38 protein-coding genes and 1 pseudogene are annotated in these 43,990 nt (G+C 74.0%); 12 read left to right on the plus strand and 27 right to left on the minus strand.

The genetic code is table 11. From position 1 onward, the window contains the following. Window positions 1-463 precede the first annotated feature (463 nt). The gene (locus AB0P03_RS37000) at window positions 464-1,468 is read right to left on the minus strand and encodes a stage II sporulation protein M (RefSeq protein ID WP_063349146.1); all 1,005 of its coding nucleotides are present in this window, start codon (window positions 1,466-1,468) and stop codon (window positions 464-466) included. 294 nt (window positions 1,469-1,762) lie between these two features. Between AB0P03_RS37000 and AB0P03_RS37005 the strand changes: the two genes are divergently transcribed. Next, complete coding sequence (locus AB0P03_RS37005; protein ID WP_363633073.1) at window positions 1,763-2,773, plus strand: RDD family protein; 1,011 nt, start codon at window positions 1,763-1,765, stop codon at window positions 2,771-2,773. A gap of 46 nt (window positions 2,774-2,819) precedes the next feature. Here AB0P03_RS37005 and AB0P03_RS37010 read toward each other — a convergent pair whose 3' ends face one another. Then, the gene (locus AB0P03_RS37010) at window positions 2,820-3,470 is read right to left on the minus strand and encodes a hypothetical protein (protein WP_363633075.1); all 651 of its coding nucleotides are present in this window, start codon (window positions 3,468-3,470) and stop codon (window positions 2,820-2,822) included. A 112-nt stretch (window positions 3,471-3,582) separates the two neighbouring features. Here AB0P03_RS37010 and AB0P03_RS37015 point away from each other — a divergent pair, with 112 nt between their 5' ends. After that, entirely contained in the window at window positions 3,583-4,482 is a 900-nt protein-coding gene (locus AB0P03_RS37015) for a sigma factor (RefSeq protein ID WP_363633077.1), read from the plus strand. An 80-nt stretch (window positions 4,483-4,562) separates the two neighbouring features. On the opposite strand, the gene ahcY is transcribed toward AB0P03_RS37015, so the two are convergent. The 6 genes from ahcY to AB0P03_RS37045 form a co-directional block, all read right to left on the minus strand. Further along, window positions 4,563-6,011 carry an adenosylhomocysteinase gene (gene ahcY / locus AB0P03_RS37020; RefSeq protein WP_363633078.1) on the minus strand — a complete coding sequence of 483 codons (1,449 nt, stop codon included), beginning with the start codon at window positions 6,009-6,011 and terminating at the stop codon, window positions 4,563-4,565. Window positions 6,012-6,363: 352 nt separating this feature from the next. Next, window positions 6,364-7,341 (minus strand): cation diffusion facilitator family transporter, encoded by a 978-nt coding sequence (locus tag AB0P03_RS37025; protein WP_363587586.1) that lies wholly within the window; start codon window positions 7,339-7,341, stop codon window positions 6,364-6,366. Between the two features lie 77 nt (window positions 7,342-7,418). Further along, a complete protein-coding gene (locus AB0P03_RS37030; RefSeq protein WP_363587588.1) occupies window positions 7,419-8,693 on the minus strand; it encodes an SIS domain-containing protein in 1,275 nt (424 codons plus the stop codon). Between the two features lie 66 nt (window positions 8,694-8,759). Further along, entirely contained in the window at window positions 8,760-8,942 is a 183-nt protein-coding gene (locus AB0P03_RS37035; protein ID WP_280686052.1) for a Trm112 family protein, read from the minus strand. Between the two features lie 83 nt (window positions 8,943-9,025). Next, entirely contained in the window at window positions 9,026-10,411 is a 1,386-nt protein-coding gene (locus tag AB0P03_RS37040; RefSeq protein WP_363587590.1) for a phosphomannomutase/phosphoglucomutase, read from the minus strand. A 190-nt stretch (window positions 10,412-10,601) separates the two neighbouring features. Next, a complete protein-coding gene (locus tag AB0P03_RS37045; protein WP_079136306.1) occupies window positions 10,602-11,045 on the minus strand; it encodes a DUF3499 domain-containing protein in 444 nt (147 codons plus the stop codon). 84 nt (window positions 11,046-11,129) lie between these two features. Between AB0P03_RS37045 and AB0P03_RS37050 the strand changes: the two genes are divergently transcribed. Then, the gene (locus AB0P03_RS37050; RefSeq protein WP_079135840.1) at window positions 11,130-11,582 is read left to right on the plus strand and encodes a metallopeptidase family protein; all 453 of its coding nucleotides are present in this window, start codon (window positions 11,130-11,132) and stop codon (window positions 11,580-11,582) included. Window positions 11,583-11,635: 53 nt separating this feature from the next. Here AB0P03_RS37050 and AB0P03_RS37055 read toward each other — a convergent pair whose 3' ends face one another. The 3 genes from AB0P03_RS37055 to AB0P03_RS37065 all read right to left on the minus strand — a co-directional run bounded on the left by AB0P03_RS37055 (window position 11,636) and on the right by AB0P03_RS37065 (window position 17,696). Further along, window positions 11,636-13,348 carry a DUF5719 family protein gene (locus AB0P03_RS37055; RefSeq protein WP_363633079.1) on the minus strand — a complete coding sequence of 571 codons (1,713 nt, stop codon included), beginning with the start codon at window positions 13,346-13,348 and terminating at the stop codon, window positions 11,636-11,638. Between the two features lie 6 nt (window positions 13,349-13,354). Then, window positions 13,355-17,206, minus strand: coding sequence for a glycosyltransferase family 2 protein (locus AB0P03_RS37060; protein ID WP_363633080.1), 3,852 nt, complete (start codon window positions 17,204-17,206; stop codon window positions 13,355-13,357). 217 nt (window positions 17,207-17,423) lie between these two features. Continuing rightward, window positions 17,424-17,696, minus strand: a complete 273-nt coding sequence (locus AB0P03_RS37065; RefSeq protein WP_045702141.1) for a WhiB family transcriptional regulator — start codon at window positions 17,694-17,696, stop codon at window positions 17,424-17,426. Between the two features lie 622 nt (window positions 17,697-18,318). Between AB0P03_RS37065 and AB0P03_RS37070 the strand changes: the two genes are divergently transcribed. The 3 genes and pseudogenes from AB0P03_RS37070 to AB0P03_RS37080 form a co-directional block, all read left to right on the plus strand. Next, on the plus strand, window positions 18,319-18,942 hold the full coding sequence (locus AB0P03_RS37070) for a cysteine dioxygenase family protein (protein ID WP_363633082.1): 624 nt from the start codon (window positions 18,319-18,321) through the stop codon (window positions 18,940-18,942). A gap of 92 nt (window positions 18,943-19,034) precedes the next feature. Beyond that, entirely contained in the window at window positions 19,035-19,994 is a 960-nt protein-coding gene (gene cofD / locus AB0P03_RS37075; RefSeq protein ID WP_363587598.1) for a 2-phospho-L-lactate transferase, read from the plus strand. A gap of 25 nt (window positions 19,995-20,019) precedes the next feature. Continuing rightward, window positions 20,020-21,315: pseudogene (locus AB0P03_RS37080) on the plus strand (coenzyme F420-0:L-glutamate ligase); the annotation flags it as partial. 4 nt (window positions 21,316-21,319) lie between these two features. On the opposite strand, the gene AB0P03_RS37085 reads toward AB0P03_RS37080, so the two are convergent. From AB0P03_RS37085 to AB0P03_RS37095, 3 genes are read right to left on the minus strand one after another with little or no spacing between them, the layout of a single operon-like run. Next, complete coding sequence (locus AB0P03_RS37085) at window positions 21,320-21,589, minus strand: type II toxin-antitoxin system RelE/ParE family toxin (protein WP_363633083.1); 270 nt, start codon at window positions 21,587-21,589, stop codon at window positions 21,320-21,322. Further along, the gene (locus AB0P03_RS37090) at window positions 21,586-21,858 is read right to left on the minus strand and encodes a type II toxin-antitoxin system Phd/YefM family antitoxin (protein ID WP_363587602.1); all 273 of its coding nucleotides are present in this window, start codon (window positions 21,856-21,858) and stop codon (window positions 21,586-21,588) included. Before AB0P03_RS37090 ends, AB0P03_RS37085 begins: the two co-directional genes overlap by 4 nt. Window positions 21,859-21,904: 46 nt before the next feature. Further along, on the minus strand, window positions 21,905-22,822 hold the full coding sequence (locus AB0P03_RS37095; RefSeq protein ID WP_107452921.1) for a DNA-3-methyladenine glycosylase: 918 nt from the start codon (window positions 22,820-22,822) through the stop codon (window positions 21,905-21,907). A gap of 54 nt (window positions 22,823-22,876) precedes the next feature. Between AB0P03_RS37095 and AB0P03_RS37100 the strand changes: the two genes are divergently transcribed. Beyond that, window positions 22,877-23,368 carry an SgcJ/EcaC family oxidoreductase gene (locus tag AB0P03_RS37100; protein ID WP_363587604.1) on the plus strand — a complete coding sequence of 164 codons (492 nt, stop codon included), beginning with the start codon at window positions 22,877-22,879 and terminating at the stop codon, window positions 23,366-23,368. Window positions 23,369-23,387: 19 nt separating this feature from the next. Here AB0P03_RS37100 and AB0P03_RS37105 read toward each other — a convergent pair whose 3' ends face one another. After that, window positions 23,388-24,500 (minus strand): N-acetylmuramoyl-L-alanine amidase, encoded by a 1,113-nt coding sequence (locus AB0P03_RS37105; protein WP_363587606.1) that lies wholly within the window; start codon window positions 24,498-24,500, stop codon window positions 23,388-23,390. 104 nt (window positions 24,501-24,604) lie between these two features. On the opposite strand from AB0P03_RS37105, the gene AB0P03_RS37110 reads away from it, so the two are divergent. The 3 genes from AB0P03_RS37110 to AB0P03_RS37120 all read left to right on the plus strand — a co-directional run bounded on the left by AB0P03_RS37110 (window position 24,605) and on the right by AB0P03_RS37120 (window position 28,606). Next, entirely contained in the window at window positions 24,605-25,396 is a 792-nt protein-coding gene (locus AB0P03_RS37110; RefSeq protein ID WP_363587608.1) for a TIGR03089 family protein, read from the plus strand. Window positions 25,397-25,432: 36 nt separating this feature from the next. Next, the gene (locus AB0P03_RS37115; protein ID WP_363587610.1) at window positions 25,433-26,758 is read left to right on the plus strand and encodes an LCP family protein; all 1,326 of its coding nucleotides are present in this window, start codon (window positions 25,433-25,435) and stop codon (window positions 26,756-26,758) included. Window positions 26,759-26,950: 192 nt separating this feature from the next. Further along, on the plus strand, window positions 26,951-28,606 hold the full coding sequence (locus AB0P03_RS37120) for an LCP family protein (protein WP_363633085.1): 1,656 nt from the start codon (window positions 26,951-26,953) through the stop codon (window positions 28,604-28,606). A 25-nt stretch (window positions 28,607-28,631) separates the two neighbouring features. Here the strand turns inward: AB0P03_RS37120 and AB0P03_RS37125 are convergent, their stop codons facing one another. From AB0P03_RS37125 to ssuE, 6 genes are all read right to left on the minus strand, one after another. After that, entirely contained in the window at window positions 28,632-29,246 is a 615-nt protein-coding gene (locus AB0P03_RS37125; protein WP_363633086.1) for an acyltransferase, read from the minus strand. A 97-nt stretch (window positions 29,247-29,343) separates the two neighbouring features. Beyond that, complete coding sequence (locus AB0P03_RS37130) at window positions 29,344-30,384, minus strand: glycosyltransferase family 2 protein (RefSeq protein ID WP_063349120.1); 1,041 nt, start codon at window positions 30,382-30,384, stop codon at window positions 29,344-29,346. Window positions 30,385-30,620: 236 nt separating this feature from the next. Then, window positions 30,621-32,621 carry a hypothetical protein gene (locus AB0P03_RS37135; protein ID WP_363633088.1) on the minus strand — a complete coding sequence of 667 codons (2,001 nt, stop codon included), beginning with the start codon at window positions 32,619-32,621 and terminating at the stop codon, window positions 30,621-30,623. 153 nt (window positions 32,622-32,774) lie between these two features. After that, window positions 32,775-35,342: an FtsX-like permease family protein gene (locus tag AB0P03_RS37140; protein WP_363633090.1), complete on the minus strand. Its 2,568-nt coding sequence runs from the start codon at window positions 35,340-35,342 to the stop codon at window positions 32,775-32,777. An 18-nt stretch (window positions 35,343-35,360) separates the two neighbouring features. Further along, complete coding sequence (locus AB0P03_RS37145; RefSeq protein WP_363633097.1) at window positions 35,361-36,128, minus strand: ABC transporter ATP-binding protein; 768 nt, start codon at window positions 36,126-36,128, stop codon at window positions 35,361-35,363. A gap of 355 nt (window positions 36,129-36,483) precedes the next feature. Continuing rightward, window positions 36,484-37,038, minus strand: a complete 555-nt coding sequence (gene ssuE / locus AB0P03_RS37150) for an NADPH-dependent FMN reductase (RefSeq protein ID WP_363587622.1) — start codon at window positions 37,036-37,038, stop codon at window positions 36,484-36,486. Between the two features lie 930 nt (window positions 37,039-37,968). On the opposite strand from ssuE, the gene AB0P03_RS37155 reads away from it, so the two are divergent. Beyond that, complete coding sequence (locus AB0P03_RS37155) at window positions 37,969-38,901, plus strand: LCP family protein (protein ID WP_363587624.1); 933 nt, start codon at window positions 37,969-37,971, stop codon at window positions 38,899-38,901. 71 nt (window positions 38,902-38,972) lie between these two features. On the opposite strand, the gene AB0P03_RS37160 is transcribed toward AB0P03_RS37155, so the two are convergent. Both AB0P03_RS37160 and AB0P03_RS37165 read right to left on the minus strand, forming a co-directional pair. Next, entirely contained in the window at window positions 38,973-39,530 is a 558-nt protein-coding gene (locus AB0P03_RS37160; protein ID WP_363587626.1) for a hypothetical protein, read from the minus strand. A 225-nt stretch (window positions 39,531-39,755) separates the two neighbouring features. Continuing rightward, window positions 39,756-40,250 carry a peptidylprolyl isomerase gene (locus AB0P03_RS37165; RefSeq protein ID WP_363587628.1) on the minus strand — a complete coding sequence of 165 codons (495 nt, stop codon included), beginning with the start codon at window positions 40,248-40,250 and terminating at the stop codon, window positions 39,756-39,758. A 152-nt stretch (window positions 40,251-40,402) separates the two neighbouring features. Here AB0P03_RS37165 and AB0P03_RS37170 point away from each other — a divergent pair, with 152 nt between their 5' ends. Beyond that, a complete protein-coding gene (locus AB0P03_RS37170) occupies window positions 40,403-40,795 on the plus strand; it encodes a MerR family transcriptional regulator (RefSeq protein ID WP_363633092.1) in 393 nt (130 codons plus the stop codon). 53 nt (window positions 40,796-40,848) lie between these two features. On the opposite strand, the gene AB0P03_RS37175 is transcribed toward AB0P03_RS37170, so the two are convergent. From AB0P03_RS37175 to AB0P03_RS37190, 4 genes are all read right to left on the minus strand, one after another. Beyond that, complete coding sequence (locus AB0P03_RS37175) at window positions 40,849-41,298, minus strand: MarR family transcriptional regulator (protein WP_363625811.1); 450 nt, start codon at window positions 41,296-41,298, stop codon at window positions 40,849-40,851. A gap of 86 nt (window positions 41,299-41,384) precedes the next feature. Continuing rightward, entirely contained in the window at window positions 41,385-42,977 is a 1,593-nt protein-coding gene (locus tag AB0P03_RS37180) for an alpha/beta hydrolase (RefSeq protein WP_363633094.1), read from the minus strand. A 121-nt stretch (window positions 42,978-43,098) separates the two neighbouring features. Beyond that, window positions 43,099-43,752, minus strand: a complete 654-nt coding sequence (locus tag AB0P03_RS37185; protein ID WP_363633096.1) for a class I SAM-dependent methyltransferase — start codon at window positions 43,750-43,752, stop codon at window positions 43,099-43,101. 142 nt (window positions 43,753-43,894) lie between these two features. After that, the coding region (locus tag AB0P03_RS37190; protein WP_157849844.1) for an acyl-CoA dehydrogenase family protein at window positions 43,895-43,990 on the minus strand (96 nt) is incomplete at its 5' end.

Raw genomic sequence — 43,990 nt, forward strand, 5'->3', positions numbered from 1 at the left:
TCCAACCCCAGAAGATTCTGAGGCCGGGGATGTCAACATATCTGGCGTTGACTTTTGGCACGCTGTTGAGTTCTCAAGGAACGGACACTTCCTTCAGGCCGCCTTCCAGCGGGCCCTCCGGGCGCTTCGTTCTTTCGTGTTTCCAGCTTATCAGATCCTCGCGGCCGTTCTTACCGGCTTCGTTTCTCCGAATTCCCGCTGGCGGGATTTCCTTCGAACTTCGCTCCGAAGCTTATCAAAGCTTTCGATGTGCTCAGTCCGCGGGATTTTGCTTCGTCGAAGGATGCGCATTCATAAAACGCGCTCACCTCAATTTGGCGGTGTCGTAGACACTAACGCCCGGGACTGACCGTTGTCCAGTCTGCCCCAACCGTTCAAACCTACTAGCCCACCCTCACCACGTCAATGGTTTGGTCGGGATGCGAGAAGAGTACCAGGTCAGAGGCATGTCGATCACCTCGTCTCAGGCCGCGACGGGTTGCAGATCCGCCCGATCGGCCGCGTCCAGATCACCGACTTCGCCGGCCTCGGCGGCCTTTCGGCCCCACACCAGCGCGTAGAGAAGGAATGCCGCCTCGGCCAGCACTCCGATCGAGATGCGTGCCCAGGTGGGCAGCCCGGAAGGGGTGACGAACGCTTCGAGCACACCGGAAACGGCCAGCACCGTGGCAAGGCCGATGGACATGCCGATGATGGAGCGGCCCTGTTCGGCCAGGGCCGTTCCACGGGTGCGCGGGCCGGGGTCGATGACCGTCCAGCCGAGGCGCAGACCGAGGCCTCCGGCCACGAACACCGCGGTCAGCTCCAGCAGGCCGTGCGGGATGAGCAGGCCGAGGAAGACGTCGAGTCGCCCGGCGGAGGCCATCAGCCCGACGCCGACACCGAGGTTGACCACGTTGGTCCACATCACCCAGAGCACCGGGAGACCCAGCGCGATCCCGAACAGCAGGCACTGCACGGCGATCCAGGCGTTGTTCGTCCAGACCTGCGCGGCGAACGAACTCGCCGGGCGGTCCGAGTAGTACGACTCGTACTGCCCGCCCGGGCGGGTCATCTCCCGCAGGTGATCCGGGGCGACCAGGCTGTTGCGGACCTCGGGGTGGGTGGCCATCCACCAGGCGAGCACCGCGGTGGCCAGCAGCGAGACGACCGCGACCGGCACCCACCAGCGGCGCGCGCGGTACAGCGCGGCCGGGAAGCTCACCGTGTAGTACCGGGCGACGTCGTGCCATCCGCTGCTGCGCGATCCGGTCACCGCGCTGCGGGCCCGCGAGACCAGGCCGGTCAGCCGGCTGAGCAGGGCAGGGTCCGGCGCGGCGGCCTGGACCTTGGCCAGGTGGCCGGTGGCGCGCTGGTACAAGGTGACCAGTTCGTCGGCCTCCTCTCCGCTGAGCCGGCGCCGTCGGGCGAGGGCGTCCAGCCGTGCCCACTCCCCCTGGTGGGTGGCGACGAAGACGTCCAGGTCCATTCGGCGGCTCCATGGTCGGCGGTGGGCGCGAGGGGGCCCGGTCGCGGGCGGGTGGACGGGCGGGTACGTACGGATACGCGCGGCCCAGCATGCCAGCAGCGGTGGGCCCCCCGACCGCCGGGATCTCACTTCCCGTGCGACCACCGGGCGCCGTATGTTTGCGGCTGCGGATCAGACTGCGGAGAGCAGGTCGTGGGGGCCGGTCCGGATGACGCCCCTCCCCTCGTCCGTGCCGCCCTCGGCGGCCTCCATGAGTGAGCTGTACGGCTCCACGAACGTGAACGGACAGGTGTCTTGAGCGACCTGGTGACGGGTGAGGCGGTCGTCCTCGACCTGCAGACGGCGAAGCTTCCCAGCCGGGCGCTGGCGATCACGCTGGACCTGCTCGTGGAGTTCGCTGCCCTGTTCCTGGTCTCGCTCACCCTGAGCGTCGCCCTGATCGGACTGGACGGTGCGGCGCTGGCGGCCACCCTGATCGGGCTGCTGGTGTTCTTCCTGGTGGCCGTGCCGGTGATGGTCGAGACCTTCACCCACGGGCGCTCGCTCGGCAAGGCCGCGCTCGGCCTGCGGGTGGTGCGCACCGACGGCGGCCCGGTGCGGTTCCGGCACTCGCTGGTGCGCGGGCTGGTCGGCTTCATGGAGCTGGTCGCCATGACCGGCGTGCCGGCGGTGATCACCTCGGCCGTGAACGTGGACGGCAAGCGGCTGGGCGACATCTTCGCCGGGACGGTGGTCGTCCGCGAGCGCACCCCGGGCGGGGGGACGCCGCCGCTGCCGCCCGTGCACCCGCACCTGCTCCAGACGATGGGCCGGGAGCTGGTCGCGATGGACCTGTCCGCCGTGCCGGAGCCACTCTGGCTGGCGATTCGCCAACTGCTTGGCCGCATAGGCCAGTTGGACCCCACGGTGGCGCTCCAGATGTCCACCCGGCTGGCCGGCGACCTGGCCGCCCGGACCGGTCATCCGGTGGCGCAGGGGCTGCACCCGGCGGCATACCTGGGCGCGGTGCTCACCGAGCGCCAGCGCCGGGAGTGGACGCGGGCCCAGGCCCAGTGGCAGCGGACCGCAGCCCCCGCACCCGCCGCGTGGCCGGCTCCCGCGCCCCAGCCGCCCACCGCGGACGGCGGGCCGCTGCGCGTCCTCGGCGTCCCGACGACGACCGCGGCAACGACCCCGACGACGCCCGTGGCCCCGGCCGCCCCCTCCTTCGAGAAGCCCGCCCCGCCCACCGCCGACCAGCCGTCCCCGACACCGGCCCCAGCCTCGACACCGGCCCCCGGCACCGGCTTCGCGCCGCCCGCCTAGGCTCACCGCGCCGTCGGGCCCGCCGCCCGACCCACTCAGCCCGGACCTACTCCCCGAACTGCGCCGGCCAGGCGTTCGGCGGCGACGCCAGCTCCTCCAGTTCGATCCCGTCGGCCGCCAGCACCACGTCCCCCGCGAGGTGCACGACCTGCTGCTCGCCGGTCTCCAGGTCCGCGACCTGGTACCGCTCGACCAGCAGCGGCCCGGAGTCGGTCTGGTGCGTGTCGACCCCCTCCAGCAGCCACCCCTGGTCGAAGGTGCGCGGCGCCAGCACCGGTTCGGTGAACGCGACCAGCCGCACCCGTGCACTCGCCCCCTCCCGCAGCCGCAGCAGCCGGGCGGTGGCGACCAGGAAGGCCGGCGAGCCGCCGGTGAACCCGTGCGCCCGGTCGTGCCCCTCCACGCTGTGCTCGCCGCCCGGGTCCGCCGCGTCCGTCCGGACCCAGGCGACGCCGTCCACCGCGCCGCCGCGCACCTGCCAGCCACCGGCCCGCAGCTCCATCCGCAGCGGGCGGGCCCGCGAGTCCAGGGTGAGGTCGATGCTGCCGATCACCCGCCCGTCCGGCGCGTAGGTCTTGGAGACGTACCGCCAGCCGGCCGCCCCGGGGGCGCAGCTGAAGCGCTCCTCCCCGAGCAGCACGCGGTCGTGACCCAGAGGAGTCATGGCTGTATGGAGCGAGTACCGGCCGTTGGGCATGCCCGAAAGCCTACGTGCGCACTTCGCATGCAACGTTCGGGGCGGGTGCCCGCATTAGGGGGGTGGACGGCGCGCACGAGCGCCGACGGTACGCGGGAGAAGGGGGGCGCAGATGGCGAAGCAGGCACGCGACGAGGAGTTCACGGAGTACGTGACTTCCAGGAGTGGCTGGCTGCGCAAGGTCGCCTATCTGCTGTGCGGGGACTGGCACCGCGCGGACGACCTGGTCCAGGAGACCATCACCAAGCTGTACGTGAACTGGTCGCGGGCAGGCCGCATGGAGAACCTGGACGGCTACGCCCGCAGGGTGCTGGTCAACACCTTCCTGGCCGAGCAGCGCACCTCCTGGTGGCGACGGACCAGCCGGCCGGGCACCGCCCTCGACACCGAGTCCGTGCCCGTCGACCTCGACGCCTCGCTGGACCTGCGCCACGCCCTGGCGACGCTGCCGGCCCGCCAACGGCGGCCGGCCTACTGGCTGGTCGACTCGGGCGGCATGGCCGCCCCGACGCTGCGCTGGCTGACCCCCGACGGCCGGTGGGCGGAGATCAGCGGAAACGGTGGCGGCCGCCTCGAAAACTTCTCCCAGGAGATCCTGCTCAGGGTCGCGGCCGATGTCCGGTACGGCCACTGGGACGTCCCCCTGCCGGTGCGGTTCACCGGCCTGCCCGAGACGTTCAAGGCCACCGACATCTCGCTCTGGCGGCCGGACACGGACGGCGTCGGCGCCTGGAGCCTGTGGCTGATGTTCCAGGTCGAGGGGAAGAACGTCTCGGTCACCCTGCGGCCGATCGGGCCGCGCCCGGTCTACACCAGCACGGACGGCTCGCCCTACACCGACTCGCACCCGCCCTTGGAGTCCGTCCAGAACGGGGTGGAGATCTCCATCGGCACCGGAGCCGGCGATCCGCCCTCCCTGGAGCAGCTCGGCGGCCTCCCCTGGATGCTCGCCCACACCGAGGCCCTCGGCCCGGACGCCACCGACTGGACCACCGACGTCATCGTGCCCTGAACCGCCGACGGCCGACCGAACGCGCCGGTGGCCGGCACCCCTGCGCAGGGGTGCCGGCCACCGGCGTACGGCTCACCGCATCAGTAGCGGTACTGCTCCGCCTTGTACGGGCCCTCGACCGGGACGCCGATGTAGTCGGCCTGCTCCTGGCTCAGGGTGGTCAGCTTCACGCCGAGCGCGTCGAGGTGCAGCCGGGCGACCTTCTCGTCCAGGTGCTTGGGCAGCACGTAGACGCCGATCGGGTACTGCTCGGTCTTCGTGAACAGCTCGATCTGGGCGATCGTCTGGTTCGCGAAGGAGTTGGACATCACGAACGACGGGTGGCCGGTCGCGTTGCCCAGGTTCAGCAGGCGGCCCTCGGAGAGGACGATGATGGTGCGTCCGTCGGCCTTGCGCCACTCGTGGACCTGCGGCTTGACCTCGGTCTTCACCACGCCGGGCAGCTGCGCCAGGCCGGCCATGTCGATCTCGTTGTCGAAGTGGCCGATGTTGCCGACGATGGCCTGGTGCTTCATCCGGGCCATGTGGGAGGCCATGATGATGTCCTTGTTGCCCGTGGTGGTGATGAAGATGTCGGCCGTCTCGACGACGTCCTCCAGGGTGGCGACCTGGTAGCCGTCCATCGCCGCCTGGAGCGCGCAGATCGGGTCGATCTCGGTGACGATGACGCGGGCGCCCTGGCCGCGCAGCGACTCGGCGCAGCCCTTGCCGACGTCGCCGTAGCCGCAGACGACGGCGACCTTGCCGCCGATCAGGACGTCGGTGGCGCGGTTGATGCCGTCGATGAGCGAGTGGCGGCAGCCGTACTTGTTGTCGAACTTCGACTTGGTGACCGAGTCGTTGACGTTGATCGCCGGGAACAGCAGCTGGCCGTCACGGTGCATCTCGTACAGGCGGTGGACACCGGTGGTGGTCTCCTCGGTCACGCCCTTGATGGTGGCGGCGACCTCGGTCCACTTGTTCGGGGAGTCCTTGAGGGTGCGGTTGAGCAGCTCCAGGATGATCCGGAACTCGTCGTTGTCCGCGGTGGACGGGTCCGGCGCGGCACCGGCCTTCTCGACCTCGACACCCTTGTGGATCAGCAGGGTGGCGTCGCCGCCGTCGTCCAGGATCATGTTCGGGGTCTTGCCCTCGGGCCAGGTCAGAGCCTGCTCGGTGCACCACCAGTACTCGTCCAGGGTCTCGCCCTTCCAGGCGAAGACCGGCACGCCCTGCGGGTTCTCCGGGGTGCCCTCCGGGCCGACCGCGATGGCGGCGGCCGCGTGGTCCTGGGTGGAGAAGATGTTGCAGGAGCACCAGCGGACCTCGGCGCCCAGGGCGGTCAGGGTCTCGATGAGGACGGCGGTCTGCACGGTCATGTGCAGCGAGCCGGTGATGCGGGCGCCGGTCAGCGGCTTCGACTCGGCGTACTCGGCTCGGATCGACATCAGGCCGGGCATCTCGTGCTCGGCCAGCTGGATCTCCTTGCGGCCGAACGGCGCCAGGGAAAGGTCGGCGACCTTGAAGTCACCGGTGGTGTCGGTCGACATGCGTCTGCTCCTCGCTGATGGGGTGGGCGTGGCCAAGGTCCTGTGTGTGCGGTCGCAGCGGGGGCGGGGCCGTACGGGTGCACGGCTACGCCGGGGCGGCCGGATCCGTGGTGGCGGACCGGTTCCCTGCTGCGCAGCACAAACCGTCGGAGGACCTCTCTCCCTCGACCGGGGCACACCCCACAGGGGCGGACCGCCGATCAACCGCCATCAGCAGCGACGTTCTGGCTCTGGTGACGAATCTACACCGGCGGCCCCACCGGCCGTCCGCCGATGAGCGATTTCGGCCTCGGACCGGACGGGTCCTCAAGCGGATCCCAGCCGACCCCGGCCGGCGGCGGACCGGCGCCGGTCAGTGCGAGGCGCCGGGCCCGGGCCCGCCGGGGGTGGCCGCCGGGTCCTCGCCCGCGGCGGCCTTCTCGGCGCTGTAGACGTCGGGCTCCAGGTAGATCGCCCGCGCGATCGGGACGGCGGCCCGGACCCGCTCCTCCGCCGCGTCGATCGCCCGCGCGACGCGGGCCGCGCTGTCCTCCGCGTTGACGGCGATCTTGGCGGCGACCAGCAGTTCCTCCGGCCCCAGGTGCAGGGTGCGCATGTGGATCACGCCGGTGACGGCCTCGCCGTCCACCAGCGCCTCGCGGATCCGGCGCACCGAATCCCGGTCGGCGGACTCGCCGAGCAGCAGCGACTTGGTCTCCAGGGCGAGCACCACCGCGATCAGCACCAGCAGGACGCCGATGCCCAGGGTGCCGACGCCGTCCCAGACGCCGTCGCCGGTGATCACGGTGAGCGAGACGCCGAGCAGCGCGAGCACCAGGCCGATCAGCGCGCCGGCGTCCTCCAGCAGCACCACCGGCAGCTCCGGGGCCTTGGCGGTGCGGATGAACTGCACCCAGCCCTGGCCGCCCTTGGCCTTCGCCGACTCGCGCATCGCGGTGAGGAAGGACCAGCCCTCCATCGCGACGGCGAAGATCAGCACGCCGACCGCCCAGCCCCAGGAGTCCAGCTTCTCCGGGTGGTTGACCTTGTGCCAGCCCTCGTAGATCGCGAACAGGCCGCCGACGCTGAAGAGGACGATCGCCACCAGGAAGCCGTAGATGTAACGCTCGCGGCCGTACCCGAACGGGTGCTCCTCGTCCGCCGCCCGGCGCGCCCGCTTGCCGCCGATCAGCAGCAGCACCTGGTTGCCCGAGTCGGCGACCGAGTGCACGCCCTCGGCCAGCATCGACGAGGAGCCGGTGAAGCCGAAGGCGGTGAACTTGGCCGCCGCGATCGCCAGGTTCGCGGACAGTGCCGCGACCAGTGCCTTGGTGCCGCCTTCTGTACTCATGCTCCGGGTCCCTCCGCCGCAATGGCTGGTCGCGCTGCTCCGTCGAGCGCTTACCGTACCGGCCGTGCGACGCCGGCTCAGGACTGCGCGGCGGCGAGCCCGAGGTAGACGGCGGCGAAGTCGGTCAGCGCGACCAGGTCGGCGAGCGCGTGCAGCGGGTCCGGCCGGGTGGTCGCGTACTCGGTCAGCCGGACGTCGTGGGCGCCGGCCAGCCGGTGCGCGCGGGTGACGCCGAAGCTGCGCGGGCCCGCGTCGTCCTCCGGCACCTCGGCCGGCCCGTCCGCCTCGTCGGCCGCGCCGCCGGGCTGGGCCCCGGGCCGACCGCCGGGCGCCCCCGGGACGTGCCGCAGCAGCAGGACCTGGAGGTGCAGCGGATCCGGCTCGTCGACCCGGTCGCGGAAGAAGTCGTCCGGGTCCGCGCCCGCGCCCAACTGGCCGGTGAACATGCCGCGGTGGGCGGTGAGCACCTGCGGCAGCGGCCCGGCCAGCGCCGGGCGGCCGGCCCGTTCGGCGAGCTGGGCGGCGAAGCGGGTGGCGACGGCCCCGGCGATCGGGCCCTCGGCCCACAGCAGCGGGACCGTCCCGGCCAGCCGGGCGGCCAGGCCCTTGGCCGGGTTGGTGTACGCGGCGGCGTCGGGGCGGCAGCGGACGGCGGTCGCGTCCAGCAGGTCGGCGACGGCCGGCAGCGCGTCGTACGGCAGCTGGGTGATGCCGATCTTCTGGGCGAGCGCGAGCAGCGGGGTGAGGTGGGACCACAGCGCGGCCGGGTCCTCGGCGGGGAGGTCCGGCTCGGCGGCCGGGCGGGCGGGCGCCTCGTCCTCGGGCAGCGCGGAGGCCACGTACGGCAGCGGCAGCGCGCGCACCTGCAACGCGGCCTCGGCCAGCGGGCTGCCCACCGGGGCGGTGACCGCGATCGCGCAGCCGCGCGCGTAGGCCTGCTCGGCGAGGCTGACCAGGCCCGGTTCGCCGCCGTCGGCGGAGCTGACCACCAGGAGGTCCAGCGGGCCGGCCCAGCCGGGCAGTTGCCAGCCGAGCCCGGTGGTGAAGGCGGGCGGCGCGCCGGCCCGGTCGGCGCGCGGGGCGGCCGCCTCGGTCGGCGGCAGCGTGGTGATCAGGCCGGCGCTGCCGGCCAGCGCGGTCAGGATCTCGCCCGCCGTCAGGGCGCTGCCGTGGCCCGCGACCAGGACGGCGCGCGGGCGGCCGTCCGGGCGCAGCCGGTCCAGGCCGGCCGCGTCGGCCAGCCGCAGCGCGGTGCGGACCCGCGCGCCGGCGCCGGCCAGGGCCAGCAGGGCGCGGTCGCGGTCGGCGCGCTGCAGGGCGGCCGGGTCGTCGAGCAGGGTGTCGTCGAGCATGCGGCGGGCCTCCGGCTGCTGTCCTGTGCGCGCTGGGCTGACGGGGTGGGGGCTTCGCCCCAAGGATCAGGCCGGGCGGCGGGCCTCGTCCACCAGCAGGACCGGAATGCCGTCCCGCACCGGGTACGCGAGGCCGCAGTCCGCGCCGGTGCAGACCAGCTCGGGCTGCTCCTCGGTGCCGCCCTCGGTGAGCGCGGCCCGGCACTGCGGGCAGACCAGGATCTCCAGCAGGAAGGATTCGAGCTTCATGGGGCTCTCCAAAAGTCGGGGGGTGGCACGGCGGTGCCCCGGCCGATAGGCAACCCTACCGGCCGGGGCACAGCAGGCCTCGGTCAGGCGCGGACGATGGCGAGCACGCCGTCGCGCAGCTCGGCCATCTTCGCCGGGTCCTTGGCCTCGGCGTTCAGGCGCAGCAGCGGCTCGGTGTTGGAGGCGCGCAGGTTGAACCACCAGTCCGGGCCGGCCACGGTGAGGCCGTCCAGCTCGTCGACGGTGGTGCCCTCCAGGCCGGCGTAGGCGGCGCGGACGGCGGCGGTGCTGGCGGCCTGGTCGGCGACGGTGCTGTTGATCTCGCCGGAGGCGGCGTAGCGGTCGTACTCGGCGGTGAGCGCGGACAGCGTGCCGGGCTGCCCGCCGAGCGCGGCCAGCACGTGCAGCGCGGCCAGCATGCCGGTGTCGGCGCGCCAGAAGTCGCGGAAGTAGTAGTGCGCGGAGTGCTCGCCGCCGAAGACGGCGTCGGTGACGGCCATCTCCTGCTTGATGAAGGAGTGGCCGACCCGGGTGCGCACCGGGTTGGCGCCGAGCTCGCGGACCACCTCGGGGACGGTCCAGGAGGTGATCAGGTTGTGGATGACGGTCGGCTCGGCCTCGCCGGCGGCCTGGGCGCGGGCGATCTCGCGGGCGGCGACCAGGGCGGTGATGGCGGACGGGGAGACCGGCTCGCCGCGCTCGTCGACGACGAAGCAGCGGTCGGCGTCGCCGTCGAAGGCCAGACCGAGGTCGGCGCCGACCTCGCGGACCCGGGCCTGGAGGTCGACGATGTTCTTCGGGTCGAGCGGGTTGGCCTCGTGGTTGGGGAAGGTCCCGTCCAGCTCGAAGTACATCGGGACGAGCTCGATCGGCAGGCCGTCGAAGACGGTCGGCACGGTGTGGCCGCCCATGCCGTTGCCCGCGTCCACGACGACCTTGAGCGGACGGATCGCGGTGAGGTCGACCAGGCCCAGCAGGTGGTCGGCGTAGCCCCGCAGGGTGTCCTGCTCGGACAGCGCGCCCGGCTTGACGTCCTTGGCCGGGACGGTGACGGTGTCGTCCTCACCCGTCCAGGACTCGACCAGCTCGCGGATCTCGGCGAGGCCGGTGTCCTGGCCGACCGGGGCGGCGCCGGCCCGGCACAGCTTGATGCCGTTGTACTGGGCCGGGTTGTGGCTGGCGGTGAACATCGCGCCGGGCAGGTCGAGCTTGCCGCTGGCGTAGTAGAGCTGGTCGGTCGAGCAGAGGCCGATCTGGACGACGTCGGCGCCGTAGGCGGCGGCGCCCTCGGCGAACGCCCGGGTGAGCGACGGGGAGGAGGGGCGCATGTCGTGGCCGACGACGATCGCGGACGCGCCGGTGACCTGCACGAACGCGGCGCCGAAGGCCCGGGACAGGTGCTCGTCCCACTGGTCCGGGACGACGCCTCGGACGTCGTAGGCCTTCACGAGCTGCTTGAGGTCGCGCACTGCGGCTCCACCCTGGTCTCTGTACTGGTCGGTGTGCGTGTGATCGGCGGCTGGCCGCCCACGGTCACGATACGTCGGGGTCACCGCCCGTTCGGTCGACGGTCCGCGGTGACGGTAGACGGGCAGCGTACCCAAGTCGGACGAACGCCCGGTGCGGGCCCGGGCGGGGTACGGCGTCGGCTGTGCGGCGTCAGTTGTCCGGCGAGCGCAGGACGCGCAGGTGGCCGCGGCGGCCGCCCTCGGTGGACTCGCCCTCGGACCCGCGGCCCTGACGGGGGGTCTGCGGCCGGGCGGCCTCGCGGACGGCGTTGGCGAGGGCCTCCAGGTCGTCGCTGCTGCGGCGCAGCGGCCCGGCCTCGGCGGCCAGCCGGACGACCTCCCAGCCGCGCGGGGCGGTGAGGCGCTCGGCGTGCTCGGCGCACAGGTCGTAGCAGTGCGGCTCGGCGTAGGTGGCGAGCGGGCCCAGGACGGCGGTGGAGTCCGCGTAGACGTACGTCAGCGTCGCGACGGCCGGCCGGCCGCACGCGGTCCGCGAACAACGACGTACAGAGCTCACGAGGGTGGACGGTACCGCACTCCTCGCCGGGGAGCGAAGACCGCCTGTCCGGCGGGTGTGCCGTGTCGCGGTCCGCACGCCGGTCCGCGCCCCGCCGCCCCGGGCGTTTCCCCGTCGGAGTAGTCCACTTCCGACCGTCCAAGGACTACCCTCGGCAGTGATATGGACAGCTCTGCACCGCAGTCATCGACGGGACCCTCGCGCCGTCCCCGGCATCGCGACCGGCACGGCAGGGGGCTGCGCGGCCCGCTGGCGCCGCCCCAGGTGCCGATCTCGCTCACCCGCTCCGAACTGTTCGACGACTACGTGCGCGAATCGGTGGAGCGTCTTGAACGGCGCTGGCCGCAGTTGATCGAAGTGGAGTTCGCCGTCCAGGAGGTGCCGCTGCACGAGCCCGACGCGGCCGACGGCGAGGACGGCGTGCCGCTGGGGCGGGTGTTGCCGGGCAAGCAGGGCCGCAAGAGCCAGATCGTGGTGTACCGGCGGCCGGTGGAGATCCGGGCGAAGACCCGGGAGGACCGCGCGGCACTGGTGCACGAGATCCTGATCGAGCAGGTGGCGGAGCTGCTGGGGCTGTCCCCGGACGCCATCGACCCGCGCTACGACGAGGACTGAGCACGCGGACGGGGCGGTACCCGGGCCTGCCGGGTACCGCCCCGTCCGACCGGTCAGCGCAGGACGACGCCCGGATCCTGCCCGGCCCGCGGGACCCTGACGGTGCTGTGGTCGTCGCGCAGCGACTGGATGGTGAACATCGGCACGTCCTTGGCGGGCAGCGAGAGCATCCGGGCGGCCATCACCGGGCCGCCTGAGACGGTCTCGACGGTGAGCGCGAAGCTGCCGTTCAGCCCGCCGGGCTCGGGCGCCGGGAGGGCGACCGTGCCGCCGGCCGGCAGCTGGACGTCCTTGCTCACCGGGGTGCCGCCGCCGCTGCCGGCCGAGGCGGTGACCCGGACGGTGGCGGCGTCGCCGGCGGAGGTCAGGAACAGCGTGGACGCGCCGGCCCGGTTGTCGGCGACCGTGGCGCGGGCGCCGACCGGGCCGGTGCCGGTGAGCCAGGCGGCGTCGCTCTTGCCGCCGCCCCCGGCCCGGTCGACCCGCAGGCCGGCCACGACCGGGGTCGGGTGCTTGTCGTCGGTGGGCGACAGCCGCAGCCCGGCGACCTCGTCGCGGGTGACCTTGCCGAGGTCGACGGCGGCCACCATGCCCGCCTTGATGTGGATGGACTCGTTGCCGGCCGGGGTGAACCAGCCGTTCTTGCCGGACAGCTGGATCTTCAGGTCGGCGTCGTCCTCCGGCGGCGCCCAGACCACCAGGTGGGCGGCGGAGGTGTCGGCGGGCAGGCCGGGCAGCACCTGGGTGGCCGCCGGCTCGGCCGAGGCCGGGATCCAGTCGGCGCCCCTGCCGCCGTCGGCGGCGTGCAGCGCGGCGCCGACCCGTCCGCTGCGGGCGACCACGTGCACGGCGAGGTCGTTGACCGCGCCCTTGCTGATCGTCGGCAGCAGCACGGACTGGGAGCTGCCGGGGGCGACGGTGATGCCGTTGGCGGCGTCGTTCTCGATCAGGCCCTTGTCGCCGTACAGCTTGATGTCGACCACGGCGGCGGAGGACTCGGTGTTCACCAGGCTGACGTAGTCGACCCGGTCGCCGGCCGTGCTGGCCCCGGCGAACCAGAAGCTGGTCCCCGCGGGGGTGCAGGTGAGGCCGGACAGGCCGAGGCCGCGCTGCTCGGTGACCACGGTGGTCTGGGTGACGGTGAAGCCGGGGGCGAGGGCGCCGGTGGCGACGGCCCCGGTGCCGGGCGCGGTGTCGCCGTTGGCGGCCGGGCCGGTGGCCGGGGTGCCGGGCTTGGCCAGGGTCAGCCGGGCGTCGGCGGGCGCGGCGCCCTTGTCCGGGGCGGCCGGGGCGGCCGAGCCGGACGGCGCGGCGGGGGCGCCGGCCGCCGGGGCGGAGGGCGCGGTGGTCGGCGGGGTCGCGGGCGCGGCGGCGTCGGAGAGCCAGCCGGCCCCGCCGGTGGCGCCGCCCGTCCCGGGCGGGGTGTAGGCGGTGAGCGTGGTCGAGCCGGTCAGGCCCTGGAGCGGCTGCGGGCAGACCGCCGCCGTCCGCTCGACCTGCGCGGTGGTCGGGGCGACGCCACCGTCCGCCTTGGCGGGGGCGGCCGGCGGGCGCGTCTCGGCGATCCCGAACACCGCCGCGAGCACGACGGCCGCGGCCAGCAGGGACTGCGTGGTCCTGGTGCCCCCGGACCGCCCGGCCGGCCGGGCGGAGGCCGCGGGCTCCGGCGCCTGGGCCGGGGCGTGCCCGGACTGCCCGGCCTCGGCGGCCTCCGTCGGCTCGACGGCCTCGGGCGCGGACTTCTTCCTGAATGCGGGCTTCTTCATCGCGGGTCAGCTCCCCGATCCGTGCTGGTGCGGGTACCGGCCCGTGCCGTTGGGGTCGTTCGGGTCGTTGGGGTCGTAGTAGGGCTCGGCCTGCGGCTGCCCCGGCACCCACGGCTGCTGGTGCTCCGTCTGCTGGTAGGGCTGCTGCTCGTAGCCGTACTGCTGCTCCTGCGGGTACGGCTGCTGCTCGTAGCCCTGCTGCGGGTACGCCTGCGGCTGGTAGCCCTCGTAGCCCTGGCCGTCGTACCCCTGGCCGCCGTACGGCGCGGCCACCGGCTGCTGGGCCGCGTACTGGTCGTAGCTGTACGGGTCGGCCTGCTGGTACGTCTGGTACGGGTCGGTGTACGGCTCGGTCTCCTGGACGGCCGCGGCCGCCTGGACCGCTTCGGCCACCGGCTCGCCGGCGGGCTGCGCCGGGATCGCGCCCGGCGGGCCCTCGTACACCCCGCCGTCCTCGCCGCCCTCGCCGCGCTCGGCCATCCGGCGGGCCCGGCGGCTGCCGGGGGCGGGCGCCTGCGCCTGGGCCGCGGCGGCCAGCGCGGCGGCGGCCACCACCTCCTCGGGCAGGTCGTCGTCCTTGTGGCTGCGGCGTCCGGGCAGGGCCAGCACGAGGATGGTCAGGCCGAGCAGCACCTGGGCCCAGATCCAGCCGGTGTGCGCGAAGCCGTCCTCCCGGGTGACGGACAGCTTGCCGCCGCCGGCCGGGAGCTTGAAGCCCTGCGCCCAGCCGTCGACCGTGACGGACTCCAGCGCGGTGCCGCCCACGGTGGCCTTCCACTCGGGGGCGGCGGACTCGGCGAGCCGCAGCACCCGGCCGTCCGGGCCGGCCGGGACGGTGGCGGTGAGGTCGCGGGCCCCGGCCGGGACGACCACCGGGGCGGCGCCCGGGGCGGTGATCACCGCGCGGACGGCGGGGGCGCCGGTGACCTGCCAGAGCGCGGAGTCGCCGTCCTGGTTGGCCTTGACCAGGCCGGGGGTGGTGTCCAGGACGTCCTTGTAGGTGGCGATCACCGACTTCTGGACCAGCACGTAGGCGATGCCGTAGCCGGAGAGCGCACCGGCCTGGTCGGCGCCGGAACCGGCCAGCAGGCTGCCGACCATCTTGTTCAGGCCGTCCTGGGTGCCGGTCGCCGGGTCGACGGTGGACTCGGCCTGGCCGAGCGTCAGGCCCGCGCCGCGGACCACGGTGTAGCGGACCGCGCCGCCGCCCGGGTCGCCGGTGACGACCAGGGTGCGGGACCGGTCGGTGGTGCCGGCCTCCTCCGCGATGAACGCGGGCACCTGGCCGGCCTGGGCCCGGTGCAGCGGCTTGCCGGCGCCGGTGAGCGCCCACCACAGGCCGGTGCCCAGCGGGGCCAGCACCGCGGCGGCCACCACCAGCGCGGCCACCGGCTGGCGCCAGCCGAAGGCGATCCCGGCCACGCGGGCGTTGGCGCCGTCGGCGCCGATCGCGGCGGCCGCCAGCAGGGCGATCCCGGCGATCAGCGAGGCCGGGCCGGCCCAGGCGGGCACCGCCGGGCCGCCGGAGGCCGGGGTGACGGAGGTGCCCGCCACCGCGACCGCGAAGACCAGGCCCGCACCGGCCGCGCCCCAGGCGGCCAGCACCGCGCGGCGGCGGTCGGCGCGCAGCAGTGCGGCGAGCGCGGCGAGCACCACGCCGGCCGACAGCCAGACCGGCGGCACCCCGGCGCCGCCGGGGTTGACCAGCAGCAGGCCGGCCGCGCTCGCACCGGTGCCGTGCAGGCCGGGCAGGCCGGCCTCCAGCAGCAGCCACTGCGGGTGCGTCAGCACCGTCAGCGACCACGGCGCCAGCACCAGGACGGGCAGCGCGAGGATCACCAGGACGCGCAGGCCGAGCAGGCGCAGCGCGGCGCCGCCCGAGCCGAAGGCGCCGCCGCGGACCACCGCGACGACCAGCGTCGCCAGGCACAGCGGCAGCGCGAGCGCCCAGGTCAACGGCACGAAGGAGGTGGCCAGGGTGAGCAGCAGGACGGTCATCCAGACCGGCCGCCACCCCGGGCGGGCGCCCTTAGCGGCGCTCTCGTCGCGGATGCCGAGACCGGCCGCGATCGCGGCGGCGCGGGCCAGCGGCGGCAGCAGCACGGCGAGGACGGCGGTGCCGATCCGGCCCTGGGCGAGCGCGCCGGTCGCGGCGGGCAGCAGCGCGTAGGCGGCGCTGGCCCAGGCCCGGACCAGCTTGGAGTCCAGCAGCGGCCGGGACACCAGGTAGGCGCTGACCGCCGACAGCGGCACGGTGAGCACGACCAGCAGGGTGAGCGCGAGGTCGGCGTGGTCGAACAGCACCCAGGACAGCACCGCGAGCACGCCGAGGTACGGCGGCGCGGCGGCGGTGGAGCCGGTGCCGATCGGATGCCAGGCGTCCGCGTACATCGACCAGAGGCCGCCGGCGCCGTCGGTGGCCGGCAGCAGGGCGCCGCCGAACAGCTCGCCGCTGCCGAACAGGCCTCGGCAGGCGATCAGGGCGAACACCAGCAGGGCCGCGAACAGCACCGGCGCCGGACGCCGGGCCAGCTTCTTGATCAGCGTGAACTGCTCGACGACCAGGTCCTCGTCGTCCTCGCCGCCCGGCCCGGCCTCGACCGAGCCGTGCCGGCCGGTGTCGTCCTCTCCCCCTATGCCGAGGGAGCCGATCACGCCCTCGACGGCGAGCCGGGCGGTGGCGCCGGGCGGCGGGAAGAGCGTGCGATCGTCCAGGGCGTCGGCGGCCCGGGTGCGGGCGCGCTGCTTGCGCGCGGCCAGCAGCCGGGGGAAGCGGACGAGTTCGTGGCCGAGGCCGGTGAGCTCGTCGAAGGCCTGGCGCGGGTCCTTGCCGAGCAGGTTGGTGGCGGCCCGCAGCAGGGTGCCGAGCACCAGCCGCAGCAGGACGTAGGGGAAGAGCGCGCCCTTGCAGTTGGCGAGCAGGGTGTAGACGGCGCCGGCCTTGTCCACCCGGTGCGGGTGGGCGGGGCCGCAGTCGATGGCGCGGCGCTCGCGGCTGGCCGCCTCGGCGTGCCGCAGCACGGCGTCGGGGGCGATCACCACGCGGTGGCCGGCGGCGTTGACCCGCCAGCAGAAGTCGGCGTCGTCGCGCATCAGCGGCAGCGCCTTGTCGAAGCCGCCGAGTTCCTCGAAGACGTCGCGGCGCACCAGCATGCCGGCGCTGGAGACGGCGAGCACCGGGCGGACCTGGTCGTGCTGGCCCTGGTCCTGCTCGCGGCGGTCGAGGCCGGTCCAGCGGCGGCCGGAGCGGGCGATGGTGACGCCGACCTCCAGCAGCTGGCGGCGGTCGTACCAGCTGCGCAGCTTGGGGCCGACCACGGCGGCGCTGGGGGTGGAGTCGGCGACCTGGAGCAGCCGGCGCAGCGCGTCGGTCTGCGGCTCGCAGTCGTCGTGCAGCAGCCAGAGCCATTCGACGGGCTGGGTCTCGCGCGGGCCGCCGCGGCCGAGGTCGTCCTCCTGGGCGAGCGGGTCGCCGAAGTCGTCCCAGCCGCCGGTGACCGGGTCGTAGCCGGAGGGGTCGAGCCGGTACGGCAGGTCCTCCGGGCGCAGCGGCGGGCTGCCGAAGACGGCTTCGGCGACGGCGGTGCCGAAGCCGGCCCGGCGGCCGAGGAGCAGCGGGCCGCTCTCGGGCAGCCAGTCCGCGAGGGTGTCCGCCAGCAGTTGCGGAGAGTTGTCGGTGGAACCGGTGTCGACCGCGAGCACCCGCTGGACCTGGCGGTCCTGGCCGAGCAGGCCGGCGAGGGCCTGCGGCAGCCAGCGGGCCCCGTCGTGCGAGACGATCACCGCGGTGACCAGGTGGCGCGGGTAGGCGGGCGGCCTGGCAGCGGTGAAGCCGCTCTGGTGGCTGTAGACGGTCATCGAGTGCGCGGGCCTCAGTTCTCGGTGGACACAGCCGGTGAACGGCAACCGGATGGCGCACCACACTAACGGCTCCGGATGGCGGCTTCGTCCGCGGTGCCGGTGCGGGACCGGTGAAGAGCCGGCAGGGAACACGAAAGCGCCCCACCGCCGCGGTGAGGCGCCCGTACTGCCGTGTGGTTGTCGAAGGGTCAGCGGGGGTCGGCGGCCGCCCCGGTCAGACCGCGCTCTTCTTGAGCCGGCGGCGCTCGCGCTCGGAGAGGCCGCCCCAGATGCCGAACCGCTCGTCATTGGCGAGGGCGTACTCCAGGCATTCCGAACGGACCTCGCAGGCGAGGCAGACCTTCTTGGCCTCGCGCGTGGAGCCGCCCTTCTCGGGGAAGAAGGACTCGGGGTCGGTCTGGGCGCACAACGCGCGCTCCTGCCAACCGAGTTCCTCTTCCTCCTCCGTGATGCCGTCACCGATCAACAGCTCAAAGAGCTCGCTCATGTGGCGCGCCTCCTCTGCCCCTACTTGGCGTCCCCGTGGTTGCCGTTGCCTCGTGCGGCCGACGACACGAGTGAAATTACAGTTGCGTCACTCTGGCTCAGTCAAGCCGAGCTCTGGTATTGGGGCGAGGATTCACTCCCCGGCACCAAGCCGTTACGAATAGTGTACATATTCGGACACATTGGACCTTCGATCCGAAAGCCCCGAACGGCGTCGAACCAGCCACAACCATTCGGCGAGTGACGCTCGGTCACCATCACAGGCCGGTCATCGCCCTGCCTTCCCGGCGATCTTCCCATCGAAACATAGAGCGTGATTTATCACCCCATCCGGGCAACTTCTTGGCGTAACCCCCTCGAATGCCGCATCCCTGTGTTTGACACCGGCCCCACGGATGCGGTCTCCTTTCCCCTATGTCAGAGTTCGCCAGCCCCCGGAGCGGTTCCACGCTCCGCCGTGCCGTGAGCTCTTGTTGTCGCCTCTGTTCCTGCTGTATCTAGGCGCCCGCGTCCCACCGCGCGCCGCCCCCAGGAAGCACAGAGGCCGCCCGCGATTCCCGTCCCAGGACATCCCGGATCCGGCTGATCCCCGACGAACAGCCGCCACTCCGAGGACGACTCCCGTGCGTATGACCCGTATCCGCAAGCGGAACCGCGACCGCAGCAAAATCGCCCGCCGAAGCCCCGCGCCCACCGCCCCCACCGCGCCCGCCCGGGGCTGGACCGACGGTCTCAGCGACGTCTCCATCGCCGGCGACCCGCTCGCCTTCCCGCACCTGGCCCGCACCGACCTGCCCCGCCACCCCACCACCGTGGCCGGCCACGCCCGGCTGATCCGCGAGATCGCCGCCGACCGCGCCCGCTGGGAACCCCTGGTCCGCTACGACGCGCTCACCCGCTGGTACGCCCGGCTGGAGACCGGCCCCGGCTACGAGGTCTGGCTGCTCAGCTGGCTGCCCGGCCAGAGCAGCGGCTTCCACGACCACGGCGAGTCCTCCGGCGTGATGACCGTCGTCCAGGGCGAGCTGATCGAACGCTCGCTCACCCGCGCCGGCGAGGGAGCCCGCACCCTGCGCCCCGGCGGGCAGCGGGTCTTCTCCTCCGGCTACCTCCACGAGGTGGTCAACGGCACGCTCGAACCCGCCGTCTCCATCCACCTCTACACCCCGGGCCTCACCGAGATGAACCAGTACGGCGGCACCGCCGTCCCCGAGCAGCACCCGCAGGCCCAGGCCGAGGCGCACTGAGCACCCGCCCACGTCGGCCCGGCCGTCGCACCCGCCGACGGCCGGGCCGGCGACCGGGCTGACGGGCAGTCGGACCGTGGCAGGATGAACCCATGCGCATCGTGGCACTGGCAGGCGGAATCGGCGGAGCGCGCTTCCTGCGCGGACTCCTCGCGGCGGTCGGACCGCAGGACGAGATCACCGTCATCGGCAACACCGGCGACGACATCCACCTCTACGGCCTCAAGGTCTGTCCCGACCTCGACACCGTGATGTACACCCTCGGCGGCGGCATCCACGAGGAGCAGGGCTGGGGCCGTACCGACGAGACCTGGTCGATCAAGGCCGAGATGAAGGAGTACGGCGTCGGCCCCGAGTGGTTCGGGCTCGGCGACCGCGACTTCGCCACCCACCTCGTCCGCAGCCAGATGCTCACCGCCGGCTACAGCCTCAGCCAGGTCACCGAGGCGTTGTGCGTGCGCTGGAAGCCCGGCGTACGGCTGCTGCCGATGAGCGACGACCGGGTCGAGACCCACGTGCGGATCACCGACGAGCAGGGCACCCGGGCGATCCACTTCCAGGAGTACTGGGTCAGGCTGCACGCCGCCGTCGACGCCGAGGCGATCATCCCGGTCGGCGCCGACACCGCGAAGCCCGCGCCCGGCGTCCTGGAGGCCCTCGCCGCCGCCGACGTCATCCTCTTCCCGCCGTCCAACCCGGTCGTCTCCATCGGCACCATCCTCGCCGTCCCCGGCATCCGGGAGGCCGTCGCCGCCGCCCCCGCCCCCGTCGTCGGGCTCTCCCCGATCATCGGCGGCGCCCCGGTGCGCGGCATGGCCGACAAGGTGCTCGCCGCCGTCGGCGTCGAGGCCACCGCGGAGGCGGTCGCGCTGAACTACGGCGCCGCACTCATCGACGGCTGGCTCGTCGACACCGCCGACCAGGCCTCGGTCGCCGCCGTCGAAGCCGCCGGGATCGCCTGCCGGGCCGTCCCGCTGCTGATGACCGACGTCGAGGCCACCGCCGAGATGGCCCGGGCCGCCCTCGCCCTCGCCGAGCAGGTGCGCAAGTGAGCGGGCGCGGGCGCAGCGGGGCGGGCGCATGAGCCTGCGGATCCTGCCGGTCGAGGGGCTGCCGGAGATCGACGCCGGGACCGACCTCGCCGCGCTGCTCGCCAAGGCCGGCGAGTACCAGGACGGCGACATCCTGATCGTCACCTCGAAGATCGTCAGCAAGGCCGAGGGCCGGCTGCTGCACGCCGCCGACCGCGAGGCCGCGATCGAGGCCGAGACCGTCCGGGTGGTCGCCCGGCGCGGCCACGCCCGGATCGTCGAGAACCGCAACGGCTTCGTCATGGCCGCCGCCGGCGTCGACGCCTCCAACACCGCCCCCGGCACCGTCCTGCTGCTGCCCGAGGACCCGGACGCCTCCGCCCGCGCCCTGCGCGGGCGGCTCCAGCAGCTCACCGGCCGCCGGCTCGCCGTCGTCGTCACCGACACCTTCGGCCGGCCCTGGCGCAACGGGCTCACCGACGTCGCCATCGGCGCCGCCGGGCTGTCCGTGCTGGAGGACCACCGCGGGCGCACCGACAGCCACGGCAACGAGCTGGCGCTCACCGTCACCGCCACCGCCGACGAACTCGCCGCCGCCGCCGACCTGGTGAAGGGCAAGACCAGCGGCGTGCCGGTCGCCGTCGTCCGCGGGCTCGGCCACCTCGTCACCGCCGAGGACGGCGACGGCACCCGGCCGCTGGTCCGCCCCGCCGTCGACGACATGTTCCGGCTCGGCACCTCCGAGGCGCTGCGCCGGGCCGTCACCCTGCGGCGCACCGTCCGCTCCTTCACCGACGCCCCGGTCGACCCCGGCGCCGTGCGCCGCGCCGTCGCCGCCGCCGTCACCGCGCCCGCCCCGCACCACACCACGCCGTGGCGGTTCGTCCTGCTGGAGACGGCGCGGGCCCGCACCCGGCTGCTCGACGCGATGCTCGCCGCCTGGCAGCGCGACCTGCGCGAACTCGACGGCTGGGACGACGCCCGGATCGCCCGCCGCACCGCCCGCGGCGACGTCCTGCGCGACGCGCCCTACCTGGTGGTGCCCTGCCTCGTCATGGACGGCTCGCACCACTACCCCGACCAGCGGCGCGCCGCCGCCGAACGGGAGATGTTCACCGTCGCCGCCGGCGCCGCCGTGCAGAACCTCCTGGTCGCCCTCACCGGCGAGGGCTACGGCTCCGCCTGGGTGTCGTCCACCATGTTCTGCCGCGACACCGTCCGCGCGGCCCTCGACCTCCCGGACGGCTGGGACCCGATGGGCGCCATCGCCGTCGGCCGCCCCGCCGAACCCCCGCGCGAACGCCCGGAACGCGACGCCGACGCCTTCGTCGAGGTGCGGTAGCGGTTCAGAGACCGCGATGGATCTCGCGGCGATTTCCAACGGCCACCACGAGGATCACCAACACGCCGTCGTGGATCTCGTAGGCCACGCGGTGGACGCCGACGCGGAGACGGTAGAGGCCGACGTGACCCGCCAGCATCTTGGCATCCGGGCCATCGACGTACGGGTCCTCGCCGAGAACGGTGAGTGCGGTGAGGATCCGCATCGCGTCGACCTGGCTGATGTCACGCAGCTGGCGCCTGGCATGCGCGGTGAAGCGGAACGCGTACTTCACGCAGCGCTCCCGGACGGGTCCCTGGGCGAGTCGAACAGGTCGGCCAGGAGCTCGGCCATGGTCACGGTGGGATCGTTCCGGTGCTGCTCGGCCTCACGGGCGAGCAGTTCGTCGGCGGCATCCTCGATGGCGTCGAGGATCTCGATCGGCACGACCGCTCCGACCCGCTCGCCCTTCCGAGTGATCACCGTGATCTCGCCGGCCTCGGCCTGGTTGACCACCTCGGCGATGTTCGCACGCAGTTCCCGGATGCTCAGTGCGTCAGTCACGCGTCGAGCGTACACACCGGCGTGTACACCGCACAGCGCTTCCGGCTCATCGCCGCCGGTGGTCGTTGGGGGTGAGGCGGGGGCCGTAGCGGGGGGCGTGGGGGGTGGTGGCCAGCAGGAGGCGGCAGAGGCGGTGGCGGTGCGGGCGGTAGGGCTCCAGCAGGGCGAGCATCTGGGCGTCGTCGCTGCGGGGGCGGCCGGCCAGGGCCCAGCCGACCAGGTTGGGCAGGTGGAAGTCGCCGACCGAGACCGCGTCCGGATCGCCGTTGCTGCGTTGCAGGGTCTCGGCGGCCGTCCAGGGGCCGATCCCCGGGACGGCGGTGAGCCGGGCGAAGGCCTCGGCGTGGTCCATCGCGGCGGCCTCCTCCAGCCGGGGCGCCAGCCGGACGGCGCGCATGACCGTCGCCGAGCGCTTCGGGTCCACCCCCGCGCGGTGCCACTCCCAGCTCGGCACCAGCGCCCACTCCCGGGCCGACGGCGCCACCCGCATGCCCTCGGCCGGGCCCGGCGCCGCGGTGCCGAAGTCCCGTAGCAGGGTGCGCCAGGCGCGGTAGGCCTCGTCGGTGGTCACCTTCTGTTCCAGGATCGCCGGGACGAGGGACTCCAGGACCAGCCCGGTGCGGGTGAGGCGGACCGCGGCGGTGCGGCGCTGGGCGTCCCGCAGCGGGCCGGGCGGCAGCACCAGGGCCTCCGGGTCGTCCTGCGCGCCCAGCAGCACCGGCAGCCGCTCCAACAGCCACGGCGCACCCGGGCCCCAGGCGGTCGCCTCCACCTCGCCGGCGGCCGGGCGCGCCAGCACCCGCAGCGTGCCGATCCCGGCCGGGGTCCGGGACGCCCGCCAGAGCGCGCCGTCGCCGGTGGTGCGGTACGCCGGGTCGGCGGGGCCCCGGCGCAGCGGCAGCAGCGTCCGGGCGACGTCCAGCGGGAAACCCGGCCGCCAGCGCCGTACCGACTCGCCCGTCACCGCCGCGCACCTCCTCCGCTGTCCGGCTCCACCGCCTTCGTCGACCATGGGGATATGAACGATACGCGGCTGCCGGAGCTGTCCTCCGGGGACGAGAGCGCGGTGCGGGCGCTGTACCACCGGGCGCTGGACGGGTGGAACCAGCGGGACGGTTCGGCCTTCGCCGGGCCGTTCGCCGAGGACGGGGAGGTGATCGGCTTCGACGGCACCCGGCACTGCGGGCGGTCGGTGATCGCCGCCGAACTGGGGCGGCTCTTCGCGGACCACGCGACGCCGGAGTACGTGGCCAGGGTGCGCCGGGTCCGCGCGCTGGGGCCCGGGGTGGCGCAGCTGGACGCCGTCGCGGGGCTGGTGCCGGACGCCGCGGAGGACCTGGACCCGGCGCTCAACGCGGTGCAGACGGTGATCGCGGTGAACGCCGGGGCGGGCTGGCGGATCGGACTGCTGCAGAACACGCCGGCGCGCTACGACCTCCGGCCGGACCTGGCGGCGGCGTTGACGGCGGAGCTGCGGGGGCTGGTCGGGCGGGGGCCCGGGCCGGCGTAGGGCGGTGCGGTGCGGCGCGTCAGGGGGCCTGGAGGTGGGCCGCGGCCGTGCGGAGGGCGGGGAGCCGGGCGTAGAGGGCGTTGCCGGGGCATTCGGTGTTGAAGGCGTCGCGGTGGCCGGAGACGGCGTCGAAGTCGACGACGGTGCCCTTGGGGTAGCGGCTGGCGTCGGAGGCGGAGGTGAGCTTGGTGCGGCCGTCGGCGGGGTGGCCGGCGAGGCCGAGCTTCCAGCCTGCGATGGCGGCCAGGCCGTCCAGGAGGGGCTGGGGCGGGGCGTCGCCGACGTAGGTGCCGATGGCGGCGACGCCGGCCGAGTCGGTGTTGAAGCCGAGGGTGTGGGCGCCGTGGACGGGCAGGTCGACGCCGCCGGCCCGGCCCTCGTAGACGGTGCCGCAACGGTCGACCAGGAAGTTGTAGCCGATGTCCCGCCAGCCGCTGCTCTGAACGTGGTACTGGTAGATCGACCTGATCACCCGGGGGGCGTCGGAGCAGGCGTAGTCGGTGGCGGTGGCGGTGTGGTGGATGAACACCTCGTGGACCGGGCCGGTGTACTCGAAGGTCCGGTCGCGCAGGGACTCGTCCGCGCCCCAGCCGGCCCGGGCGACGATGGCGGGGCGCGGGGCCTGGCGGCCGTCGGCGGGGCGGCGGGGCAGGACCCGGGCGGCGGGCGAGGGCGCGCCCTGACCGGGGTCGACCAGGTCGAGCCGCAGGCCGGGCGGGGGCCCGGCGGGGCCGGGACGCACCTCGACGGCGACGCCGTCGCTGCGGCCCGTCCACAGGGGCGCGGTGGCGCCGCGCGGGGCGCGGTCGGGGCCGTCCTCGGTGTCGGCCTCCAGGTCGTGCCAGTCGCCCCAGCGGCCGGTGGCCGCGTCCCGGGTGCGGACCCGGACGGCGCCGCCGGCCAGCGCGTCCGCCGGGCCGTCCCAGCCGACGCCGAGGAGTTCGAACGGCCGGGTGGTGCGCGGGGCCAGGGCGGGGCCGGGGCCGAGCGGCAGCGAGGTGACCGACCCGCCGCCGGCGGAGCCGCGGCGCCGGGCGCCGTCGGGGTCGGCCGGGCCGGCGGTGGCGGCGGGCTGGAGGAGCAGGGCGACGGTGCAGCCGGCGAGCACGGCGGCCGGGAGGGAAAGGCGCATAAACCGGATGGTGGCGGCAAATCGGGCCGCTCGCCACGTCGCCTCGCGCCCGGTCCGCCACCCCTCCCGACGGCCCACTCGAAGGCCGTAGGCTGGGGCGCACCATGACTGCGCATTTCGCTGCCGATGCCCGCACCCCCGTCGAACTGCTGCACGCATATCTGCGAGGCGGCACGCCCACGGTCGATCCCGCGGCCCCGCTGGTCACCTTCTACGACGACGCCACCGGCGAACGGGTGGAGCTGTCCGCCCGGACCTTCGACAACTGGGTGGCCAAGACGGCCAACCTCCTCCAGGACGAGTTGAACGCCGGCCCGGGCGACCGGGCCGTACTGCTGCTCCCCGCCCACTGGCAGAGCGCCGTCTGGCTGCTGGCCTGCTGGTCGGTCGGGGTGACGGCGGTGCCCGGCGGCGACCCGGCCGACGCCGACCTGGTGGTCAGCGGTCCGGACGGACTGGCGGCCGCCCAGGCCTGCGAGGGCGAGCGGGTGGCCCTGGCCCTGCGCCCGCTCGGCGGACGCTTCCCGCAGCGCCCCGACGGCTTCCTCGACTACGCCGCCGAGGTGCCCGGCCAGGGCGACCGCTTCGCGCCGTACTCGCCCGTCGCCCCGGACGGCCACGCGCTGGAGACCGCCGTGGACGGGCTGCCGCTGAAGCTGACCGGCGAGCAGACCGTCGCGCTGGCCCGGGAGGGGGCCGCCCGGCTCGGGCTCAAGCCCGGCGACCGGGTGCTGTCCACCCTCTCGTTCGACGACTGGACCGGTCTGGAGGCCGGTCTGCTGGCGCCGCTGGCGGCCGGCGCCTCGGTGGTGCTGTGCCGCAACTCGCAGGGGCTCGAACCCGAGCAGTGGGAGAAGCGGACCGAATCCGAACGGGTGACACTGCGCCTCGGGTAACCCCCGGGTCGGACCGGGCGGGTAGGGATCCCTGCCATGGCCGAGGACGACACCGCGCACCTCCCGACCGACCCGCCCCCGACGGATGCGCACCCTTCCGAACCCGAACGCCCGCGTCGGCGCCGGCGGTGGCTGATGATCACCGCCGGCGTCGTCGCGTTCCTGCTGGTCGCCACCGGGGCACTGCTCTGGATCGCCTACCGCAAGCTGGACGGCAACATCCGCACCGACTCGGCCACCGACCGGTTGCTCGCCCGACTGGAGGCCGAGCGGCCGAGCCGGACCGCCGGGGCCAAGGGCTCCGAGAACATCCTGCTGATCGGCAGCGACGACCGCTCCGGCACCAACTCCTCGTACGGCGGCGAGCCGGGCACCCAGCGCTCGGACACCACGATCCTGCTGCACCTGGCCGCCGACCGGAAGCACGCGACGGCGGTCTCCCTCCCGCGCGACGTCATGGTCACCGTCCCCGTCTGCGAGAAGCCGGACGGCACCCGCAGCAAGGCCGGGCTGATGCAGTTCAACTGGGCGTTCGAGATGGGCGGCGCGGCCTGCTCGATCCGCACCGTCGAGCAGCTCAGCGGCATCCGGATCGACCACTACGTGATCCTCGACTTCAACGGCTTCAAGACGATGGTGAACGCGATCGGCGGGGTCGAGGTGTGCGTCCCGCAGGCGATCCACGACAAGGACGCCAGACTCGACCTGCCCGCCGGGCGGCAGACCCTGCACGGCGAGCAGGCACTCGGCTACGTCCGGGCCCGGGAGAGCCTGGGCGACGGCAGCGACACCCAGCGGATGGGCCGTCAGCAGCAGTTCCTGGCCGCGCTGATCCGCAAGGTGCAGTCGCAGGGCGTGCTGCTGAACCCGGCGCGGCTGTGGCCGGTGCTGGACGCGGCCACCTCCTCGGTCAAGGCGGACGGCGGGCTGTCCTCGCTCGGGGCGCTGTACGACCTCACCCAGGACCTGCGGGACATCCCCTCGGCGGACGTGGTGCTCCTGACCGCGCCGCGCCGCCCGTACCGGTACGACTCGGACCGGGACGAGTTCGTGCAGCCGCAGACCACCCAGCTGTTCACCGCGCTGCGGGACGACCGGTCGGTCGCCGTCCGGCCGCCCGGTTCGGCGCCGTCGCCGAGCGCCTTCGCCGGGGCGGGCGTCGGGGCCGGGGCGGGCGTCGGGGCCGGGGCGGGTGCGAGCCCGAGCCCGGTGGCGACGGGTGCAGGTGCGGGCGCGGGGTCGGACGGGGCGGCCGGGGCCGTGGGGGCTGCGGGGGCACCGGCGAAGGCGTCACCTTCGGCGGACGCCTCGCCCACCTTCGAGGGACGCACGGCCGACGTGGACGCCTGCGCGCAGCACTGACCGCGGCTGCGCCGCAGGTCGGCACGGGTTTTCCGGAAATCCCGCACACCCAGGGAACTTTACCCGGCCATTACCTGAACATGGCGCAGATCACACCGGCGCGATTCCGCCGTTCGGCTCGTCTAGTGTGTCCGGATCGGCCCGCCGAACGGGCGAGCCGGAGCCGTGACCGGTCGGAGGTAGGGAACCCCCGTGCAGCAGGACAAACCGGAGGTCGATCCCGCCGACCAGTGGACGCGCGACCCGGAAACCGGCCAGTACCGCCTCGACCCGGCCGCCGGAATCCCCGGGCAGCGCCGCCGGACGGCCGAACGGAGAGCCGCCGAGGAGACGCCGGCCACCGAGTCCGGGACCGGGACCGCCGGCACCCCCGGGCCGGGCCGCCGCGACTCCCGGCGCCGGGCGGCCGCCGCCGCCAAGCGGACCCGGCGCCGCCGGGCGCTCAAGTGGACCGCCGGGGCCGGCGCCCTGGTGATGGTCGCGGGCTGCGGCGGGGCGTACTACCTGTACCAGCACTTCAACAGCAACCTGACCTCCGTCAAGGTCCAGCTGGGCAACGAGGAGGAGCGGCCCAAGGCCGCCGGGGACGCGCTCAACATCCTGGTGCTGGGCACCGACAGCCGGCAGGGCCTCGGCCGCGACTACGGCGACGAGGGCAGCGCCGGGCACGCCGACACCACGCTGCTGTTCCACATCTCCAAGGACCGCTCCAACGCGACCGCGATCAGCATCCCGCGCGACCTGATGGTGCCGATCCCGGAGTGCCAGAGCAGCAACGGCAAGAAGATCCCCGGCTCCGCGCGGGACATGTTCAACAACAGCCTCGGCCAGGAGGGGCGCGACCCGGGCTGCACCTGGAAGACCGTCGAGAAGATGACCGGGATCCGGGTCGACCACTTCGTGCAGGTCAACTTCGAGGCGGTGAAGACGCTGTCCAGCGCCGTCGGCGGGGTCGAGGTCTGCGCGGCCAAGGACATCAACGACACGGACTCGCACCTGAAGATGAGCAAGGGCCGGCACGTGGTCCAGGGCGACGAGGCGCTGGCCTTCGTCCGCACCCGGCACGCCGTCGGCTTCGGGGGCGACCTCACCCGCATCCCGCTCCAGCAGCAGTTCATCAGCTCGATGATCCGCAAGATCAAGAGCGACGACACCCTGACCAGCCCGAGCAAGCTCTACAAGCTCGCCGACGCCGCCACCAAGGCGCTCACCGTGGACTCCGGGATCGGCAGCGTCGACAAGCTCAAGGACCTCGCGCTGGACCTCAGCAAGGTCGACACCAAGAACATCACCTTCGCCACCGTGCCGGTCCTGGACGACCCCAAGGACAAGGACCGGCTGGTGCTCAAGCAGCCGGACGCCGGGCAGCTGTTCTCGATGGTCGCGGGCGACCGCTCGCTGACCGAGACCGCCGCGCCCGCCGACGCCGCCACGGCCGCACCGGAGACCGCGGCGGCGGCCCCGACCGCCGCCGCCCCGACGGTGGACCCCAAGGACGTCCGGGTGACGGTGCGCAACGGCAGCGGGACGCGCGGACAGTCGGGGCCCACCGTGGACAAGCTCCGCAGCAAGGGCTTCGCCAAGGCCACGACCGCCCCCGACGCGCCCGTCACCGCGACCACCGCGGTGTCCTTCCCGGCCGGGCAGGACGCCGCGGCCGCCGCCCTGGCCGCCGCGCTCGGCCTGCCGGGCGACGCCGTCCGGCCGGACCCGAAGGCGGATCCGAAGGGCCCGCTGGTGCTGGTGCTGGGCAAGGACGTCCTCGCCGCTCCGGCGGCGGCCCCGACCGAGGCACCGAAGGACCTCCAGCGGGTGCAGGCGGACGACACCGACGCGTGCGCCAAGTAGGACGTGTGCGCCGAGTGGTCAGGCCCTACGCCGGCGCGAGGGTTCCGTCCGTCTCCCGGTAGTGCTCGCCGGTGCGGGGGCAGTGCCAGCGGCCGTCGCCGGCGGGCTCCAGCGGCTCGCCGGCGCGGCCGACCCAGCCGATCCGGCGGGCCGGGACGCCGGCGGCCAGGGCGAAGTCCGGGACGTCCCGGTGGACCACCGCGCCGGCCGCGACCAGCGCCCAGCGGCCGACCGTCACCCCGGCGACCAGGACCGCCCGGCCACCGATCGAACAGCCCTGACGGAGCGTCACTCCTTCGGCGCGCCAGTCCTGTTGACACTTGGGCCGACCGTCCGGGGTCACCGCGCGGGGGTGGCGGTCGTTGGTGAGGACGGCCGCGGGGCCGATGAACACCCCGTCCTCGACCAGCGCGGGCTCGTACACCAGCGCGTGGTTCTGCAGTTTGACCCGGTCCCCGATCCGGACGCCTGGGCCGACGTAGGCGCCGCGGCCGATCACGCACTCGGCGCCGATCACCGCGTCCTCGCGGACCTGGGCGAGGTGCCAGACCGTCGTCCCCGCGCCGATGACGGCCCGTTCGTCGACGTCCGCGCTCGGCTCGATCCGGGCCGCGCCGGGCCCACCCTCAACTGTCGCCATGCGCACCGACGATAGCGGTGCGGGCTCGACTCTCAGGGTTCGTCCGACAATTCGCGCGCCCGGCGGAAATTGTCGGACAAACCCTGCCGGGTCGGCGTCAGCTCGCCCTGGAGAGCACGTCCTTGGCGGCCGGTCCGACGCTGCCTATCACCCGGCGGGCCAGTGAGCGGGGCGAGGTGAGGAAGCCGAAGCCCCAGCTGAGGTGCATGGTGGCGAGCGCCACCGGCAGCATCGCCCTGGCCTTGAAGGACAGGCCGCGGCCGCCGACCAGCCCGCCGCCGAGGATGCCCAGCAGGTAGGCGCCGGGCACCGCGAGGAGGGCCGGGTGGACGGCGACGCCCAGCACCAGCCCGAGGGTGACGGCCAGCAGGGCGGTCGGCGGGGCCAGGTAGCGGAGGTTGACCGAGCCGCGGTGGTAGCGGGTGACCACCCGGCGCCAACGGCCGTAGTCCTTGTACTGCTTGGCCAGCGCCTTCACCGACGGCCGGGGCCGGTAGGTCACCTTGAGCTGCGGGGTGAACCAGACCAGCCCGCCGTCCTGGCGGATCCGGTAGTTGAGCTCCCAGTCCTGGGCGCGGATGAACTCCTCGTTGTAGCCGCCGAGCTTCTCCAGCACCTCGCGCCGGAACACCCCGAGGTAGACGGTGTCCGCCGGGCCGGCCAGGCCGCCGGTGTGGAAGGCGGCGTTGCCGACACCGATCTTGGAGGTCATCGCGGCGGCGACCGCGTTCTCCCACTCGGTCTCGCCCTCGGCGTGCATGATGCCGCCGACGTTGGCGGCGTCCATCTCGTCGAGCAGCCGGACCGCGGTGGTGATGTAGCCGGGGGTGAGCAGGCCGTGGCCGTCCACGCGCACCACTATCGGATGGCGCGAGCCACGGATCGCGGCGTTCAGCCCCGCGGGGGTGCGACCGGTGGGATTCGGCACGGTCCGTACCCGCGGGTCCTCCGCCACCAGTTCGGCCGCGATCTCCGCGGTCCGGTCGGTGGACGGACCGAGGGCGATCACCACCTCCATCGGCCCGGGGTACTCCTGGTCCAGGATGCGCCGGACCGCCGTCCGCAGGTGTCGTTCCTCGTTGAGCACCGGCATGATCACGGAGACAGCCGGCAGCTCCTCAGCAGCCTTGGTGTTCATCGGGGCCAACCGTACCGGTGCGGACACGTCTCCGTCTTGTCCCGGTCCGGGCCGCTGCACGCAGCCCGCGACGCCCGGTTGAGCTCCTTGATCACGCCCACCGTACTCCGCTCCCCGTACGGGCCCGCAGCCGGGTCGGAACGGGCGGTTTCCGGAGGACGGGACGGAGCCCGGGAGGGCGCCCCCGGCGGGGTTCGGCGGTGGCCGCGCGGGTTCGGTGCAGGTTCGGCGCAGGTTCAGAGCAGGTGGTGAACGATGGTGAAGAGCGCGTAGCCGGCCAGCGACAACCGGTTCAGCAGGTGCTGCGGGCCGCCCAGCCGGTCCGGCAGCGACCGGTGCGGGCGCAGGTCCGGCCGGTGGGCGGCGGTCGCGACGGCCCGGGCCAGCTCCACCGGGTCGTAGCGGTCCCCGAAGTGTCCGGCCAGCCAGGCGGCCGGGCGGCTGCCGACGGTGACCTCCTCGCCCGAGCGCAGCTGGACGGTGAGCAGGTTGCGGTGGACCGCGGCCGCGTTGATCTCCTGCCACCGGAAGGTCCGGGTGCGCAGCGCGGTGGCCATCCGCAGGCCGTCCCGGTCGACGACCATCTGCCAGGAGAGGGTGCGGCCGCAGGCGAGGATCGCCACCGTGCCGGTCAGGAGCGGGTGCACCAGCCCGCCCCACCAGCCGCTCCTGCCGAGCAGCGCGACGAGGCCCGCGAGCAGCAGTGCGGGCACCGGACCGGCCACCGCCCGCAGCGGCAGCGGCATCTCCCAGCGCCGGGCGGGCACCGGTTCGGCGTCCGGCCCGGCCGCGGGGGCGGCGGCCACCGTCCCCGCTGTCAGGGCGGCGACGGCCAGTTCCCGCTCCCGGTAGCCCTCGGTGCGCCGGCCCGACCGTGGGGCCCGGGCGGCGGGGGCGACCACGGCCGCCACCCAGCGCGGGTCGTGGTCCAGCAGTCCGGGGCGGACCAGGAGCTGCTGCTCCGGCCCGTCGGGCCCCCGGTACAGCACGGCCGGCACGCTCCGGCCGGCACGGGCGAGCCAGGCGGCGGCCTGCTCCGGGGTCAGCCGGTCGAAGACGTCCCCGAGCTCCTCCTCTTCCTCGTCGTAGGAGACCTCGAGATCGAGGTGGTCTGCGTCGTCGTCCTCGGTCTCCAGGTGTTCGGGCACCCAGGCCGGCCCCTCGCCGCCCGGGGCGCCGTAGCGGGCCCAGCGGTAGCGGTCGCCCTCGACCAGCCGCCAGAGCGCGGGGCCGTCCGGCGGGCCGTCCAGCGGCTGCACCAGCAGGTCGCCCCGGGCGTCGGCGCGGACCCGGACGGCGAGGGCGGGCGCGGAGCCCGCGAAGGAGGGCCGGGAGCGGCGGGCGTTCGCGGTGGCGGCCGAGCCGAGCAGCAGCAGGCCGGGCAGGGCGAGCAGGCCGCCGGCGGTCAGCGCGCCGGTGAGGTCGTAGTCGTCGCCGGCGGCGCGGACGGCGGCGCCGTCCACCAGCAGCGGGACGGCCTCGCCGGGCTGCGGCGGCCGGGCCCACCAGACGTCCAGCCGGGCGGTGCGTTCCGGGCCGCCGCCGGGCGGGTGGAAGCGGACGGTCAGGACGCCGTCCTGGTCGGTGTCGCCCGCGGTGCCGGTGACCTGGTCGGCCCGTTCGGCGCTCGCCTGCTGCCGGGCCTGTCCCCACAACCCGTACAGCGGGAACGCCAGGGCGGCGGCGAGCAGCAGGCCGCCGAGCGCGCGGCGCAGCACCGGCGGGCCGTCGGGGTGGACGGGTGAGGGCGCTCCGGCGGCGGTCCAGGGGAAGGGGACGGGCGGGGCCATCAGTTCGTCGAGCTGCTGGCGGGCGCGGCGGCGGCCGAGCTCGGCGCCGATCAGCGCGGCGGAGAGCAGCAGGTGGACCAGGACGGCCGTCCAGCGGCCGAGCGGGGTGACCAGGCCGTGCGGGGCGTACCAGAGCACCGCGAGGACGGCCGGCGGGACCAGCGCCCGGCCGCGGAACCGGCCGGCCAGCAGGACCACTTCGGCGAGCACCGACCAGGCGGCCAGCGAGGAGCCCCAGGTGTCCCGGCAGACGCCCTGGACGTTGCAGTCACCGGGGGTCGGCTCCACCGCGGTGGCCAGGACGACGAAGGCGGCCGGCAGCAGCGCCGACCAGCGGCTGTCCAGGCGCCAGGCGGTGCGGGCGGCGCGCCAGCGGGTGGCAGCGGCGGCGGTGAGGGGCGCGGCGCTGGGCAGCGGCGGGGCGTCCGGGGTATCCGGGGCGAACATCGGACGATCATCTCAGTCGGCCGGGGGCGGCCCGTGCCGCAGGGGCCGGGTGCTGCCCGCACCCGGCCCCTGCCCCCGTTCCCCCCTCGGCGGCCCGCGCCGCCCGGTCGGTCCGTCGTGACGGCTGCGGTCGGTCCGTCGCGACGGCCCCGGTCAGTCCGTCGCGATGGCCGCGAGGACGTTCATCCGCCCGGCCCGGAAGGCCGGGACGAGGGCGGCGACCAGTCCGATCACCACCGAGGCGACCAGCGTCACCGCGAGCGTGGTGGTCGGGACGGAGAGCGTGGCCAGACCCTGGTCGCGCAGCACCCGCTGGGCGGTGACGCCCCAGGCCAGCCCGAGCCCGGTGCCCAGGACCGCGCCGAACACCGAGATCACCACGGCCTCCAGCCGGATCATCCGGCGCAGCTGGCGGCGGGAGAGCCCGATCGCCCGCAGCAGGCCGATCTCCCTGGTCCGCTCGACCACCGACAGCGCCAGGGTGTTGACCACCCCGAGCACGGCGACCGTGATGGAGAGGCCGACCAGGCCGTAGATCAGGTAGAGCAGGGTGTTGACCTGGGACTGCACGACCTCCTTGTAGCCGGCCTGGTCCTTGATGGTCAGCTGCGGGTACTCCTTGAGCGCGCCCTCCAGGGCGGTCAGCGTCTTCGCGACGTCGGCTCCGGAGGAGGCCTTGGCGAAGAACGTCCAGACCGGCGGCTGCTCGGTGGCGGGCACGGCCTTGGCCATGGTGTCGAAGTCGACGAAGGAGCCGTCGCCGAACAGCGAGCCCTTCGCGAACACGGCGCCCACCGGCAGCACCTGGGTGCGGCCCTTGCCGTAGGCGACGGTCACCTGGTCGCCGACCTTCAGGCCGTGGTCCTTCGCGAAGGCCTCGCCGATCCCCAGCTCGCCCCGCCCGATCGCGTCCACCGAACCGGCGGTGACCGGGAGGTGGAAGTCGGTGCCGAAGAAGGCGGGCGGCGCGGCGGTGAGGTTGGTCTTCACGCTCCGGCCGTCCGGCAGCTGGAGCTTGGGGCTGAAGAACTTCTGGGTGGTGACGTGGTCGATGCCCGGGGTCCGGCGGACGGCGTCCAGCATCTCGGGGGTGATCGAGGTGCGGCCGCCCTGGACGATGTAGTCCGCGCCCACCGACCGGTCGATCTGCGCGTTGGCCGAGGTGACCGTCGAGGCGCTGAACACCGAGGAGCCGATCACCAGCGCCAGTCCGATCATCAGCGCGGCGGCGGTGGCCCCGGTACGACGCGGGTTGCGCATCGCGTTGCGCTGGGCGAGCCGGCCGGACGGACCGAACAGCGCCGGCAGCAGCGCGCCCGGCACCCGCACCACGGCGGTGGCCAGCAGCGGGCCGAGCACCACGAAGCCGACCAGGGTGAGCAGCACGCCGAGACCCAGGTACTGGCCGCCGGTGGCCGCCTTCTCCGCCTGCGCGGCCAGCACCAGCAGACCGCCGCCGCCCGCCGTCAGGACCAGGCCGACCACCGTGCGGACCAGGTTGGCGCGGCCCTCGGCCGGCGTGCCGTGGTCGCGCAGCGCGGCCATCGGCGCGATCCGGCTCGCCCGGCGGGCCGGGACCCAGGCCGCCACCAGGGTCACCACGATGCCCAGGGCGTACCCGGCGAGGAACACCGTCGGACCGATCTTCAGGTCGCCCGCGTCGAGCTTCATGCCGATCGCGTTCATCAGCTTGATCAGGCCGACCGCGATGCCCAGACCGGCCGCGACCCCGAGGGTCGAGCCGAGCACGCCGAGAATCAGCGCCTCGACCAGGACCGAGCGGTTCACCTGCCGGCGGCTGCCGCCGATGGCGCGCAGCAGGCCGATCTCCCGGGTGCGCTGGGCGACCAGCATCGAGAAGGTGTTGATGATCAGGAAGCAGCCGACGAACGCCGAGATGAGCGAGAAGCCGAGCATCGCGTTCTTCATGAAGCCGAGGCCGCTGCCGATGCTCTTGGTGTTCTCGTCCTTCTGCTCGGCCGCGGTCTTCACCTGGTAGCCGGCGCCCAGCTTGGCCAGGGCGTCGGCCTTGAGCCGGTCGTTGCCGCGGCTGCCGTCGCCGAACGCCTCGACCGAGGTGTACGCCTGCTCGCCGAGCAGCACCTGCTGGGCGGTCGGGGTGTCCAGGAAGGCCAGCGCCGCACCGGGGTTGGTGGTGGTGAAGGAGGCGATGCCGGAGATCGTGAACTCGTGCCGGCCGTCGGCGTTGTCGACCCGGAGCTTGGCGCCGAGGCCGAGCCCGGCCTTCTTCGCGGTGTCCGCGTCCAGCACCGACTCGCCCGCGTTCTGGGGAGCGTGACCCTGGGTGAGGTGCACCGCGCTGCGCGGGGTCTCGGTCCAGTTGCCGACCAGGGTCGGCGCGCCGGACGTCGGGCCGACCAGCTTGTTGGTGGCCGGGTCGACCAGGGTCGCGTTCTCGACCATGACCTGGCCGACCGCCGACTTCACCCCCGGCACCGCGGCGACCTGCTGCGCGGCCGCCACCGGGACGGTCCGCGGCTTGTCGGAGGCCTGCTGGTCGTCGTCCTCGGCCGGCTTGGGCGGCTGGACGGAGACGTCGGAGGCGGTCGCGGCGAACAGCTTGTCGAAGGTACTGGTCGCGGTGTCGGAGAAGACCAGGGTGCCGGAGACGAACGCGACCGACAGCATCACGGCGATCAGGGAGAGCGCCATGCGGCCCTTGTGGGCGAAGAAGCTCCGCAGAGCGGTCTTGAGCAGCATCTGTCCCGTCCCGCCCGCTCAGCTGGTCCGCTTGCCGTCGAAACGGCGCATGCGTTCGAGGACGGAGTCGGCGGTGGGCGCGTGCATCTCGTCGACGATCACGCCGTCGGCGAGGAAGAGCACGCGGTCCGCGTAGCCCGCGGCGACCGGGTCGTGGGTCACCATCACGATGGTCTGGCCCAGTTCGTCGACCGAGCGGCGCAGGAAGGTGAGCACCTCGGCGCCGGCCCGGGAGTCCAGGTTGCCGGTGGGCTCGTCGCCGAAGATGATCTCGGGCCGGGCGGCCAGCGCCCGGGCCACCGCGACGCGCTGCTGCTGGCCGCCGGAGAGCTGCGCCGGGCGGTGCTTGAGCCGGCCGGCCAGGCCGACGGTCTCCACCACCTGGTCCAGCCAGGCCTGGTCCGGCCGACGGCCGGCGATGTCCATCGGCAGCGTGATGTTCTCCAGCGCGGACAGCGTCGGGAGCAGGTTGAACGCCTGGAAGATGAAGCCGATCTTGTCCCGGCGCAGCCTGGTCAGCTGCTTGTCCTTGAGGCCGGTGATCTCGGTGTCGCCGATCCAGATCCGCCCGTCGCTGACCGTGTCCAGGCCGGCCAGGCAGTGCATCAGGGTCGACTTCCCGGAGCCCGACGGGCCCATGATCGCGGTGAAGCGGCCACGCTGGATGTCGACGTCCACCGCGTCGAGCGCGGTGACCCTGGTCTCGCCCGCGCCGTACGCCTTGCTGACCTGACGGGCCGCGGCGGCGACGGCGGGTGCGCCGCCGGGAAGGTGGGGGTCGTACACGGCTGTGGCTGCCGTCGTCACTGGAGTCTCCTAAGAAGTGGGCCCGACCGTCGACCCCGGCCGGCCCTCCGTGCGCGGGCATGCCGCAGGACGCGGGCATGGCGCGGGAAGGGTCGTCGACCGGGAGTTGACCCCACCCACCGGGCCCGGCGGGCGCCGGCTCCCGGGAGAACCTCGCCCCTCGTCGGCACGAGCGGGGACGTCCACAACGTTAGGAGCAACGGCGGGCGCGCTCGTCATCCGCCGGAATGAAGCCGTCCAACCAAGGATCTACGGGGCGCGGCACCCCCTCCCCCTAAGGGGTGCCGCGCCCCGTCTCGGGGACGCCCCGTACGGGGCCCGGGCCCCGGGTTCCTCAGCCGGTCAGCGCCGGTACGGCCAGCCGCTCCAGGGCCTGCGCGAAACCCTCCACGACCGGGGCCAGCAGGGCGTCGGTCTCGCGCTCGACCAGGGTCGTCCCGTCCTCCCCGGTGGTGATGTGGCGGTCGAGCACGAACCAGCCCTGGGTGATGTGGCCGGCGCCCATCGAGCTGAGCACCGGGCGCAGCGCGTAGTCCACCGCCAGCACGTGCGCGGGCGAGCCGCCGGTGGCCAGCGGCAGGACGGCCTTGCCGGCCAACGCGTACTGCGGGAGCACGTCCAGCAGGGCCTTCAACAGGCCCGAGTAGGCGGCCTTGTAGACGGGGGTGCCGATCACGACGCCGTCCGCCCGGGCGAACAACTCGGTCACGGCGACGATCTCCGGGTGGTCGAAGTCGCCCGACAGCAGCGCGTGCGCGGGCAGGCTGCGCGCCTCGAACGGGACGACGTGGTGGCCGCGGGCCTCCAGCCCGGCGTCGACGTGGCGCAGCAGGCGGGTGGTGCGGGAGGTGGCGGACGGGGAGCCGGAAACGGACAGGACGGTGGCCATGGGGTTCACCTTTGGCTGGAAGCGGGGGCGGCGCCACGCGGCGCAGGAGGACCGCTGCGGGTCGGAGCCCTGGAAGGTGTTTCGACGTGCTCGACGTGCTCGACGTGCTCGACGCGTTCGACGCGTTCGACGCGTTCGAGGTGAGGTGCTCGGCGCGGGTGGGGTGACGCCGAGGTGATCCGGTGGGCGCGCTTCAGCCGCGACAGAGCGAACAGGCCACACCACGCCGCAGGTCGACGTGCCGCCGACGCGTGAGTGCCCAACGCTGATCCATACCCGAAATGCAAACACGCTGCGTTCGAGCCGGTCAAGAATCGTTTCGCCAGTTGAACGGCGGGTGACGTGACGCGTGGTGACCGGGCTCACGTCGACCCGGCGCCCGCGCCGCCCGTCCCCACCGTCGTACGGCGGCGCGGAAGTTGCGGCGGAACGATCCGACCCGTGCATCAAAACTGCTACAAGCGACCTGGTGGAGTACCCCGGGGGGAGTCAGCACGAGCGGGGTCGGGCATCCTCGACGACATGAACACGTGGCAGGAGGGCCGCCCGGGAGGCGGCGGGAACCCGTACCGAGACGGGAACCCGTATGGGGGCGGCGGCAACGGCGGCGCGTACGGGCGCGGCGGGGGCGGCGCGGCGGCCGAACCGCCGCTGCCGTCGTCGATGAACCCGCGCGGGCCGGGTGCGCCCGCGCCACGACAGCCGGAGCCGTCCCGGCTCGGCGGCGTCCCGCCGCAGGGTCCGGGCGGGCAGCCGGCCGTCCGCCCCGGTGGGCCTGGGGGCCCCGGCGGTCCTGGCGGTCCCGGTGGTCCCGGACGACCGGGTGGGCCCGGGGGGCCGGGCGGCGCCCAGCCGGGCGGTATACAGACCAAGCGGTGGCCGCGGCGCCGGATCGTCAAGTGGTCGGTCTTCGGCCTCCTGATCGCCGTCATGGTCACCGCCGTCTCGACCTGGTTCTGGGCCGACTCCAAGCTCAACCACGAGAACGTGCTCGCCGACTACCCCGGCCGCCCGCCGGCCGGCAAGGGCACCAACTGGCTGATCGTCGGCTCCGACAGCCGCCAGGGCCTCACCGACTCGGAACAGGACGACCTGCACACCGGTCACGACACCGAGGGCAAGCGCAGCGACTCGATGATGATCCTGCACGTCGGGGACAACGGGAACACCCTGATGAGCATCCCGCGCGACTCCTGGGTGCCGATCCCCGAGTACAAGAGCAGCAGCGGCAAGACCCTCAAGGGCACCACCTCGAAGATCAACTCGGCCTTCGGCAACGGCGGCGGCCGCCTCCTCGTCCAGACCGTCGAGCTGAACACCGGCATCCGCATCGACCACTACGCCGAGATCGGCTTCGCCGGCTTCGTCGGCATCGTCGACTCCATCGGCGGCGTCGAGATGCACATCGACCAGGACCTCAAGGACAAGGACTCCGGTCTCGACCTCAAGGCCGGCGACCAGACCCTCAGCGGCAAGCAGGCCCTCGCCTTCGTCCGCCAGCGCCACCAGATGGCCGACCAGGACCTCGGCCGGATGCGCAACCAGCAGAAGTTCCTCGGCGCCCTCGCCCACCAGGCGGCCTCCCCCGGCACCGTGCTGAACCCGTTCACCTTCTACCCGCTGGTCGACTCCGCCCTCGGCACCCTCATCGTCGACGACGACGCCGGCCTCACCGACCTCGGCTCGCTCTTCCTCGCCATGAAGGACGTCAACGGCGGCGGCGGCAAGACCCTGACCGTCCCGATCGGCAACCCGGACTACCGGACCAAGACCGGGGAGTCGGCGGTGCTGTGGGACGCCGCCAAGTCCAAGCAGGTCTTCGACGCCTTCAAGAACGACACCGCGGTACCGGACATCAAGTAGCCCGTCGTGACGTGAAGTGGCCACGCCGACACCATGGGTGGATGTCGGCCCGGGCCGCGGGCCGCGGTCGCCTAACCCGCCTGCGGGAGCAGGCCGGTGCCGCACTCGGGGAAGCGGACCAGCCACTCCCCCTCGCCGCCGGCGGCCTCGGTGGCGCCCGCGTAGCCGTAGTGGATCAGCCGCCCCTCGCCGCCCGCCAGCCAGCGGGCGCCGGTCAGGTGCACGGTCAGGGCCGCCGGGCGGTGCGGGTCGGGCCGTTCCAGCACCAGTTCGTGCTCGGCCTCGCCCGGCCGGAAGGCCACCGCGGTCTCCGTGGCCGGCCGGCGCGGGCTGCCGCCCTCCCGGTACGTCCAGTACGCGGCCACCGTCACGGTGAGCGCGCCGTCCACCCCGCCGGTGCCCGGCCGCACGTACTCCTCGTCCGGCACCCAGCGCGAGTGGTGGCGGATCTCCTCCGGCCCCCAGCGCTCGTCCCAGCGCACCCAGTAGCCCGCCACCCGCTTGACCGTCATGACCTCGCAGGCGACCCGCACCGCGATCCGCGCCGGATTGACCGGCTCGCACGAGGCCAGCGAGACCACCGTCACCTGCTCGTACGTCACCGCGCCGTCGTCGGCGTCCTGTTCCATCGGTGAACCACCTTGCCGGAGTGTCGAGTTCGCCGCGGCTCCGACCGCGCACGGAGAGCCTAGAGCGACCGGGTCGGCACACGGAGTGATTGCGCGGTTCCGGCCCGCCCGCCTGCTCACCGGGCTACCCTGCCCCCGGACACGCCACCGCCCCGGAGCGGGAAGTCGGCTGATCGGACTTCCCCGGCCGGGGCGGTGTGCGGTTTCGAACTGATGAACCGGTGACTACTCGACGATGCCGGACTTGGCGATGGTGACCTTCGCCGAGGTGCGGCCGCTCTGCGAGCCGAGCTTCTCGACCGCCGTCACGACGTCCATGCCCTCGACGACCTCGCCGAAGACGACGTGCTTGCCGTCCAGCCAGTCGGTGACGATGGTGGTGATGAAGAACTGCGAGCCGTTGGTGTTGCGGCCGGCGTTGGCCATCGACAGCAGGCCCGGGCGGGTGTGCTTGATCTTGAAGTTCTCGTCGGCGAACTTCTCGCCGTAGATGCTCTTGCCACCGGTGCCGTTGTGGTTGGTGAAGTCACCGCCCTGCAGCATGAACTGCGGGATCACGCGGTGGAAGCCGGAGCCCTCGTAGCCGAAGCCGTTCTGGCCGGTCGCGAGCTCGCGGAAGTTCCGGGCGGTCTTGGGGACGACGTCGTCGTACAGCTTGAAGACGATGCGGCCCGACGGAACGCCGTCGATCTCGATGTCGAAGAAAACGTTGGAAGCCATGCAGGGATCATGGCACGACCCGTCGGCCGACGCGCGTCACCCCCGGCCCGCCGCCGGGTGGCGTCCCCGTGTTATCCGGCCGGCGCGAGGACCGCGGAAGCTACCATCGCCGTCGGGTTCAGGCGTTCGGTCACGGCGACGGGGTGGACGGCATGCGGATCGGTGAACTGGCCAGGCGGACGGGCGTGAGCGAGCGCTCGCTGCACTACTACGAGCAGCAGGGCCTGCTGGTCGCCCGGCGGACCGACGGCGGGCACCGGGAGTACCCGGAGCCGGCGGTGGACCGGGTCGTGCTGATCCAGGAGCTGTTCGCGGCCGGGCTGCACAGCCGCACGATCTACAAGATCCTCCCCTGCATGCGCGACTCCGACGGCGGCCCGAACGAGATCGCCACCCCGCTGCTGGTCGAGGAGCTGGCCTCCGAACGGGACCGGATCGACCGGATGATCACCGACCTGCTCCGCTCCCGCGAGGTGCTGGACGAGGTGATCGCGACCGCCTCCGGCCGGCCGCGGGCCGGGGCGGCGGAGGCCGACGCGGTGTAGCCGAGACGGCGGAGGCCCGAGACCGCGGAGGCCCGGGGCTCAGGGCTCAGGGCTCAGGCCTTCAGCTTGCGCCAGACCGCCTCCAGGGCCGCGATGTCGCCCTCGTCGAGCCGGTCGGTGAAGACCGGCGCGAGGACGGCCCGCCGGGTGGCGTCGGCCTCGGCGAAGGCGGCGCGGCCCTGCCCGGTCAGTTCGATCCGCACCGACCGGGCGTCGGAGGCGGAGGGCGTGCGGGCCACCAGGCCGCGTGCGGCCAGGGCGTCGACCACCCGGGAGACCTGGCTGCGGCTGAGCATCGTCTTCGCGCCCAAGTCGGAGGCGGCGACCGGCTCCTGCTGCCCGTTGAGCCAGAGCATCACCTCGAACCAGGACAGCGACAGCCCGTGCACCCTGGTGAGCTCGCGGTCCACCTGGGCGGCGAGGGTGGTGCCGGCCCAGACCAGGCCGTAGAAGGCGTGGTCCTGCTCGGACAGCGGGCCCAGGGAGAGGTCGGCACGGTTCATGACGTTCATCGTACCGAGGTGCGTGCGCGTGCACGGACTCCGCGCACGCGCACGACTCCGGCGGCTGCACCGCCAGAGCGTCCTGGCTAGAACGCCTGGTGGTCCGGCTCGCAGACCGTGCCGGGCGGCGGGAGTTCACCGCTGACCAGGTACCGCTGCTCGCGGTCCCAGGCGCAGGCGCTCGGGTTGCCCAGCGCCGTGTGGCCGTAGCCGTGGACGGTCAGCAGGCGGCCGCGGGCGAGGGTGTCGGCCAGCGCGCGGGACCCTTCGTAGGGCCAGGCCGGGTCGCCGGTGAGGGCCACGACCAGGATCGGCGCGGAGGTCGGCCGGTTCCACGGGCCGGTGTAGCGGTCCCGGGCGGCCTCGGCCGGCCAGGCGGCGCAGCGCTGGTTCTGCCAGACCAGGTACGGGCCGGTGGCGCCCGCACGGGCCCGGACGAGGGCGGACAGCGCCGGGTACGTGGTGTCGGCGGCCGGGTCGGCACCGGAGACGGGCGGGTTGACGGTGTCGGCGCAGAGCGCCCCGAGGGTCTGCGCCTGCTTGGGCTGGCCGCCGGTCGGCAGCGGCGCCGAGGCGTCCGGGGCGGCGGTCCACAGCTGCTGGAGCAGTCCGCCCAGCGCCGGCCAGCCGGTGCCGGGGGCGTTCGGCACCGGGGTGGCGGCGTAGAGCATCGGCAGGACGGTGGAGGCGGTGGAGGCCTGGTCGAAGGTGACCGCCGCCGGCGGGGTGCCGAGCGTCACCGGCGTCCGGCCCAGCCGGTCGAGCAGTTCGGCGAACTTGGCGCGGGTGGCGTCCCGGTCCGCCGCCGCGAAGGCGCAGGCGGCGGGGCCGGCGTCGGCGCACTGGTCGAGGAAGGCGTCGAGGGTGCGGACGCCGGCGAGGTCGCTGCCGGTGCGCAGGAACGGCGGCAGGGCGCGCTGCTGCGGCGAGCGCCCGGTGGACCAGGCGACCGGGTCGGGGGCGCTGTCCAGCACCATCGCACGCACCCGGGTCGGGAAGAGGTTGGCGTAGGTGGCGCCCAGGTAGCTGCCGTACGAGGTGCCGAGGTAGCTCAGCCGGCGGTCGCCGACGGCGGCGCGCAGCAGGTCCAGGTCGCGGGCCGTGTCGGCGGTGGACAGGTGGGCGAGCAGGCCGGTCCGCTCGTTGTCGGCGCACTGGCGGCCGAAGCGCGCGTACGTCGTCGCCCAGGCCGACTCCTGGGCGGCGCCGACCGGGTAGCCGGCCGGCAGCCCGGCGAGCAGGCCCTGCTCGGCCGCCGCGTCCGGGAAGCACTGCGGCACGGTGGAGCCGCCGACGCCGCGCGGGTCGAAGCTGACCAGGTCGAACCGCTCCCGCACCTGCTCCGGGAGCATCCCGTACACGGCGGGCAGCGCCTGGGTGCCGGGCACGCCCGGGCCGCCGGGGTTGAAGAACAGCGAGCCGATCCGGTGCGCCGGGTCGGTCGCGGGGTGCCGGATGACGGCCAGCTCGACGGTGCGCCCGGCCGGGTCGCGGTAGTCCATCGGCACCGTGGCGCGGGCGCAGTCGAAGTCCGGTACGCAGGACCGCCAGTCCAGCCGGGGCACCGGCGCCGCGAGGGCATCCGCCGCCGCGGCGGCCGGGGCGAGACCGGCCAGCAGCAGCCCGGTGGCCGCGGCGGCGCCGGTTCTGAGGGCGGAGGTGAGGCGGGGTCGGGACATGGACGGGTCTCCCGTTCGGCGGACTGACGTGCAGTCACTAAGGCTCGGGGCGACCGCTGCCAGACCTCTCACATCCCACCGGCACCACTGTCAGGCCGCTGTCACCGCCGCCCCGCGCGGCTCAGGCGGGCTTGCGGGCCAGCAGGTAGGCCTGCGGGGTCGGCTGCACGCCCTCCTCCGGCTCCCGGAGCGTGCGGGAGGTGAGCCGCAGGCCGGCCGCGCGGACCAATTCCGCGATCCGGTCCGGCTGCTGGCGGCGGAAGTCCAGCGCCACCGGGTGGCCGAAGGGCTGGTCGATCCGCAGGGGCTCGTCACCGACCTGGAAGGCGAGCAGCAGGTGGCCGCCCGGGGCGAGCACCCGCGCGAACTCGGCGAACACCTCCGGCAGGCGCTCCGCCGGGGTGTGGATGATCGAGTACCAGGCGACCGCGCCGGTCAACTCGCCGTCCCGCAGCGGGAGGTCGAACAGCGAACCCTCGGTGAAGTCCAGCCCGGGGTACGTCGCGCGGGCCAGCTCGACCATCCTCGGCGACAGGTCGATGCCGCGGACGTCGAGGCCGAGGCCGTGCAGGTGGTGCGTCACCCGGCCTGGGCCGCAGCCCAGTTCGGCTGCCAGTCCGTCGGCGCGCTCGGCACGGACCAGCTCGACGAAGGCCGCGAGCACCGCCCGGGACAGCGGTTCGCCGGCCAGTTCGTCGCGGAAGCGGTCGGCGTAGTCGACGGCGATGGCGTCGTAGAACGCCCTGGTCGTGGCGAGGAAGTCCGGCTCGGTCATGGTCCGGCACCCTACTCGTCACCGCCGGGCCTGGCGCGCGGCCGGCTCCAACTCCCGCTCCGCCACCGTCTGGTCGCCGCTCGTCTCGCCGGTCGGCGTCGACGAGCAGGCGCCAGAGGCCGGAGCGGGGGCGGTCGTCCGGCTACGGCAGGTTGCGGGCCATGACGATGCGCTGGACCTGGTTGGTCCCCTCGTAGATCTGGGTGATCTTCGCGTCCCGCATCATCCGCTCCACCGG

This window comes from Kitasatospora sp. NPDC088779, assembly GCF_040685395.1.
Lineage (GTDB): Bacteria > Actinomycetota > Actinomycetes > Streptomycetales > Streptomycetaceae > Kitasatospora.

What these genes read in the sequence shown, in the direction of transcription:
- AB0P03_RS37000 (WP_063349146.1), bottom strand. Translation starts at nt 1,468, where the DNA reads ATGGACCTGGACGTCTTCGTCGCCACCCACCAGGGGGAGTGGGCACGG.
- AB0P03_RS37010 (WP_363633075.1), bottom strand. Translation starts at nt 3,470, where the DNA reads ATGCCCAACGGCCGGTACTCGCTCCATACAGCCATGACTCCTCTGGGT.
- AB0P03_RS37015 (WP_363633077.1), top strand. Translation starts at nt 3,583, where the DNA reads ATGGCGAAGCAGGCACGCGACGAGGAGTTCACGGAGTACGTGACTTCC.
- ahcY (WP_363633078.1), bottom strand. Translation starts at nt 6,011, where the DNA reads ATGTCGACCGACACCACCGGTGACTTCAAGGTCGCCGACCTTTCCCTG.
- AB0P03_RS37025 (WP_363587586.1), bottom strand. Translation starts at nt 7,341, where the DNA reads ATGAGTACAGAAGGCGGCACCAAGGCACTGGTCGCGGCACTGTCCGCG.
- AB0P03_RS37030 (WP_363587588.1), bottom strand. Translation starts at nt 8,693, where the DNA reads ATGCTCGACGACACCCTGCTCGACGACCCGGCCGCCCTGCAGCGCGCC.
- AB0P03_RS37035 (WP_280686052.1), bottom strand. Translation starts at nt 8,942, where the DNA reads ATGAAGCTCGAATCCTTCCTGCTGGAGATCCTGGTCTGCCCGCAGTGC.
- AB0P03_RS37050 (WP_079135840.1), top strand. Translation starts at nt 11,130, where the DNA reads ATGGACAGCTCTGCACCGCAGTCATCGACGGGACCCTCGCGCCGTCCC.
- AB0P03_RS37055 (WP_363633079.1), bottom strand. Translation starts at nt 13,348, where the DNA reads ATGAAGAAGCCCGCATTCAGGAAGAAGTCCGCGCCCGAGGCCGTCGAG.
- AB0P03_RS37060 (WP_363633080.1), bottom strand. Translation starts at nt 17,206, where the DNA reads ATGACCGTCTACAGCCACCAGAGCGGCTTCACCGCTGCCAGGCCGCCC.
- AB0P03_RS37065 (WP_045702141.1), bottom strand. Translation starts at nt 17,696, where the DNA reads ATGAGCGAGCTCTTTGAGCTGTTGATCGGTGACGGCATCACGGAGGAG.
- cofD (WP_363587598.1), top strand. Translation starts at nt 19,035, where the DNA reads ATGCGCATCGTGGCACTGGCAGGCGGAATCGGCGGAGCGCGCTTCCTG.
- AB0P03_RS37100 (WP_363587604.1), top strand. Translation starts at nt 22,877, where the DNA reads ATGAACGATACGCGGCTGCCGGAGCTGTCCTCCGGGGACGAGAGCGCG.
- AB0P03_RS37105 (WP_363587606.1), bottom strand. Translation starts at nt 24,500, where the DNA reads ATGCGCCTTTCCCTCCCGGCCGCCGTGCTCGCCGGCTGCACCGTCGCC.
- AB0P03_RS37110 (WP_363587608.1), top strand. Translation starts at nt 24,605, where the DNA reads ATGACTGCGCATTTCGCTGCCGATGCCCGCACCCCCGTCGAACTGCTG.
- AB0P03_RS37115 (WP_363587610.1), top strand. Translation starts at nt 25,433, where the DNA reads ATGGCCGAGGACGACACCGCGCACCTCCCGACCGACCCGCCCCCGACG.
- AB0P03_RS37125 (WP_363633086.1), bottom strand. Translation starts at nt 29,246, where the DNA reads ATGGCGACAGTTGAGGGTGGGCCCGGCGCGGCCCGGATCGAGCCGAGC.
- AB0P03_RS37130 (WP_063349120.1), bottom strand. Translation starts at nt 30,384, where the DNA reads ATGAACACCAAGGCTGCTGAGGAGCTGCCGGCTGTCTCCGTGATCATG.
- AB0P03_RS37135 (WP_363633088.1), bottom strand. Translation starts at nt 32,621, where the DNA reads ATGTTCGCCCCGGATACCCCGGACGCCCCGCCGCTGCCCAGCGCCGCG.
- AB0P03_RS37140 (WP_363633090.1), bottom strand. Translation starts at nt 35,342, where the DNA reads ATGCTGCTCAAGACCGCTCTGCGGAGCTTCTTCGCCCACAAGGGCCGC.
- ssuE (WP_363587622.1), bottom strand. Translation starts at nt 37,038, where the DNA reads ATGGCCACCGTCCTGTCCGTTTCCGGCTCCCCGTCCGCCACCTCCCGC.
- AB0P03_RS37155 (WP_363587624.1), top strand. Translation starts at nt 37,969, where the DNA reads ATGGTCACCGCCGTCTCGACCTGGTTCTGGGCCGACTCCAAGCTCAAC.
- AB0P03_RS37160 (WP_363587626.1), bottom strand. Translation starts at nt 39,530, where the DNA reads ATGGAACAGGACGCCGACGACGGCGCGGTGACGTACGAGCAGGTGACG.
- AB0P03_RS37165 (WP_363587628.1), bottom strand. Translation starts at nt 40,250, where the DNA reads ATGGCTTCCAACGTTTTCTTCGACATCGAGATCGACGGCGTTCCGTCG.
- AB0P03_RS37170 (WP_363633092.1), top strand. Translation starts at nt 40,403, where the DNA reads ATGCGGATCGGTGAACTGGCCAGGCGGACGGGCGTGAGCGAGCGCTCG.
- AB0P03_RS37175 (WP_363625811.1), bottom strand. Translation starts at nt 41,298, where the DNA reads ATGAACCGTGCCGACCTCTCCCTGGGCCCGCTGTCCGAGCAGGACCAC.
- AB0P03_RS37180 (WP_363633094.1), bottom strand. Translation starts at nt 42,977, where the DNA reads ATGTCCCGACCCCGCCTCACCTCCGCCCTCAGAACCGGCGCCGCCGCG.
- AB0P03_RS37185 (WP_363633096.1), bottom strand. Translation starts at nt 43,752, where the DNA reads ATGACCGAGCCGGACTTCCTCGCCACGACCAGGGCGTTCTACGACGCC.